Source organism: Bizionia paragorgiae, from assembly GCF_900107625.1.
Taxonomy (GTDB): Bacteria; Bacteroidota; Bacteroidia; order Flavobacteriales; family Flavobacteriaceae; genus Bizionia; species Bizionia paragorgiae.
In genome coordinates, this window is record NZ_FNQK01000004.1 from 115,343 (window position 1) to 173,013 (window position 57,671).

Consider the following 57,671-nt stretch of genomic DNA (forward strand, 5'->3'; position numbering starts at 1 on the left):
AGTAATTATTGAAGTTAATCTCAATGTATTGTGGTTCGTCTTTTAACGAATTAAGCGTGTGTTTTGAAGTATTGTAATACGTTAAACCACCTGCTGCTTTTTTAAGGATTGGATCTAACTTGTCTTCGCTAACCTTATCTTTAAAATCGTTGTAACTTTTACGAACGTTTTCGTTTACGTTTTCGAGCATACAGTCTAGCCTACGTATTACTACAAAAGGTAATAGTACATCTCCAATTTCATTTTTCTTAAAGGCATCGCGTAAGACATCGTCTGTGATTTGCCATATGAAGCTTACGTCTACTTTGTTATTTATGTTACTCATTTGTTATTTAATTCTTTGAAATTTTGGTTATCAAATTCATACGATTTTCTAATTGTATATCTTTTAAAATTTGATAGCTAGATGTTTTTTTTATTTGAGGCTTGGAAATATATTCATTATCTTCTGATAATTTTTGATGTATCTCTTTAGGCTTATTTTTGTTAAAAAAACGAACAATGCTAAGGATGTCAACATTAATTTTTAATGCGATGTCCTCCATACTTCTAGCAAAATAATAGTCTTGTTCATATTCCAATACTTCTTTTTTAAAATTAGTAAAATATTCTATAAACCTAGGAGAAACTACAGTTGAATCTGACAACCAACCATTTGTTTTTCCAACAAGGTACTTATCTGAAAACAAATCTATATCAAAGGTTCTACAATAGTACTTAATAATAAAAATTGTAATTTTATTTTCTCTGCAGAAATCTCCTATTGTGGTTTTATTTGTTGTCATAATATCCTATTTAATACAAACTTATAATTTATGTGTGCAGTTGATTTGCGTTGTTAGTTGAAATTTGATAAAATGGCATTTTCAACAAAACCCTCGTTAAAGATTGTATTAGTATCTATTAACTTGTTTTTCTTGATAAGCTCATGAACCTTATGAGCATTGCTTATATGCTTATGCTTTTGGATTTCACCAATATAATTGTCAATATCTTTAAACACCCAATTTCTGTCTCCGTTTGTTTCATTTTTTATTCGTTTTTTATCAAAAGCTATAAAACCTTTATGGCTGTATATATAATGATAGTTAGTTAATATTACTCTCTCGTGAAACGTTTTAGTATCAGTTTGTGTTATTAAAGAAATTTCAACTCCGCTTTTACTAGTAATTTTCTTTTTCATTTTCTTAATGATCTCTTTCGCTTTGTTTTTTGTTAAGTTGCCTCCTTTATTTTGAAGGACAATCATTAAATGAAATGGTATATCTAAAGTGTCTGGGACAATACTATTTAATATTGGATAAATATTATCGTTATTTTCTTCGCTATATTTTTGAACATCCGACCATAAAAAATTATCAATAATTATAGCAGAGTTTAAAGGAGTTAAGGGTTTTTCGGTAAATAACTCGCTCCAACAATTTAATGTGCTTTTAGTGCTGTCAATACTGTACCCATAATGGTAGTTTTGATTTTGGATAAATGTTTCTTCTAAATTAATCGCCAATATTCCGTATTTATCTCTAATATCTTTAGTTTTATCTTCATTTAAATCTAAAATTAATATATCATTTAAAAAATTCTCATATTCTTCTTTTGCTAAATTTTTAAATTTGCCTTTATCAGCTAACAAACCAGCGTTTTCCCTTTTGAAAAGAGCTTTTAGTAATGGATTGACTTTTATAAGCTCAAATATTTCTTCTTCCTCATTGTTCAGAACGACATCACAAAACTGATCAATAATATTATATACTGTTAAATGATCTTCACTCATTAAAAGTATTTCTTCTAAGATGTCTTCGTTACAGAAAAGTTTATGTGCTCCCATTACTTGCTTTTTAAATTAGCCTTGTACATATTAACTGCGAGATCGTCTGCTACATTGAAAAATCCAGTTCCAAATGGTCTGTCAAATTTTCCGTTTTCCATGTAGATCATAGCATAAGGCCCTTCGTTTTTATCAAAGTAATAAAGGCCAAATAATTTTGGGTGCTCTAGGTTTAAAAATTGAGATTGCCTAATAACATATTCAGAATGTGTTTCTATTATAAATCGAATACCGAATTCACTATAAGCAGCCATAAATAAATCTGCGAGTTTAGACTGTAAAGCTGGATGTAAATTTGCTTCAGGCTCTTCTACAACAATTAATTGTTGACGTTTATTGCTATATCTAAAACTTGAACTCTTTCTTGTACTATCTATACATAATGCGACTTTAAGTATTATCGCAAATATTTGTCCAGCTCCAAACCCTTTGTCAACCATATTAACCCAATCATTATCCTCGTAAACTAAAATTTTTGATGCCACGCCATCTATTGACTTTATATCGTAATTATCTCCAATATCAAATTTTCGCATCCAATTCTTTAAGAAAACACCAGCTTTACTTTTTTTATTTATTGGATTATTAGAGTGTTGTTTTATTAACTCGTTTATATCCGTTGATGTATTATTATTGATATATAATCTCGTTTGATTATTTCTATGTGGGCTTAAATGGTCTACAGAAAAGTGTAAAGCGGAGTTGATTCTTTCTCCTAAACGAAAAGCTTGTGCAGAACCACCACCAGCACCTGCTAATTTAATTGATTTATCATTACTTCTTAAATACTCAGGAAGAACACGCTTAATAATTCTTTCTATTGTTCTTTCTGATGGGTGAAAATCTTCTAAAGAAAAGCTTGGTCGATAAATTATTACTGATTTTTCTGTAGGAATATTTTCTTCTAATTTTTTATTAGCAATTCGAAGCTTCTTTTTCGACTCTGTTATTTCTTGTTTTAATGAAATTATTTTTTGGTTAAACCTTTTCAGTTCTTTTTCATAATACAAAATTATTGCTTCTGGATTTGTACTTGCTATTAATTTATTTGCATCTGTCTGAAATTCTTCAGCTAAAATATTATACGTAATTTCATTAATTTTTGTAGTTGGTTTTTTTTCTATTTCTAATCCTTTTGAATTTAGAAACTCTACAGCTCTATCTATCGAAACATTTAATTCTCTTAATACTTTATTAAATCTAATTGTTGGAGGAACATTATTACTGTCCTCATTTTTCGAAATCGTAGATTCTGGAGTATTTTTATCATTTTTTTTCCCAGTTCCATCACAATTATTACATGGTAAAACTGTTTGCATACGACCTAAAATAGTTCCTTTTTCTTTTATTACTTCACCAGAACCATTACAAGCAATACAATTTTGATTTTTTTCTCTTTTACTTTCTTCCTCTACTGTTTCTTTTTTTTTATTTTTTATTTTCTTTTCTAATTCTTCAACATTATTCTCTAGTTCGCCGAGCTTCTTTTCGTCATTATACAGCAAATTTTGAATGGTTTTTACCAAATCTTTATCTTTTGATCTTGCCTCATCATCTTTAGATTCTATGCGCCTTCCAATTAAAGTATCATCAAACTCTAATTGATAATTTAAACCTCCAATATTATAAATAGCAAGCTTTGCTTTATCTTCTCTTTCTAATTCTAATTTGACTAACTTACCTTTTCCATTAGTTTTATCTTCACCTGGTTGAAACCAAAATCGAACATCGTACCCTCTGTTAGAATACTGGAAAAATAAATCTTTATTGTTATGCGCTTTGTTAAGTCTATTAATAGCATTATCAAAACAATCTACTTTATGCTTTCTAGCCTTTTCACCATTAAAATCTAATTCAAAATGGTTATCAGAATTGATATGATCTTCTAACAATAAAAGTGATTTTAAAATTGTAGATTTTCCAGAATTATTGGTTCCAGTTAAAAAGGTAATAGGAGCTAAATCTAAATCCCAAGTTTCCTTAATTTTTCTAAAATTAGATATTTTTATATTTTCCATTTCTTACTTTTAAATCTATATTAATAACTCAAATGAAACTTTCTTGAGTTAAAAGTTAGCTTCTTATTAGACCTTCTTAAATGTATTATTATCCAAAACTTAGATAAAAACTATTTTAATTCAATCTACCCGTATATTTAAATTGACCTATTGGCTTATATCAATTGTCAAAAGATTAGTTATTTCTTAATGACAAGGCAAATATTAAATAAATGCATGCACCTATTCTGCATAGTTGTAATTATTACTTGTTTCTTTAATTAAATCAATCATTTTCAATCTTACCTTAGCTGGCTCTAAAATTTCCAAATCCGGACCAAATGCCAAAAGTTGTTGATAAAGTTCTTGATTAGGTATCACCTCAATCGTCATAGAACAATTGGATTGATCTTCTTTATATATTTTTTGTGTTCCATGTAAAGGCTTTGTCAACACATAGTTAATACGCTGTTCTGAAAACCTTAAAACTATTTTTTCTACTTTACCTTCTTCGGGTTTGGTTACACCAATAATATCATCAAAATAGTCCAGCCAATTAATAGTACTGGACTCAAAACTAGCGTTCAATTCTTCAATACCAGTTATTCTATCTAATGGGTAATTAGAAATGGATTTATACTCTTCGTTAAAACAAAATAGAAACCAACGGTTATTATATTGCTTTATATGATACGGACAAACAACAACATCAAATTCAGGTTTACCATAGGGTTCATAGGTAATCTTAACTTGTTTCCGTTTTAATATCATATTAAACAAAGTCCCGATATGCTCACGGCCTTTTAAATCTAAATTTTCTTGATAGCTAATAATACCATTATCTCCACTTTCAACCAATTGAAACGCTTGTTCCATTCTGGGTATTAGTTCTTCTAACCATGAAAACTCTGCTCGGTGTTTGTATCTGGATAAAATTGCAATGGTAGTTTCTAGTTGTTCTACATCATTAACATTCAAGGGGTGGTTTGCAATAGAGAAATTTTTATCTTGATATTGAAAAGCTTTTTTTCTACCCTTTTTTAAGGTTTCATCAAATTCTATCGCCCATCCAGCATCAGATTTCATATGCTCGATATCATACTGAAGCTGACGCAATTTTATACCTTCTGTACCCAATTCAAACAAGACATAATTTACTTCATTTAAAAGATCATCATAATCAAACAAGCGATTGTGATTGTTAAAACAGCGATCTAAAATGGTGTATCGAATTTGGGCATGTCTATTGGTGGCCATTATAAACTATTGATTTGGTTGGAATGCATTAATTTTTAAAAAGTTAAATCGTCTGCTTAGATATTTATACTACTGATTTTCTTCTTCTAACGCTTTTGTTAACAGTATTCGTGATAAATATCTTAAATGGGCAGAAACCCCGTTCAATCTTAAAACGACTAAATCACCGGGAAACCACTTAATTATTCCTGCATCACTACAACACATAAACTTGCCATCTTTTGGTTCTAAATCAATTTTAAAAAATAGACAGTTTTCTTCAGGACAAAAAAATCGATCTCCTATTTTTAAAAGGTGAGAAGAAATCTTCTTGTCCATTAAGTTAATTCTGCCTTCAATATCAAATTTCACATTTGCCATAATATAATACTTGTACTTTTTTACTCACAATAGCCCATAAAAAAATGCTCGTGAAAGCATCGTATACCACTATTGCAATACGGTTGTTTGGTTTGGACTATAAATATAGGAATTACAGTGTATCTATTACTGTAAAAATTCGTAATGAGAAGAAATAATTAATATTCGTTTTTATTATGAGCAATTATGCAATAAAATGCCATATCTGTACACAAATTCATCAAAGTACCAAGATTATAAAAGCCCAACAACACCTAAAATTCGGCCCTAAGAATAGCCGATATGTAACTATCACTCAAGTTTTTTAAGCACAAATGAATATAACCAAATAATAGGTTTATGCTTTTTTTTTGTTTTAATAAAAGAGCTTTGCTTCTAATTGGTTTTTGTTACGGTCTTTTTAATATTTTTAACTATATAAATATTATAAATGCTCACTAAAATAATAGCGAGAATAAAACCAATAACAAATATTTGGTTTTTACTTTCTGAGAAATCAAAAACGGTTTTAAATTTTTTAACATATACTGAACGCAGATAATAACTAAAAACAATACCAAGAACAACCGCTAGTATCGTTATTATACTAATAATAACTTGGTAGAATCTAGCTATATTTTGATACGAGTAACCTATGGAATAGAGGTTAACAATCACTTCTTTGTTTTTTTGAATTACAAGATTAAAACTTAATAAAATAAAAGCTATTGATAATGCAATAATGACCAATGCAATACCAGATATGAAAATTAATGCTGATTTAAAAATAAATGAGAGTTTGCTAAACTCTAATTTATCTTTGCTTATATCATAATTATTATCGTTAAAATAGCGTAGTATATTATCGTCTGATAAATTATCCAATTCAACTAAAACTCTACTTATTCGAGACGTTTCTGTACGACCAAATTTTGTATTTGCATAGCTTAAAAATGCTTCAGGGACTAATATGGAATTTATTTTATTTGAAAACCCCACAATTTTTGAGCTGTAAATTTCTGTGTTATTATTACCAAACACTTTAAGATTAAACTCTACTTGCGAAATCGTATTTTTCGATAATACCGGCAAACCTTGACTTTCTGCGAATCCGAAATTATAAAGTGTTAAATAAGATTCTGGAATAACTATAGGTACGAAATTTTGAGATTTTTCCCATTGCCAATCTTCCACCTTAACATCTAAATAAGCATCAGGGATACTTTCAAAAAACAAGTCCGTTTGAAAAAGCGGTATGCTTTCCGAATGATTAGAAAATGCTTTTATTTTAAAATTAGCATTATTAAAAACAGATATATTTTTAATAAATGGTTGTGCTTGTAATTCCTCTAATTCTTTTGGAGTAAAATATATTTTTTGTTTATCGATAGATTTAAATACCGAAACTTGTTTGCTTATCACAGCTGTTTTAGTGTTGAAAACATCTGTTTTTTCGTTTAATATAGGTTTAGCGTCTATAAATAATTGAATTGTAGATACAATAATAAACACACCAATAAGTAAGGTTAGCACATAACCGAACAATTGCGTTTTTACAAGCGTTTTTTTCTGTAATTTTATAAGCATTATTACAAATTTATTGTAGCATTAAAATTAAAGACATGTACCATATCCAAAGCTGTCATTAGTATACCTGCATTCTGTTGCATGGCTTCATTTTGAATTAATGCTGAGGCTATTTTAATATTAGTAGGATCTAGATGACTAAAAGGTTCATCTAATAATATAAATTGGAAAGGTTGACATAACGCCCTAATTATAGCAACGCGCTGTTTTTGTCCTAAGGACAAGTTTTCTACCAAGCTATCTCTTTTATGTTCTAGGCCAAGTTGGTTAATAAATGCATCAATTTCGTCTTGAGTTTTATGATGTGTTAAATTATTCTTGAGCACTATATTTTGATAGACGCTAAGGCTTGAAAATAATTTAAAATCTTGAAAAACATAACTTAATTTTTCTTTCCGCAATCTAAGTACGTTAATTTCTGTTTTAGAATTATAGCTAATCCTCCCCTGATAATTAGTGCTGCTTCCGTAAATAAAATTTAAAATTGAGGTTTTACCGTGGCCAGAATTAGCCTTTATTAAATAGTTTTTTCCGTGACTAAAAACAACATTGGGTTGCATATATATGTCAGAGTTCGAAACTTCGATCTCTGACATATAGGATGGTTTTATGTTATTTAAAATTATAGTCATAAATAAATTATAATCTCATATAACTATTAAAGCTTTTATCCATAAGATTTAGCATTGCATTTAAGCTGTTTTTACCTTCGTCTTTAGTTTTTAAATCTATTTGCATTGCATAATTATCTATCTGCTTTAACTCTACAGATGATGCAAAATCACTCCACATATTAATAACCTTAGCACCTCTACTATTCTTATCTTTATTAATTTCATCTTTTATAGTTTTAGGATAGGTATCAAAATCTAAATTCACATAGGCATATAACGGATTATTTTTAAAATTTGAAACTACATCTGACTCTGACAAATTATCTGAAATTAACCCGCCATTTTTAAAGGCTTTTATGCTTGATTTATCATTAGTAAGGTAACATGTGTTAGAATTAAATGCTATGTACATGTCAAATTTATTATCAATTTTAATTTCGTAGTAATCACTTCGTTTTTGTAAATTCTTTTCTGGAATTTTTTCAATAAGTTGCTGAACATACGTGCTAGTCGACATATCAAAAGCTAGCCCCATAATTGGTAAAGGTTCTGTTTTGGTAACATTATTATATCTGTAATTACGGTAAGTATATTCTACTTCTTTTATATCCATCAAATTAAAAACGACACTACCCTTAAAACTCTCAACAAAATCTTTGAGTGGAAAGCCCAATTGCTTTTCGAAATTGCTTTCCATTTTGTCAAAATCCTTCTCAGATTTAAAAATATTGTAATATGCCAAAGGATTGATAGAAACTCTAGCATTTGCTAAACTATTTTTAGGTAAATAATTAAGTAAATCTGCATTGAAATTTGTGCTTAAAACTGGATTTTCTTCTACCATTTTTTTCACATCTTCGTTTGGGAATAATTGCCATTGTATAGACATCTTATTATCCTCAAAATTTAGATGAGCCCCCACATAGTTATCTGTGAAATCAAAATCTACGCCACGCATCATACGCTTGTATTGGTAACTATCTTCTAGAAGATCGGTTGAAAACCAAAGACTAACATCTTTTTTATTGTTGTAAAACGCAGTAAAATCTATGTTTTCACTAATCTGATTTTTCTCGTTTAATTCAAAGAGTGTTTTTATGGTTAAGTCGAAATTCTTTCGGCTTTTAATATTTTTTGAAGCTAAACAAATCACCTTATTATTATCCCACGCAAAAGCAACTTCTTTATTTACGATCGTATACTTATAGGTCTTTTCGTTCTCCACATCAAAAGAAATATCTCCTTTATCTAATAGATTTTCAATAAAAATTGTAAACTTTTCTTCATTTTTAAGATCCATTGACATTGCAAAATATTGCTCGTCTTTCGCCTCATTAACATAAAACATAAATAAATCGTTAGTGAAATCTAATCCTGTTTCAGTAGGATCATCAATCACATTTTCCAGCATACGTGAAACTTTTTTATTTTCATTCCTAATTTCTCTTTTAAAGGATTTAAACATATCAAATTGCTCTAAATCATTCAATTCTCCTTTTTTAATTAAACTATAGACATCAATAACTGTGACCACATTTGTACTCTCGGGTATAATAGACAAACTTTTGGGTTCGCTATTGCATGAACTAAGTATTATAAGGGATAAACTTAGGATAACGACTTTAATAAATTGAATTGATTTTAATGATTTCATGTATAAAATTGTTTAGTTTAATTGGTTACGCATTACTGATTAATATTGTATAGCTATGTTATTTCTAAATTATATTAAATTAGAACATTACATTCACATTACCTTAGAAGCTAAATATTTCTGAACTTCATAAACGTCTATGCTTTTATTAAATTTCTTGCTCACTGAAGGTGTGTTTTCGCTAGAGATCCAAATTTTTAATTCGGCATCCAAGTCGAAAGTTCCAGAGGTTTCTAAAGAGAATCTTGAGATACTTTTATAGGGCATAGACTTATACTCTATTTTACTCCCTGTTAAACCTTGAATATCTATAAGTATCAAGCGTTTATTGGTGAACATAAACACATCCCTAAATAGTTTAAACCCAAGTTCAATCTGCTCGCTATCGGTTAATAATCTTCCGTACTTCTCCGTTAACTGTTCTACAGAGGCTTGACTTGCATTTCCTAATATTTTATTGAGTAATCCCATGATTTTAATTTATGGTGTTGGTGTTTTAAATATATTATTTGTAGTGAGATGGAATCTCGTTGATGTTACCAATAAAAATGACCTTACATCTTTATTACTTTGAGAATTAACTAGGCCCACAATTTAAATTGTCTTTGTAGGGTGCTATGTATTTCCAATAGGCTTTACCTGCACTGACTAGATAATGAGAAGAATATTTCAGTTTTGTATCTGAAGCCACTTGATAGATATACTCGTCACAAGACATACTGTACTTTCTATTAAAACATACCACAGCAAAATATAAGTTGCCATTAGTAGATTTTACTTCATAAAAGGTCACTTTAGAAATTGAAGTGCTTGTATAACTGGTATAAGTGGTCCCTGTGTTTTTGGATTTGATAAGCTCTATAAACTCATCACAGGTTTGTGCGCTGGTAGATATACTAAATAGTATAAGTAACGCCAGGATAATAGCTTTCATTAGGTTGATTTTTTTTTAATCACATCAGCCCATAAAAAGATGCTCGTAAAAAGCATCATACTAAGCTATTGTAATACGGTTGTTTGGTTTGGGCTATAAATATAGGAATTACAGTGTATCTATTACTGTAAAAAATCGTAATGAGAGGAAAATAATTTAAATTTAAAACAAAGACTTTTTTAAGTACTGACGCTCGCACATTTAAATCAATACAGACGTAGTGGAGCCCGACTACATGGCGGTTATACAGCGCAATCTCAAGGCCTTAATTTCCATTTAAGTAATCATATTTCATAATTTCATCAAATTCATCGTCAATATTTTCATCGAATTTTAAATTATAAAGCATCCATTCATCTTTGCTTTTATAATATTTGAAAATAAATCGTAATGGTTGCCTATCATATTTAACCAAATACACAGAGACTTTAAGACTTTTTCCAAGAGATTTATCTGTCAGTTTTTCAAATCCGTTGTATTCGCCCATAAGGTTTGCATATTCCCTTAATTGAAATTTGACTTTTTCCGTTCCATCTTTATTTTCTCCCATCCATTTATTAGTTCCGAAAATAAAGTCGAATGCCTCATCTGTATTAGATTCATACATTTTGAAGAATTTTGAAGTCAATTCATCAGTTGAATTTTGTCCAAAAGTAATTGAGGTAACTAAAATCAGACTTAAGAGTACTATTGTTTTTCTCATCTTGTAGGTTTTCTTTGGTTTGGTTATATTTTACTTCGTTTTAAGCGTATTACAGTCTTATATTAATCTTTCCATAGGGTGAACGTTTGTCACAATTTGTCCTAAAAGAGTCATTGTTATTCTATACTAATAATACGCTGTGCTTACGACAGTCGTTTAAGTCATAACGCTTGTAATATAGGAATTACAGTGTATCTATTACTGTAAAAAATCGTAATGAGAGGAAAATAATTTATGCTTAGTACTTCTGTAACCCCATAAACAACACTTTGACACGAGCTCTTTAAAAACCCATCGTGAGTTTTACCCACTAAAATCCCCTACTCCTCTTAACTCAGCCCCCATTAAACAATCTCGATAGTACTATAGCCCGAGCCCATTTTTTCGAGTTTAATTTGTGTGGTAATCCGTTCTTTTAGGGCTTCGACATGCAATTTACAGCGTGAAAAAATTCAGCTTAATCCGAAATTGGAGAAAAAAAAACAACATTATGGTTTATCTTAAAACCACAATGTTGTTAATATATTTCCAGGTATTCACCTTAATGTCGTGCCGTTTTTAAGGACTACTACTTACCCTCTTCTTAACACGTAACGGCTAATTATCCTTTATCTGATTTTTGTATTACTCCTGCTTTTAATAACTCTACATCACCTGGAGTCGCATTTCGAAAGTTGCTGTAAGATGCTGGAAATCCTTTAACGGTTATTTTTGAGTTAGAACCTTTAGTCTCTATATCGAAACTAGGCTCTATTAATATATCTGCATTCGATTTTTTTAAAGCTTCTCCTATTACCTTATTTTTAATTGCTTCTGAGGCTTCTTTTCCTAGAAACTCTAAAGTCGCAGAAACCTTTTCTTGTTTAACATTTAAATCTGCAACTACAGGAATATGCATTACTGTACCATACACATCTAAACTTTTTGCTGTTGATGATTTTGTTACACTACAAGAAGTTATCACTGATGACAACATTAAACCTAAAATAATTTTCTTCATTTTGTTTTTGTTTAAAATATACCTACTCCCGTTTTACGTCTTTTTTCGGCTTGTTCCGACTCTATTTATAACAATACAGTACACAGCCTATCCGACACATAAAGCAATCGCTTTACGTGTATGAACTGTTATAAAAATTATTAATTAGCAGGGCTAAAATAAAAATTAGAAAACAGTTATTACTGTAAAAAATCGTAACAAGAAAAAATAATTATAATTAAATTGGAAGGCCTCTCAATAATTTAACATCACCATAGCTAAACTTACAGGGTTTACTGAACATTATACGCAAAGAATACTATTAAAAATCACCTTTTCAATCTAATTTCTATAATAAAAACAAACTCAAAAAGGCAACTTTGAAGCCCCAAAAACAATGCTTTAAGAATAATAAAAAAGTTAACCAATGCTACTGAAGCAAAATTTAAAATAACAGCTATTAATTTGCAAACTTTTCAGTTGCCTTCTTAACATTATTTTGTTGTAATAAATAGAATGAATACCCAAATTGTAATCTAGAATAATTCATATTTATATTATCAAACTCACTAGTCATTTTGTAACGAACAAAAAGTCTCCCTGTTTGTGATAAATTTAAATTCATTCCAACACTAACGGTATTCAACCAACGGTTTTTAGGAACCGTATTCGTTTTATCTAAAGATACTAATTTCACATTATCGTCAAAAATATCAAACCAAGACAGCTTATTAGCTATTGTAAAATTCAATCTTTTTTCGGGTAACAATACTATTTTTGCCTCAATAGGAACTTCCATATTATTTAGATATCTTTCTATATAATTTATATTTTCAATATCTTTTAATTCTTGAACAGTTGTTGTTTCACCATAGTGCTTGATTCCGGAACGTCCAAAAAGAAATCCTGCATCTATAGTAAGATTCATTTTGGTATTAGGGTTCTCAAATGTTAATATATTTAAGTTACCTCCAATAGCAAAAATACGGTGCTGATGCATTGAAATAAGTGTAAAAAACGGACTGACTATCGAAGAAGAAACTTCATCGTCTATAAAATTTTGAGGTTTTAAAAACTTATTACTTTGTTCTATTTTTGAAAACTCAAAAAACACATCAAAATATTGTGCGATTCCATAACCCGGAAAAGCCCACTTCACTTTACTCCACATGTCATGCCTTCGTGTATTCAAATTAAATCTCTTTTTAATTTCTGTTTGAATTTTACCATTTGGATTCCCTTCGTCAAACATAGCCAATAAGTCACTGTAAACTTGAGCTTCAAATAACTTAGTTGTTTCATCCTTATATAAATTTGCATGATCATTATCTGGAGACAACCTTACTAATTGAGTAGCCGGACTAATATCGTTGGAATTTACGTCAATAATTTCTTCGTAATTAATCACATCACCTAACTTAACTCTATAATAGTCTTCTTCCCCTTTAATATTATATTTATACATGGAATAGAGTACAACATTTTTGAGTTGTTTTACATTACGGACAGAGCTTATCCCTATCGAATATATATTTCTAAAAACCACTTCTTCATCATTAATTATTCCTTTCAACATTATTTTCTCTATAAACCCATCATAAAAGGTGAAATCAGCTTGATAATCCTTAAGCTCTCCGAAATTACGTGGTTCCTCATTATTATTTTCTTTTCCTAAAACAGGTATATTTTTTCTCAAGGAAACAATTGCAATTAGAGGTTTTACATTATCAACTCTCAATTCAGTGATTAATTGTCCGTAAACAAAGCTGACCAAGTGCTTTACAGACTCCTTGTCTCCTTGGGTTTTTAAAGTTATAGTGTTATCACTAAGAAGTTCAGATAGCGCACTCTCTAATTTATTATCGAATTCCTCAAAGCTAAGAGGTTTAATTTTAAAGGTTTTTGAAGTACTATTCAAAAGTAGTTTAAATTCAAAAATTCCATTAGAAGAAGGCATCACTTGAATCAAAATATCTTCAGCAAATAAAGATTCCTGACTTACAAACGCCTTCACGTATTCCGAAGGTAATGTAGTGGTTTGTGCATAATTATGGCAAGTAACAAATACTAATAAAGCCCAGAAGATTTTTTTCATAATAATTAGGTTAGTTGGTTAGTAGTACAATACATTTTAAGCAATCGTAACTATTCCACGATAGAAACTTAAAACTCATTTTATATTGCCATAAACAACGGCTAACGTAATAGAAAAAAAGTAGAATGACTGATAGTCAATTGATTAATAGCTCTTACAAGATAGTAAATTTTAATAAAAATTTTGTATTAACATTAAAAATACTACAAATTAAGTATTGAAATAAAACCTTAGCCCCCTAACTCAGCACCCCCTAAACAATCTCTATAGTACTATAGCCCGAGCCCATTTTTTCGAGTTTAATTTGTGTGGTTATCCGTTCTTTTAGGGCTTCGACATGCGAGATCACCCCTATAGACTTATCGCCTTCATTTTGCATTTTCTCTAAAATGGTAATGGCTTGGTTTAGTGTTTCCGGATCTAAAGTCCCAAAGCCTTCATCGATAAAAATAGACTCTATTTTTACGTTCTTAGCGGCGAGGTCCGACAAGGCAAAGGCCATTGCCAAACTCACCATAAAGGTTTCACCTCCAGACAGGGTATTAATGGTTCTTCTGGCATCACCCTGATGCCTGTCTAACACTTTTAAGGCATCGTTTTTATCGGCTTCAGCGGCCGTAGGGATATCCAAAATATAGCGATCACTCAAGTCTTTTAAGCGTAAATTGGTATAGCCTATTAATTGCTCTAGGGTTAAATCTTGAACAAAATTCGAAAACTTTTTACCGTTAGCATCCCCAATCAGGCTGTTCATGGTTTTCCATAGGCGCTCCTCCTTTTTTAGCGTCTTTAATTTTTCTAGAAGTTCTTCTTGCTTGGCTTTAATTTTTTTATCGGTTTCTAATCGGGTTAGAATCACACCTATCTGTTGGTTTGTACGCGCGGATTCCTCCTCGAGTGAAGTATATTTGTTTTGAAGCTCCTCTAAGCTATCTTCCGTGGTGATTGCTTTTTTAAACCCTTCTAGTTCTTTTAAGGCGGCAGTCTGCTCTGTTTTTAAACGCTCTTGTTTTAATTGCAGAGTGTTTTGCTGACGGCGGATGTTTTCGGCTTGGCTTTCACTAAGGATATTGGCTTTTAACTCCTGAAGGCTGTCTATACCCTCCTGTTTCAGAATGTCTTTTAGCACCGTTTCAAAAGCGGATCGCTTTTTAGAGACCTCTTCAATTTTAGCGTTAAGTGTGGCTATGGTTTTTGTGGTATGACTTCGGTTTTGTGTGTTTGCCGACCATCGGTTTAGCAGTGTCTGAATGGTCTCCTGAAGTCCGTCGCCTTCATAAAGCGCCTTTCTTTTACTTTCCTTCTCTGCTTTTAACCTGGTCTTTTCTTCCCACAGTTTGACTGATGCTTTTAGATCTGTAATAAGATCACGCAAATGCAGTGCTTTTTTTATCTGAGCAAGTTTTTTAGAGTCCTCCAAAAACTGAGCTTCTAAGCTTTCGATAGCGGCACTGGTTTTTACTGTTGCAACCTCGAGGCTAGCACATAGTTTCTCTATAGCGGTGGCTTTAGGCTGCAGCGCTTTTTTAGCTTCTAACAATTCTTTTTGAAGTCGTTTACTGGTTGCCTGATCGTTTTTTAATAGCGCTTGAGTGGATGCTTTTAACTCGCGTTTTGCATGTAACAGCTCCTTTTTAGTGCGTAACACATCGGCTTTCACATCAAAAACCGGCTGTTGAGAAGCAAAAGGGTGATCTAGGGCACCACAAAGTGGACAAGCCTCACCGTCTACCAATTGGTTACGGTGGGCTTCTAAACTTTGATGTGTTTTGCGGTGCTCCTCCGCTTTGGTGAGTTTGGTAACCTCAGCATCTAATACAGGAAGTTCCTTATCTAAGTCTTTTAAAATAGCACTGTGTTTTACCACCTGCGCCTCACTTCCTTTTAATTCTGTTTCCTTGCTTTGCTTTTGCTGGAGCTCCGATTGGTACTTGGTGAAAGCAACTTTTAGGCTACCAACGGCTGCCAAGCTCTCATTTACTTTGTTTTCTCTTGCTTCTAATTGGTGCGTCGTATCTACCTGAGCGGTTTTTAAAAAGCCTAGCACTTTATTTTCTACGGGAGTAATACCTGTTACAAATGTACTGGGTTGCCCATTGAAAGGAATTCTCACCGTATCTTTATTAATATCACCGAGTAACTTTTTAATAGCATCCTCATAGAGTTTTGCTTCGGTTTTTGCTAATTCCTCATCTTTTTTTAAGTTTGAATACTTGGTGTTTAATGTATTTAAAGCCTGATTAAATTCGCTAGGCTCTACCGGTTTTTTTAAAAGTGTTGTCGCTTGCTGAAGCAAATCGTTATAGTCTTTTAACACCGTTTTTTCATGTGCTGTTTGCTTGCTAAGCTCTTCGGTATGTTCTTTAAGCGCTTTATCCTTTTGTTCGTAATCGGAAATCAGCGGTGTATGCACCACGTATTTCGCGTGTTTTTGTAATCGGGATTCCTCTTTTTTAAACGCGTCTAGGTCTTTTGCTAATTGTTTCTGAAGGTTGTTATTGGTCTTTAAAACCAATTCATTTTTAAGGATCCCTTTTTTATTATCGATCTCAGCTTTTAAAACTTCAAGGGCTTTTTTCTGCGTTGTTTTTGCTTTTGTCAACTCCCTTTCCTGGGCGATCAGTTTGGTTTTCTCTTCTTCCGGGAGTAATTCCACTTCTTCTAAACGCACCTCCTGAGTTTCGCGAGCGACTTTAGCATCCTTAAATTTTCTGTACACGGCGATACCTATCGCTCTATAATCTTTAGCCCCCGTAATATCCTCTAGCAGTTTGTTGCGCTCATCGCGTTTCGCTTTTAGCAATTTACTAAACTGACCTTGAGATAATACAATGGCTTTTACAAACTGGTCGTAACTCAACCCTATAAGCGCTTCGTTTTTTGCAGGAACCGATGACTTGCCACTGTCGATAATAGCACCCGTTGCCACATCAGTTATCTCTTGCTTACGGTCTTTTAAATTGTTGTTTCTATTGCGTTCTATAGACCAGTGTGAGCGGTAGGTTTTCCCTTCCACGATATACTCGACTTCCGCATAGCAGTCGGTAGCATTTCGAGTCATTATCCCCCCTTGGTCTTCTATAACCGTTTCGGTAATAGCGCCAATACGAGGTACTTTATTAAACAGCGCAAGGGTAATAACATCTAAAAGCGTCGATTTCCCAGAACCTGTCGCTCCGGTTATTGCGAAGAGTCCACTCTCGGCCAAAGGTCCAGAAGAAAAATCGATATGATGTTCGCCACGTAGCGAATGAATGTTTTTAAAACTGATTTTACTGATTTTCATAACTACAACTTACAGGTTTAGGTCTTCTAAAATTTGACGAAAGGCATTTTTTAAAGCTTCGGTGTCTTCCTGGCTACCATCCATTTCCAACTTTTTCTCGAACATTTCCATGGGCGTCACATCGGCAACACTTATCCCTGGTTGAAATCCTTCGGAAGCACCACGGACTTTATTTGTAAACATCAATTTTGTTTTTACAATCTCGAGATACTCACTATCGAAGTTCTCTACCAAAGCATCCAAATCTTGTCGCGTTTGAATATTTTCATCGGCTTCGGTAACACTAATTTCCGCTAGGGACCGCAGTGGGGTCTCATGATTATAATTTTGTAATTGTGAGCTCACGTCGTCTAGAGTCCCCTGAAAAGTGACTAAATTTCTAAATTTCGGAATCGGTAGAATGGTGACCTCCATAGATTCCCCATCGGTAGAAATGATATTGACTTGCTTGGTTTCTTCCTTTTCACTAAAGCTTAAAGCTACTGGTGACCCGGAGTAGTAGATGTGTTTGGATGCCGATACAGGATACGGCTTATGAATGTGTCCCAAAGCCACATAGTTGGGGTCATCGCCAAAAATACTACCGCTAACTCCGGCTTGATTTCCTATTTGAATGTCTCTCATACTTTCTGAAACATGAGCTCCCTGAACATATAAATGTCCCATAACAATAAAGAAGGTATCGGGATAATGGGTTTTATAATAAGCGTTCACATTAGAGTAATAGGTTTCTAATCCGCCTTTAATCTGCGCTATTTTATCACTATAAGATTCTCCGGCTACCGATTTTCGGATATCCCGATCTTTTAAAAAAGGTACAGCAGCCACCACCACGCGCTGGTCGTCTTTAGTATATTCAAAAAACAAATCGCTAATAGCTTCTGGTGCTCCACCAACCACATCCACATCCAAAACACTTAAAATGTCTTTAGGAGCGTTTAATACCGAAGCGGAATCGTGATTCCCCCCAGTAATAAGCAGTTTACAATCGGTTCCTAGCATCCGTTTTAAAAAACTGTAATACTGTTTTAATGAGGCTTGCGAGGGATTGGCTTGATCAAACACATCTCCAGAGACTAAAAGTAAGTCTATGTTCTGTTCTTTTATGGTCTTTAGTAGCCAATCGAAAAACAAATCGATATCTTGAGATAAATCGGTTTTGTGCAACTGCTTACCAATATGCCAGTCTGAGGTGTGTAGTATATTCATATAACTATTAAGTCTTGTAATCTCGTGTTTTGGGTTGATTGCTATCGCTAGTACGTTATAAGGTGTTGACTGCGGACCTACAAAATTATCAATAATTATATATTCTGTCCTGAAACCATCACTTTATTGTACTACTGAATTGCTCCTGTTTTCAAAAATAGGATTTACTAGGTAATTAACTTCAATTTTAATAAGGAATAGCTACCGACTTTAAAGAATTAAGGAATGTAACACTTCTTATTCCGATTAATTTACACCATAAAACTAAAAAAGGACGCCAATGATTGGCGTCCTTATATCTCATTTTATAAAAAACAAGCTCAACTTCTAATACATATATTGCAGACCAATAATATCATCACTATCAAATTCTCCATTTTCATTAGAGCTAAAACAAGCCACCATAATAGAGTTAGGGTTGTATCCTGAAGATGTCCCTGGAATGGCGATAGCGCCTACACCAGCTGTACCTTCATTTGTATTTTGACCACAACTTTGTCTGGTATTCCAATCGGTATGTCTAAAACCTACGGAATGCCCGATTTCATGTGTGATTACGTGCTCTACAACATTGGTGTCATAATTATCTAGACCATGAATTTGCACGTACTTATATGGTTTTCCATTACTAGGAAAACCTGCCGATCCTCCTGCTCCAGATTGATTAGGGTTATGGTATACTACCATATCTTTATTTTGGTAATCGGTACCAAAACTAAGCGTAAATGATATAGACACCCCACTTAAGTTATTGTAATTATTTACCGCCCATTGTAGCGCCGTTTTTTCTTTAGTAGAAAGTCCTTGACCACCACCACCGGTATATCCGATAATAGAAATATTTCTACCATAAGACACGAGATTATTGGTACGATAATTTCTATCGGTAACCCCCATTCCAATGTTAAGGTCCATTATTTGCTTCTCGCTCATAATAATATCTTCTTCTACCTGATACATCTCTTTAGTGGAACCGTCAGGCAATAGAAAGTCAATTTTCTTTACACCATCGGTATTCATATAAAACTCTGCTAGTTTGTTGATAATAACCTCAGGAACTTCGGTAGACTCTGATAAATCTAAGGTGTTAATTTCCGATTCGTTAAGATCTTCTTTCTGACACGACTGAAAAAACAAGCCTGATGAAATAATTGCTATTATAAGTATTCTATAATTTTTCATTTTATTTTAGGGAATTTAATTATTAATTAATGACCTGTTTACGTAAACAATAAGCATAATTCATCACTACCAGTTGTTTATAAATGAGAACTGACAAACTATGATTTTAGAATAAATTTATTTCTTGACCAAATGTACTATTTATAAAATAAATCGATTACGGCAAAAACCGTAATCCACAACAATTCTGTTAAAATCATGAATAAAACCCATTGTTTTAGCTAATAAAATAATTTATAATTAACACGTACACTTTTGCCATAACCTTCTAAAGGTTGAGAACTAGCCTATAAGTGGCTGTGTTATTAAATAATATAAACCGATGAAACATTTATTATGATCTTCTATAAATCGTAGCTCGTAATACTGTACTTATTTAGCGTAGGGATTCTAGCTCCTTTAAAATTAGAGGCATGCTTTTTTTAGCTTCTTCGTAGCCCATTTGATAGATAAGGGCTGCTTTCTTCATATCGAAAGTATTGTAGCTGTCCAACGCTTGAGGAAGAATGATACGGTTACAGTGATCTAGTTTTTGAAGCGAGGTATAACTGGTAGCAATTTCATACACCCGCTCCATCACATTTAAGGTATTGGTTATGTGTTTTGCTTCGGTATCCTTTATCGGGTTAACGTAAGACCCTAAAATATAATCGCATTTATTAAGTAGGGGTTCTATAGGGAAGTTATTAATCACCCCACCATCTACATAAAGGTCATCACCAATTTTATAGGGTGAAAATACTAAAGGAAAAGCTGACGATGACAGGATAGTATCTACCAATGGGCCTTTACTAAAAATCCGTGTCTGTCCCTTTATTAGATCCGTAGCATTAATAAACAAGGTTATGGGAAGCGACTCGTAGGTATCGACATCAAAAAAGGTTTGAAATTGCGCTTTAAAACGTGCCAAATCGATTAACCCCGGTTTTCCAAAGGCGAAATTAGAAAAACTAAAAAGCGAAACCTTTTGAAAAATAGCGAAGATCTCATCGGCTGTTTTCCCAGAAGCATATAGAGCCCCTACCATAGCCCCAGCACTACATCCTGAAATACAATCCGGGTAAATATCATGCTCTTCTAAAGCTTTTAGTAACCCGATATGAGCCACACCTTTAACACCTCCACCTGATAATACTAATCCTATTTTATAGGGATTCATAAGCCTAATTTTATGGTATACCTGTTTATGAATAAGTCCGTTAACGTCAACAGTATTTTTTTATTTGCGACGGCACACGTATTGAAAACCCGCTGCAGAACGCAAGCTGTAATAATCGAGTACAATATCCGACCAATAGTTGAGTTGCACAAAAAATTGTACTATGAAAATAGAACTAAACCAAGTGGTAATATTTCAAAATAAATGTTTTTAAGACTGAACAACCTATTCCATATCCCTTGTTTAAACTATCGTGATATGTATGATATACAAAATACTACACATCCATTTAATCATGTAGACTAATATCAAAATATATAAGGGATTTTTAAAAATAAACAAAAGCGTGCAATAGCACAATGCAACAATTCCCTTTACCCAACAAAAAAGCCTTCTAAATAGAAGGCTTTTTTTATAGTATTAGGTATGTATCATTAGATAACTAACTAAGTTTAGCCACTAACAGCTCTAGATTAAGCGTTGTTTGTTCGCCTGTAGCCATATTTTTTAGGGTAAAGCTGTTGTTCTTAAGCTCCTCTTCACCCACCAACACAACAAATGGAATAGCACGTCTGTTAGCGTAATTCATCTGCTTTTTCATTTTTGCTGCATCAGGATACAATTCGGCATTCACAGCATGTTCGCGTAGACTTTGGACTGCTTTTAAGCACGCTAAGGCTTCATTATCACCAAAATTAATAAATAAGACTTCTGTAGATTTAGTTATGGTATCTGGAAACAGGTTCAATTCTTCAAGCACCAAATAGATACGATCGAGTCCGAAACTAATTCCTACCCCACTCACATTTTTAAGTCCGAAGATCCCCGTTAAATCATCATAGCGACCACCGCCACCAATAGAGCCCATTTTGACGCCTTTAGGTGCAGCCACTTCAAAAATAGCACCGGTATAGTAATTCAATCCGCGTGCAAGGGTCACATCCAACTGCAGGGTTGCCGTTTTTAATCCTAAAGCACTAATGGTTTTATTAATAGTGCTTAATTCTTCAATCCCTTTCGCGCCTTCTTCCGAAGTACTTAAAATACCTTTTAAACTGTCGATCTGCGATTCGAAAGACCCAGAAATACTAAAAAGCGGTTGCAGCTTTTCTATGCCCTCTTGAGAAATCCCTTTGGCAAGCATTTCTTCTTTTACTTTCTCCTCTCCTATTTTGTCTAGCTTATCTAAAGCCACAGTAAAATCGATAAGCTTATCGCTAGCACCAATGACTTCTGCAATACCAGATAGTATTTTTCGGTTGTTGATTTTAATGGTTACCCCTTCTAATTTTAAAGCAGAAAACACGTGGTCATACAACTGGATAAACTCCACTTCTTGCAATAAAGAATCACTACCAACCACATCGGCATCACACTGATAGAACTCTCTAAAACGTCCTTTTTGCGGACGGTCGGCTCTCCAAACCGGTTGAATTTGGTAGCGTTTAAACGGGAATTCAATCTCGTTTTGATGTTGTACCACGTAACGCGCAAAAGGCACAGTTAAATCGTAGCGCAAAGCCTTCTCTGAGATCTTTGGCGTCGTGGCATTCGAGTTTTTTTCACGGTATAGCGCATCATCCACTTTAGATAAATAATCACCAGAATTTAAAATCTTAAAAATTAAGCGATCGCCTTCCTCGCCATACTTTCCCATCAAGGTATCGGAATTCTCAAAACTCGGTGTTTCTATCGGTTGAAATCCGAAACGTTCAAACTGAGATTTTATCGTACTAAAAATATAATTTCTTTTAGCCACTTGTTCGGGGTTAAAATCTCTTGTGCCTTTAGGTATACTTGGTTTCTGTGCCATATCAAGGTCCTGAAAACAGGATGTTAATTTTAATTTATACTAGTAACAACACGTGGCGACCAAGGGCCGACAAACGCGTGTTTTGTTTTACAAAAATAATCGTTTTTAATGAGACTTATTTACGTCTTATTTCACTTTTTAGAATACGTCGGCTATCACATTAACGGGTCGCAGTATTAATTGATAAGCTTATACATATAATTGTACAGCTCCCCTTTAGTAATATTAGCGCCTTGCTGAATTAAAGTGAATTTATCAAGGTTGCGTTCTTCCGAATACGCTTTATGCGCTTGAACAAACTCCACACGATCATCCATTAAGTTTTCACGCAGCCAATTAAAGCCTTCTGTAGTACTTAAATCGACATCACTTTTCACTTTGATACCAATAAGATGCATTTGATCTTCGTTTAAAGCAAACAAGTGAATGCTTTGTGGTGAGATATGCTCTAAATATTTCGCTTGATTTAGAACGCCTTCCCAAATTAAATCGCTAAACACATCTAATTCTAATTCGGCAACTTCCGGTTTATTCTTTTTTAGTTCTTCCCACTCGCTTGCCGTAATGGTTTGCGAGGCTAGGAAATTTATAAACTCTTGGTGTAATTCTTCAAATTGTTCTTTGGTCAATCTTGCGTATTTCATCTAAAAAATAATTGCGTTTTGTTTTACGTTTTAATTGCTTTTGTATGGTATTACTCAATCAGTTGTAATGCTTTTGCCGCTGCAAAAGGACGATCGGTAGCAAAGACATCGACCCCTTTTTTATGCCACACTTTATATAAACTATCCCCCCTAGCTTCGGCTTGCTTATCTAAGTTTCCTAAAGTCCCTAAGATGGTTTTAATCCCTTCCTTATGAATGGCTTTAAAAAGATCGTCCGACGATAAGCGGGTTCCTGTAAAAGCCAACAGATTTTGACTCGGAATAGACGAGTTTAAAATGCGATTAAACTCCTTCATATTTCGTGCTGACACAGATAGTAATAAGTCGGGCGCTAATTTATAAGCCGCTAGTGCTTGTTGCATGTCATAGGTGATAATAACACAAACATCTTCTGCTTGTTCTGCTCTAATAGCAGCGATAACACTTTTAATACCCACACTTTTTTTAATATCAACCGTTAACACCACGTTATTGGCTTTTGCCCATTTTAAGACCTCCGAAAACAAAGGGATTTTATAGGGCGTCACTTTGCCATAATCATCTTTTAAATGATAAGCAAGCACCTCGTTATAGGTCTGATTAATTAGTGATCCTGTTCCTGTTGTTGTGCGGTCTATACTAGAATCGTGTAAGAGCACAAGAACATCATCTTTTGTTTTCGCAACATCAATCTCAAAGATGGCTGAGATACTATCACTCACGTATTTTAGGGTCTCCAAACTGTTCTCTGGATAGTTTTTTAAGCCTTTACCTCCGCGGTGAACACTAATTATAGGGTCCTGGCCTTCCTTATATTTAAAGGTCTGGAGTAACACCGATGGTTTTACCTCTGGTGTTTGAGTGATTTGTGTGTCGCTAATGGTTTTTGGTTCGTTTTTACACGCCAATAACCCCAAAACGGCAACGATTACATATAAATATCTCATGACTTTTTTAAATTAAAGGTACCCAGAAAAATGGATATAAAAAATGCGCTTCTAAATTTTAGAAGCGCATTTAAAAATCAGATTGTAAAATCTGTTAGTGTTTTGTATTAAGCTTGCGCTGCTACAACTTCGAATTCTAAGTCAACAGTTACTTCTCTGTGTAAACGAATAATGGCATTGTATTTACCAGTACGTTTTACAGCTCCACCAATAACATTGATGTATTTTTTCTCTATTGATTGTCCTTCTTTTGCTATTGCTTCAGCAACATCAATGTTGTTTACAGAACCAAATAATTTGTCTCCTGCTCCAACTTTAGAAGCTATTTTAATATCTAAAGCTTTAAGTGCATCTGCAACTTTGTTAGCTTCTTCAACTATTTTTTGTTCTTTATAGGCACGTTGCTTTAAGTTTTCAGCTAAAACTTTCTTTGCAGAAGCTGTAGCTAAAATAGCACTACCTGTAGGAATTAAAAAGTTTCTACCATAACCGTTCTTAACCGTTACAACATCGTCTTTAAATCCTAAATTTTCAACGTCTTGTTTTAATATAAGTTCCATAGTTACTGGTATTTTATTTTAATAAATCTGTTACGTAAGGTAATAACGCTAAGTGACGCGCTCTTTTTACTGCTACAGATACTTTTCTTTGGTACTTTAAAGAAGTTCCTGTTAAACGTCTTGGTAAAATTTTACCTTGCTCGTTAATAAAACCTAATAACCAATCTGCATCTTTATAATCTACGTATTTAATACCAGATTTTTGGAAACGACAGTACTTTTTAGCCTTATTAGTTTCTATATTTAAAGGAGTTAAATATCTGATTTCTCCTTCTTTTTTTCCTTTTGCTTGTTGTTCTATAGATGCCATAATTATGCTTTTTGTTTTAATTTAGCTCTTCTTCTCTCAGCCCACGAAATCGCATGCTTGTCTAAAGTAACTGTTAAGTAACGCATAAAACGCTCATCACGTCTAAACTCAATTTCTAAAGGTTTGATAACTTCACCTTCTACTTGGTACTCAAATAAGTGGTAGAATCCACTTTTTTTGTTCTGAATTGGGTATGCTAACTTCTTTAAGCCCCAATCTTCTTTTGATACCATCTTAGCTCCTCTAGAAACAAGAAAATCTTCGTATTTCTGTACTGTTTCCTTTATCTGAGTTTCAGATAAAACGGGATTTAAGATGAAAACAGTTTCATAATGATTCATAAAAATCTATTTTATTGTTAAATTGGGTGCAAAAATACTTATTATTATTAAATAACACAACATTATTTTAAATTAAAAACAGAGGTTTTTTAGCTCTTAATTTTATGTTAACAAAAACACTTTATCGACCTTTCTTGTTTTTTATCCCAATATTTTGTACTATTGTCGATACCTAAACCAAAATATTCAAATCGCTATGACTTTAAATTGTGTAGTAGTTGATGATTCAGCAATACAAAGACTGTCAATTGTAAAATTAATAGAAAACCACAAGGCCCTAAATCTTATTTCTGAATATAGCAGTGCGTTAGAAACCAAAAACGGACTTAATAATCATAAAGTAGATCTTATTTTTCTAGATATTGAAATGCCTGTCTTAAACGGTTTCGAGCTGTTGGACGTGTTGCATAATAAACCTCAAATTATTTTCGTTACCGGAAAAACTGAATATGCATTCAAAGCTTTCGATTACGATGCCACCGATTATTTACAGAAGCCTATTACTAAAGACCGATTTAACCAAGCGGTTGAAAAAGCTATAGAGCAACATAAATTAAAACTGGATTATACCGAGGCCGAAGGGGAACATATTTTTGTAAAAAGCAACCTTAAAAAACGTAAGGTATATATTAAGGACATAAAATGGATTGAAGCTCTGGGAGATTATGTGAAACTAGTTACCGAAGACACCTCTCTAGTTGTACTATCTACAATGAAGGCTTTTGAACAGGAGTTACCGGAAGGTAAGTTTTTACGAATCCATAAATCGTACATCGTTAACTTAGATAAAGTCGATCGTTTTAATAGTAAAAATGTAGAAGTTGGCGCTTTTGAAATTCCTTTAAGCCGAAACAAGAAAACCGTACTGGTTGATGCTTTAAATAATATTTAAAGTCTTTACATCATAACACCGTCTTATTCATCCTACTCCCGCGAGTGGGATTTTTTATTTGTAAACCCTTCACTAAAGAACTCCGTACAGAACACACCTTCTAGTCTTTAGTAATTGTCCACATTAATAATAACGCGTACAGGTCTAAAGTTTTTAACGGCATTAAAACTTGTATTAATTTTATGTATTGCTTCCTTCGTTTTACTTAACGACTGTTGCTGCGGAATCTTAATTAAGATGTTTTTATTATACTGATTACGGATTCGGGATACCGGAGGGAATTCGGGTCCTAAAATATTAGCTTTAAACACCTGTCGCAATGATTTTGCAAACCACTCACTCGCCATATCCACACGTTCGTAGTCGCGATGACGCAAAGTGATTTTTATTAACCTATAAAACGGAGGGTATTTAAAGTTATAGCGTTCTTGTAGCTGCTCTTCGAACATGGCTTTATAATCGTTAGTCGATACTTGCTGAACAATTTTATGATATGGGTCGTACGTCTGAATGAGTACTTTACCTCTCTTTTTTGTTCGCCCTGCCCTACCCGCTACTTGTAGCATCAATTGAAAACTGCGTTCGTGGGCTCTAAAATCCGGAAAATTAATCATATTATCGGCATTCATAATCCCCACCAAACTCACATTCCTAAAGTCCAAGCCTTTTGTCAGCATTTGCGTCCCTACTAGAATATCAATTTCTTGCTGCTCCAAGGCCGTAATAATTTTTTCGTAGCCATACTTCCCGCGGGTGGTATCTAAATCCATACGGCCAGTATTATACTTTGGAAAAAGCGTCTTTAGTTCCGCTTCAATCTGCTCGGTACCAAAACCTTTAGAGTTTAAATCCTTTACCCCACAAGCTAGACATTTTACTTGCATAGCCATGGTATAACCACAGTAGTGACAACGCAATTGATTGCGGTACTGGTGATAGGTTAAACTCACATCACAATTGGTACATTGTGGCGAGTGGCCACAGGTATTACACTCCACAATTGGCGAATACCCGCGTCGGTTTTGAAACAAAATAACTTGATGTCCCTCGTCTAACGCCGCTTGAATCTCCTCGATCATTCTATCGCTAAAATGACCTTTCATACGTTTCTTTTTGTGCTTCTCTTTTATATCTACCAGCTCAATTTCCGGCATTTGAACATTATTATAGCGCCTGTTGATTTCGACAAGTCCATACTTATTTTCTTTCGCATTATAATAACTTTCTAAGCTTGGTGTCGCACTTCCTAACAACGTCTTTCCCTGATGAATATGCGCTAATACAATAGCGGTATCTCGGGCGTGGTAACGCGGTGCTGGGTCAAATTGCTTAAAGGACTGCTCGTGCTCTTCATCAACGATAATTAGCCCCAAGTCGTTAAATGGCAGAAAAATGGATGAGCGTGCACCCAAAACTATCCGCGCTTTTGGCGAATCGTTTAACACATTGTTCCATACTTCTACCCGTTCATGAGGTGAATATTTACTATGGAAAACCGCCACCTGCTCTCCGAAATAATCTTGCAGTCGCGATACCAGCTGTGTGGTTAGTGCGATTTCAGGAAGCAAATACAAGACTTGCTTATTCTCCTTGAGTACTTCCTCGATAAGCTTGACATACACCTCGGTTTTCCCCGATGATGTTACGCCGTGAAGCAAGACCGTTTTTTGGGTTTTAAAGGACTCCGTAATCTGCTGTAAAGCAATTTCCTGATAGTCATTTAAAGCTTTTGATGCTTCTTGTTCTTCACCATCATACTCCACCCGATCGGTCTTAATATGGTATTCTTCAAGAATAGCTTTATCGATAAGGGTTTTTATTATAGCTGACGAGCCTCCACTAGCCTCTACCAAATCGCTAACCTTAATCGGTTTTTTAGATTTGGCGCTAAGCGTAAACAAAGTAAACACCACTTCGCGTTGCTTAGGCGCACGGCTTAACGTCTCAAGCAATTCTGTTAATGCCGATTCGGAAGTGTAACTCGCATGGAGTTTTACGTATCTTACGTATTTGGGTTTGTATTTTTCGTAGACTTCTTGTTCTACGGTAACCGCTTCTTTTTCAATTAAGCGCTTAATAATAGGAAGTACATTTTTCTTATTTAAAATACTAGAGACTTCTTGTATTTTTAATGCCGATTGCTGACTGAGTGCTTCATAGACCAGAAACTCATCGTCTTTTAAGTCCGCGTCATTAATTACAGTCGTTTTGTTTAAACTGACTATAGTTTCACTTTCTAAAATAAAAGCATTGGGAAGGGCGGCACGCATAACCTCTCCAATAGTACACATATAATACTTAGAGATCCATTGCCATAATTCGATTTGCTTCTCGTTTACGATGGGCGCTTCATCTAAAATTTGATGAATCTCTTTAGCCTCATATACTACCGGTGGAGTGTTGTGAATATACCCCACAATACCCGTGTATATTTTTGATTTACCAAAAGGTACAGACACACGCATTCCTTTTTTTAAAAACGTAGATTCCGCTTGGGTGATGCTATACGTAAATAAATTCTCTATCGGAATTGGTAAAATAATATCTACGAAATGCACAGTAAAAGCAAGGTGTTTTTAATGATTGTAATACGAACTATACCTAAATAAATACCCGTTTTAGTTTACGCGTTCCCAGTATTGTGTAGAGTATAAAAAGGCAATATACCCACGCACTTGAAGTACATTTTTATCGTCTGTTAACCCTAAACGACAGGTGTACTCCTTACCTTTTGTAGGGTCGAAAATAGTACCTTCTTTATAATACTTTCCGCTTTTCTCCATGTTTTTAATGATCTCCAATCCTAAAATCGGACGGCCTTTGTCGGCACCTTCACATTTATCACAAACAGCGTCTTGTTTATTTTTATTTAAAATTTCCACAATCTTTCCGAAGACCTGACCATTCTTTTTATAAATCTCTACGATACTTTTAGCTTCGCCAGTTTCGTCATCGATAGTTTTCCATTTTCCAAGAATATCTTGAGAGAAACTTGAAAATGACATGAATAGGGCTGCAATAAGAATAATTTTTTTCATTTTTTTTGATGTGTTTTTCGTAGTCTAATTAATGACATATTTAATTCAAATCCTAATAAAAGAATATTTGCGTTTAACCACAAGTAAAATAACAAAATTAACAAGGCCCCGATAGAGCCATACAATTTGTTATAATTTGAAAACTCTTCGATATAAACCCCAAACAAATAAGAGGTTAGCATTGTTAATAGCGTTGTAAGCAAGGCACCAGCAGAAAAGAACCTTGAGTTTTTACCTTCTTTAGTACCAAAATAATATAAGGTTGCCGTCGCTACATAAGTCATAATAACAAAAAAAGCATACTGGGCAAACTTAGCCCAAAAGCCGGTCTCCCGTCGCGTTTCATAGCCATAGCTATCAAAAACCTCCATTAAGTTATCGACCACATAAATTTGAAAATACCCTAAAACCGCTACGGTAAGTATTAATAAAAATGCCAATATTAAAGCCACACCTAGAGCGTATAGGTATTGCTTAAAAAAGGATCTTAAAAGCTGTTCGTGGTAGGAGTTTTCGAAGGCTACAAATAAGGCACTTACCCCATTGGCCATTAAAATAATAGCGATTAAAAATACCGTTGATATCAATCCGCTTTTTGTATTACTTCCTTTTAAATTCTCAAAAATATTATCGTGAAAAAACTCGGTAGTCGTTGGTGGTAAAACCGATTCTAAAAATGCTAAGAAGTCGTTTTCAAACCCATTAATAGGCACATAGGGAATGACAATAATAATAAAAAGCAAAAAGGGAAACAGCGCCATAAAAAAACTATAGGCAATAGCACTAGCACGTGCTGTAAGCGCACCTTTAGCGACTCCTATAACATACAGTTCTAGTAGATCGTAAAGCGACAAACCTTCTAAACCGGGCAGTTTTACCCTGTCTAACAGACTTACCAAGTTGCTAATTACGGGTATTTTACTCAGTTTATCTTCTATTTCTTGCGACATGCCTCGGGGCCCTTTAAATCGAACTATTCGACTGCTTTTAAACTTAAATCCATATTATAAACAGAGTGTGTTAGCGCACCAGAAGAAATATAATCGACACCACAAAGTGCGTAATCGCGAATAGTCTCCTCGTTTATACCTCCTGAACTTTCTGTTAAACAGGTGTCTCCAATTAATTGTACAGCCTTGCGTGTATCTTCGTAGTTAAAATTATCGATTAGAATTCTATAAACGCCATCGGTTTTTAAGATTTCCTCAATTTCTTGTAGGTTACGCGCTTCTACAATAATTTTCAAATCACGGTTAGTTTCTTTTAGGTAGTCCTTGGTTTTTTCAATGGCTTGCGTAATTCCTCCTGCAAAATCTATATGGTTATCTTTTAGCATGATCATATCATACAAAGCAAAACGGTGATTTTCTCCACCCCCAATTTTTACGGCCCATTTTTCTAAAGCCCTAATCCCAGGAGTTGTTTTTCGGGTATCTAATATTTTTGTCCCCGTACCTTCCAACAAATCAACAAACTGCTTTGTTTTGGTTGCAATAGCACTCATACGCTGCATGGCATTAAGTACTAAGCGTTCGGCTTTTAAAATGGATTGCGATTTACCTTGTACATAAAATACAATATCGCCGTATTTTACTGGTGATCCCTCTTCGATTAAAGTCTCCACTTTTAACTCCGGATCGACATAATTAAACACTTGTTTTGCAAAGGCTATCCCCGCAATCACCCCCTGGTCTTTTACTAAAAGCTTCGCTTTTCCAGTGGCAGATTCAGGTATACAAGCTAAGGAACTATGGTCTCCATCACCAACATCCTCGCGAATAGCATTGGCTATTATTAACTCTATTTCTTTATCGAATTGTGCTTTACTAATCATGATTTTTTTCTTTCCTGCTAAAGTAATAAATTGATTGGCGTTTTTTGAATAATTAGTATAGTTTAGCGACAAATGGGTAAAAAATCAGCTTATAATACGATGCTAGTAAACTCAAAGCCTCAAAATATGGGGCAGCAGACCCTATACTGTTCGGACTAATGCCTACTCGAACTGCTTACCTCGGACTAGCGGTAATCGCTATTTTGCGAATGGTATTAAAAAAAACGGCGGCAAGTTTGCTTGTAGCGTCCTTAATATCTATAAATTTGCACTTGAGGTCCGTTTATAAACGTCGTTTTATAGAAAACGAATAGATCTTGGGGTGTTTTGGGGCCTTTAAATGTACTCAAGCTAAAAAAGGAGCGCGCTTCTTTAATGCACCTACTAACGAAAAGAATATGTTACACATTAAAAGCAGTGTTTTTAAATGACTATAAAACTTATCGCCATTGGTAAAACCGACAGCAAACAATTACAAGCATTAATCGATGATTATTGTAAGCGCTTAGGCTTTTATATCAAGTTTAATTTAGAGATAATCCCTGATATTAAAAACGCCAAAAACCTAAGTGAAGCCCAACAAAAACAAAAAGAGGGCGAACTTATTTTAGCAAAAATAAACGCTACGGACGCGCTTATTTTATTGGATGAGAACGGCAAGCAAATGGACTCTGTAGGTTTTTCTAACTATTTACAAAAGCATATGAATTCTGGTATCAAGCAAGTGGTATTCGTTATCGGCGGTCCTTACGGATTTAGCGAAGACGTCTACCAGCAAGCCAAAGGAAAAATTTCTTTATCAAAAATGACGTTTTCACATCAAATGGTCCGTTTATTTATCATCGAACAATTGTACAGAGGATTTACTATTTTAAGAAATGAACCTTATCATCACCGGTAATTGCCCTAACCTTTTTACTGATTCTAACACAACCCATTACATCCTATGAAAATCGTATTCGCCACCAATAATAAAAACAAAATAAAAGAAGTTCAAGCATTAATACCACAGCACATCACCCTTTTGAGCCTAGAAGATATTGGATGTTTGGAGGAGGTGCCAGAAACACAACCTACAATTGAAGGTAATGCCTTGCAAAAAGCGCAGTATATAAAAGACCATTACAATTACGATTGTTTTGCCGATGACACCGGATTGGAAGTTACCGCTTTAAATGGAGAGCCTGGTGTGTTTTCTGCACGCTATGCCGGAGAGCAACGCAACTCGGACGATAATATGAACAAGGTGTTATCTAAGTTAGAAGTGCATAGCAATCGCAATGCTCAATTTAAAACAGTTATTGCTCTTCAGTTAAACGGTACAGTAAAAACATTTACAGGAATTTGCGAAGGAGAAATCACCACGACTAAACAGGGTGATAAAGGCTTTGGTTACGACCCTATTTTTAAACCTCAAGGCTACAGCAAAACATTCGCTGAATTGGATTTAGACATAAAAAATAAAATCGGTCATCGCGGTAAAGCCGTAAGTGCTCTTATTGATTATTTAAGTTCTCTATAACAATCTTTAACAAATACTTAATCATCTTTTATTTTATTGAAAATATCTTTGCCTAAAATTTTTAGACATGTTTCAGTTATTAAAAAATAAGAGCAAACTAAATGCGTTAAAACGAGAATACACCAAGCTTATTGAAGACTCTAAGGCCTTACCTCCTTCAGAAAAAATTGAAAAGCAAAAAATGCTCGAAGAAGCTAGAATGCTATTAAACCAATTGGACGTATTAACAAAACGCTAGACTTACAGTTCTTCTTTTAAAACTGAAATAACATAGTCTATCTCTTCCACTGTATTGTATTTACTAAATGAAAAGCGAATGGATGGTTTTTGTAAATCAGCCTCACACAAAATTTCATTTAATACGTGAGAGCCTAAGCTGCTCCCACTCTGGCAAGCACTACCTTTAGAACAGGCAATTCCTTTTAAGTCCAGTTTAAACAGTAGAATTTGTCCTTTTTCTGGAGATACCGGTAAACACACACTCAATACGGTATACGTACTTTTCTCAAGGTTATCGGACTCCCCATTAAACAGAACGCCCGGAACATGTGTTCTTAACTGCTCAATAAAATAAGACTTTAAACCGGTGATATACTCACGCTCTTCATCAAGGTTCGCATAAGCTAATTTTAAAGCTTCTTCCAATCCTAAAATATTGTGAATAGATTCCGTTCCCGCTCGTACGCCACGCTCTTGCTCCCCTCCAAAGATTAAACCTTTAACATTCGATTTTTTCCTTACAAAAGCAAAACCTACGCCTTTAGGGCCATGAAATTTATGCGCACTAACTGCAAGGAAATCTAGAGGTATCTCCTGTAAATCTATACGATAATGCCCTACCGACTGGACGGTATCACTATGAAAAAGAGCGTTATGGGCTTTGCACAATTCGGCAACGCGTTTTAGGTCTAAAATCGTACCGATCTCGTTATTAATATGCATTAAACTCACCATGGCTTTGTTAGGTACGTTTAGTAATTGCTCTAGGTGATTTAAATCGACATTCCCTTTACTATCTAACTTAACATATTCCACAATCACCCCATACTCCTTTTTCAACTGGTCTAAAGTGTGTAAAACCGCATGGTGCTCGACTTTCGAGGTAATAATAGTTTTTACTTCCAAGTCCCTAACAGCACTTCTCAAAGCTAAATTATCGGCTTCCGTTCCTCCTGAAGTAAAGACAATTTCGGAAGCAGTCACATTAAATTGTTTGGCTATGGTTTTTCGTGCGTTTTCAATTATAGACTTCGCAGAACGTCCAAAACTATGTGTTGACGAAGGGTTACCATAACTCTCTCGCATTACTGTGGTCATTTTTTCAATAACCTCCTCTCGAATCATAGTGGTTGCTGCACTATCAAAATATACGTGTTTCATTGTTTTTTTTTGCGCTTTCCTAATGTGAATTTCCGTTAGGTATTACAAACGATAAAGATGGTGTCGTTTTAATTATTCAAAAATAAGTCAAATAAAATTAAATGCAATAAGAAGCGTTATAATATGACAAATCTATTATTTTTGTCTATCAATTAATTTTATATGCGCACACTACTTTCTGTTTTAACACTAAGCTTTTTATTTTTCTCTTGCGATGATGGCGAGATCATAACAACCGAGTTAACGTTTGGCAACACATTTAAAACCTGTGGGGATATTGTTTTTTATAAAACAAAATCCGAACCAGCAGAATCACTTTCTTTACTAGTGACCACACCAAGCATAGAATTATCAGATTTTTACGAAACGGTACCGACTACCGAGAATCCGTATTTAGTAGAATTGGTAGACACCCAGTTGGTGGTTAATATTACAGGAAATAACGTGTTAAACTACAGATCGTACGCATCGCTTCCTGACAACCTATTCTGTAGCGATATACCACCAGCAAACATTCAAGTCACTCAAGACCTTAACTCTGGAGGTAAAGCGCTATTTACTATGGATTTAATTGAAGATGATAACGATGGTATTCCTGCCGAGTTAGAAGACCTTAATGGCAATGGTGATTTATATGATGATGATACCGATGGCGATGGCATTCCTAATTTTTTAGATGCCGATGACGATGGTGATAATGTGTTAACTATTAACGAAAGACCTAATTACACTGCAGCCGATGGCTTAAGTATGGCTTTAGATACTGATGGTGATGGCATACCTGACTATTTAGACGATGATGATGATGGGGATGGCGTATTAACGCGAGATGAAGAAAATACAACTCAAGATCAAAACCCTACCAACGACATTACAAATAACACGGTAGGACCAGATTACTTAAACCCAATGGTAGCCACTGCTGTTCCTGCTACTGCTTATAGAGTCCATTCTATTAAACAAAAGTTTGTAGTTACATTAAATTTGGAAAACTTAACTTTTGATGTGGTAACGCAACAGTTTTTAGATTTTGGTACGCTTGACGATCCATCAACTAATAAAACGCGAACGGTAACCCCTACCTTTTAATCGTAGGTATTAGGTTTTACATTCTGAAAGATATAGACTTCGGTGGCCCCGAGTCCGTATTTCTTATAATCGGCAGCATAGAATTTAACATTGTTATAGCGACCAAAAAGGTATTCCAATTCTAATTTTAGAGTCCCCTCTCCCACACCATGGATAAAAACAACCTTTTGAATTTTCTTTTTAATAGCAAATTCTAATTTATGACGTGCGGTATCCAGTTGTAAAATCTTTTTGTCATGACTAGTCATACCGCGTTCCGATTTCACGAGTTGATGGATATGTAGGTCCACTTCCATGGTGGGTTGATAGCGCTCTTTCGCTTTTACTTTAGGTCCCTGTTTTCTTTTCTCTACAGACTTTTCACGAATTACCGTATCGAAACTTTGGTTTGAAAACACCTCTTTTTTCAAATCAGCACCACCTTGCTTCACAATTTCCGAGGCTTCAAATTGAAGCTCAAATCCATCGCGATCTTCGATAGTTATTGTACTACCACTAACCGTTGTCACTGTTCCCGAAAGATCTTCATCAAGAACAAATACCTTATCCCCTTTTTTAAAACTCATTCTTCTTCAATATAAGTCGTGGTGTCCTCCTTTTCAGATTTACTAGTAATGGTACTCGATAATCTGTATATTCCAAACATTAAAACAAGTATTCCCAACACTAAAATTAATGTATTTTGTTGCTCTTCCGCATTGGCATAGATAGCAACAGCACCACCTACCACTATTAACAAGTAACTAATTGTGTTCTTCTTCATCTTTTAATTTATTACTGCTAATATATTGTTTTCTACATTTAATATTTGTAAAATATAAAATAATTACAGCGCATATAAAATGAATTTATAAAAAAACTATTTTTATATTTACTTTTGATGAAACTCAATTTATGTCGCTCCCAGAAGACTACATGCTACCCTGTCTTAACAAAAAACTCTTAGGTTTTGAGTGCATGGGCTGTGGCATACAACGCGGGTTATCTCTATTCTTTCAAGGGGAGTTTGTAGCCGCTTTTAAAATGTATCCTGCTATTTATACTTTAATACCGCTAGCACTTCTTATTCTTAGTACATTTGTTTTTAAATTTAAATACGCTAATAAAATTATTAATGCCTTAGCCATTGCTTCAGTTTTAATAATTATTATTAGTTTTATCATCAAGAAAACCAACTAACAACCTTAAAGAATGAAAAAAGAATTAAAACCTACATTAGTTTACGTCCTCTCTGTTATTAGTATTTTATGCTGCTGCTTTGGTGGCTTAGGTGTTTTACTAGCAGCTCCAGCATTCTATATTGCCAACAAAAAAATTAAAGATGCGCAATTAAACCCGGATGACTATGAAGGAGATATTAATGCGATGAATACAGCAAAAATTGTTGCTTTAGTAGCACTTGCTATCAATGTCGTATATTTAATTTACTCGATTTATTTATTATCGACAGGAGAATTTGACAAAGCTATGGAAGAATTCCAAAGAGGTTTAGAAGAAGCTCAGAACGCACAATACAGCTAATTAGTTAGCAGGTATTTTGCATAAAAAAATGCGACCTATATCTAAATAGGTCGCATTTTTTTATTTATAAGGTTTCGAGATTATTTTTCGAAAGTCTTTAGTGTTTTAGTTATAATAGAAACACAGTCTAATAATTGCTCTTCAGTCATTACTAAAGGTGGTGCAAAACGAATAATATTTCCATGAGTTGGTTTAGCTAACAATCCGTTATCGCGTAATGCTAAACAGATGTTCCAAGCCGTATCACTATCTTCAGAATCGTTAATTATAATTGCATTTAATAACCCTTTACCTCTTACTGTAGTTACAATATTTGAAGTCTCGATAAATTTCTGCATTTCAGCTCTAAACAATTGTCCTAAAGTCTCAGCACGTTCTGCTAAGTTTTCATCTTTAACAACTTCTAAAGCAGCAATCGCTACAGCAGCAGCAATCGGGTTTCCTCCATAAGTACTACCATGGTTTCCAGGGCGAATTACACCCATAATGTTATCATTAGCTAATACAGCAGATACAGGATAAGCTCCTCCAGATAACGCTTTACCTAAGATAAGGATATCAGCTTTTACTTTTTCATGATCTATAGCTAATAGTCTTCCCGTACGCGCGATTCCTGTTTGAACTTCATCGGCAATAAATAAAACATTATGTTTTTCACATAAGGCTTTAGCTTTTGTTAGGTACCCTTCTGACGGTACATAAACACCAGCTTCCCCTTGAATAGGCTCTACTAGAAAACCAGCAATATTTTTATTACTTTCTAAAGCCTCTTCTAAAGCTTTAAGGTTATCGTATTCAATTTTTATAAACCCTTTTGTATAGGGTCCGAAATTTTTACGCGCTACAGGATCGTTAGAAAACGAGATGATGGTTGTTGTACGTCCGTGAAAGTTATTCTCACACACGATAATTTCCGCTTCATTTTCATCTATTCCTTTTACTTCGTAAGCCCATTTTCTACAGATTTTTAAAGCTGTTTCCACCGCTTCAGCACCTGTATTCATTGGTAATAATTTATCGAAATTAAATGTTTCTGAGGCAAATTTTTCGAATTTACCAAGCATATCGTTATAAAACGCTCTAGACGTTAAACTTAATGTTTGTGCTTGTTTAGTCATAGCATCCACAATTTTTGGATGACAGTGACCTTGGTTAACTGCAGAATAAGCAGATAAAAAGTCGTAGTACTTTTTGCCTTCAACATCCCAAACGTGTACCCCTTCTCCCTTGCTTAATACAACTGGTAGTGGGTGATAATTGTGGGCTCCGTATTTGTTTTCTAAGTCTATCGCTTGTTGCGATGTTAATTGTTCTAAAACAGCCATTATAATGGAATTTTAATTTAAAAAAAAGGTTATTCCTTCTTTGAGAATACGTTTAAATTATCCTCACCGGAGAGAAATCATCCGTGAATGCTGCAAATTACTAAATCTGATTGCCAAATCAAATAATTTATAAAACTGTTATCATAATTTTAACGCTCGAAACGCCATTATTTAACATCTTAAAGCACTAATAACAAACGAACTATACTCCCGTACTAACAATAAGAAATAAGATAACTTTTAAGAAAAACAGGTATTATCTTGCATTTTTTGGATTGTAATGATTAAATAATATAAAAAGAAAGTATTTTTGTGCCTATGTCAAGAAGAAAAACTAAAAAGCAAATTTTTACTAACGTAGAAGTTTTAGATGCAGCAGCAAAAGGAAAAACGGTAGCAAAAGCACCTGATGGTAAAGTGATATTTATATCTAATGCCGTACCTGGTGATATTGTAGATGTGCAAACTTTTAAAAAGCGAAAAGCTTTTTTTGAAGGTAAAGCGACTGTTTTTCATAAATTAAGCGAAAAACGTACCACCCCAGAATGTGAACATTTTGGAACTTGTGGGGGATGCAAATGGCAAGATATGGCCTATGAGCACCAATTATATTATAAGCAAAATGAAGTCACCAATAACCTAACCCGTATTGGACATATCGAATTGCCGGAAGTGACTCCTATTTTAGGATCTGCAAAACAGTATTTTTACAGAAATAAAATGGAGTTTTCATTTAGCGACTCACGATGGTTAACCCTTGAAGAGGTGCAATCGGACCGAGATTTAGGTGATAGAAACGCTTTAGGATTTCATATTCCAGGGATGTGGGATAAGATATTAGATATTAATAAGTGCCACTTACAAGCCGATCCGTCGAACGCCATTAGAAACAGCGTAAAAGCATTTGCTATAGATCACGGTTTGGAGTTTTTTAATACGAGAAACCAAACAGGACTATTGCGAACAATGATGATTCGTACCTCGTCTACAGGAGATATTATGATCCTTATTCAGTTTTTTAAGGAAGATAAAGAAAAGCGTGAGTTATTATTAGATCACCTTGCTGAAACCTTCCCTGAGATTACCTCTTTACAATATGTAATTAACGGTAAAGCAAACGATACCATTTACGATCAAGAGGTGATTTGCTATAAAGGACAAGATCATATTTTTGAAGAAATGGAAGGCTTGAAATTTAAGATTAATGCCAAATCATTTTACCAAACCAATTCTGATCAAGCTTACGAATTATACAAACTAACGCGTGAATTTGCCGATTTACAAGGCGACGAACTGGTTTACGATTTATATACAGGAACAGGGACTATTGCGCAATTTGTTGCTAAAAAAGCTAAAAAAGTTATTGGTGTGGAAGCCGTACCAGATGCGATTACTGCAGCAAAAGAAAACGCACAATTTAACGGCATTTCTAACGTTGAGTTTTATGTGGGTGATATGAAAAATGTGTTTAACGCCGATTTTATAAATACTCACGGACAGCCGGACGTTATTATTACCGACCCTCCAAGAGATGGTATGCATAAAGATGTCGTGCAACAAATTCTTAATATCGCTCCTAAAAAAGTGGTTTATGTAAGTTGTAATAGTGCTACGCAAGCTAGGGATTTGGAATTAATGGATGCGCAGTATAAAGTAACAAAAACCCAAGCCGTAGATATGTTTCCACAAACACATCACGTTGAAAACATTGTGCTTTTAGAAAAAAGATAATTTATAATTAATAGCAGAAAATCTGAGTCTTTTGAGAAAAATAACAGCCTTACTTCTACTCGTTTTAACCCTTACATTAAGTTGTGAGCGCGACGATATTTGCTCTGGAGAAACGCCAACCACGCCGCGATTAATTATCTCTTTTTTAGATTTAACAACGATAAACTTAGAAAACCCTAAAAACGTCAATTTTTTTAGGGTAGAAACGGTCGATGACTTGCGTGTGTTAGATGTTTATAATGGTACAGCCGCTGCCGACAGCGTTATACTGCCACTAAAAACGACCGACTCGATAACCCAATACCGTATGTATAAGGACTATGCCATTTCTAATAATGGCACTCCAAACGACCCGTCGGATGATTTTATTACTGGGAATCCAGATGTTATTACTATAGAATACGCTACCGAAGACGTTTACGTTTCTAAAGCTTGTGGTTATAAGTCTATTTTTAAAAACATAACAATAACGGTTGAAGATGATGGTGATAACTGGATCGAAGTCATACAATCGGTAAACGATAATCAAACTATAGAAAATGAAGATACCCCACACTTTAACATATTTCATTAGTACAGTAGTCTTACTGTTGTTTTGTGTTACTGTAAATGCGCAAGATCAAAATACGCCTGAAAATACACCTAGCGATTCGCTGGTTGTAAAACAAAAGTATGGCTTACGATTAGGTGGAGATATTAGTAAGCTAGTACGTTCTTTTTTAGATGAGGAGTATACAGGTTTTGAAATTAATGGGGACTACCGATTAACAAAAAATTGGTATGTTGCTGGTGAGTTGGGTACCGAAGAAAAAACAAGTAGTAACGACTTTTTAAGCACGACGGCAAACGGTAGTTATTTTAAGGCCGGGTTTGATTATAATATGTATGAGAACTGGCTAGATATGGAAAACATGATTTACAGTGGTTTCCGAGTGGGCGCTAGTACTTTTTCTCAACAACGCAATAGCTACACGGTATATAGTACAAATCAGTTTTGGGCCCCACAATTCACTTCTAACGAAGTGGAGAAGTTTAGCGGCCTTACAGCTATTTGGGCCGAACTGATAATGGGAATAAAGGCCGAGGTCTTAACCAATTTATTTGTAGGCATTCAAGCGCAATTAAAATTTTCGATTTCTGAAGATACCCCAGAAAATTTTGGTAATAATTATATTCCAGGTTTTGGAAAGACTTATGATGGTAGTAAAATTGGTGCTGGTTATGGGTATACTGTTTCTTACCTGATTCCTATTTTTAAGAAAAACAAGTAACCCTCTTATAAAAAGCGCTTTACAAGACTCTGCTCTACCCGCTTTAGCACTTCTGAAGCGACATACACAATAATCAGAAAAACCAGAGCAAAGACATAGATAAAGACATCCGATTCGTATTTATTAATCTGATATACCCACGGACTTCTCAAAAAGCCATTTAAAGCAAACATATACATAGCCAACCCTCCAGTGTATACTATAAAGGCATACATCTTACCTTGTGATAGTCGCGAAAGTTTTAAGAGTAAAGGCACAATTATAAGAATAAAGGCGAGCTGAGAAAAATTCCAAAAGAACTCAAAATACTGCCCCAAAATAAAAATTACTATAAGGGGTAAAACCATAGCTTTATACCTGAAATTGTAAGTTTTATCTTTGTTATACGCTAAAAGCATTCCAAATACAAACACCGGTAAGTTGCCTAAAAAATTATAGTATAGACTTAATTTTTGTGCTACAAAAAAATCATTGGTCGTTATAATAATCACGTACGACAGCAGCATTACTGCGACGAGTCCGTAACGATAACGATGATGGAGTTTCACTAAAAAGAAAAAGCAGACATACAACTGAATAATCATAGCATAAAACCAATACGGTCCGCTAACCACGAAAATTTTCCCTGGAATCCAATTCGCTAGTAAGGTATAACGCAACAGCAAATCTGTAATCGTTTGCATAGAAAAATCGCGTCCAAAAATAACATAGGTATAAACCAGTAAGCCTAAAATCGCTAAGGTAAAAACGGGATATAATTTTAAGATCCGTTTTTTCATAAATGGCACAAGGCTTAACTGTTTATGACCATACGCCACCGTTAAACCGTAGCCACTACAAAATATAAACAGTTGCACACCGTAATGTCCGAAATAAGAAAACAGGTGTTTAATAACATTGCCAAAGTCTAAAGTCATAGCAGACAAGAAGGTGTTATATACCTCTCGAGAGTAGCTGAACTCATTTTCTCCTATCATAGGTTTTACCCAATGCAAAAAATTATGACATACAATAAGTAAAATACCAATGCCTTTAAGATACAAGGTTTCGGTTTTTGATATTTTATTAATCATTGTTTTTGTATTTATGCGCTCTAAAGTACAGTAATTTATTTGGAATTATAAAGGGTAGCCTATTTACAATTCATCATAAAACCTACCGTGGCGCAATTGGCGTCTTTTCACTTTAAAATCACTACTAAATATACTTTTAGTACTATCGACACCCTTGGCACTAACTTGAATTAAATCGGAAAAACTATGAGTAAAATCTTCTAATGCATAGGGTTTACTCGAGTTTCTAGAAGTCGCTTCTATATGTTGTGGATGCTTTTTTTTATACGCTTCCGAAAACCAGGCTATAAAAGGAACATCGTGCATTGGTCGCGTTGCTTTACTACCGTGATGCCCTATAAAATCGATGGTATCAAAGACTTCATCACCATGGTCTGAAAAATAAACCACAAAACTAGGTTGATCTGCAGTTCTAACTGTTTCTATAATCTCGCGTACAACATAATCATTATAACGCACGGCATTATCGTATTCGTTTACCTTTAATTCGGAATAGGCGGTTTTATACTTTGTCCGTTCGTTGACACCCGAAAAATAATTAAATGTTTCTGGATAGCGTTTTTTATACAAACGGTGCGTGCCTATTAAATGCAAGAAAATAAGTTTTCTCTCGCCAGGCCTTTGAAGTGCCTTTTTAAGCTCTGGGAGTACATTCTCATCATAGATAGCATAATTATAGCTATCGGTAGCCAAAAACTGAGTCTGCTGTGCTGCACTACCAATTATTGTTGGTATACTCTCGGTAAACCCAACAGGTTCTTGATTAGATATCCAATGGGTAGTAAACCCCGCTGCGTTTGCCAACTGCACAACCGAAAAGTTAGTCTCATGTTGTGGCGTTTCAAAACTATTTAAGGTTAGGTTTTTCTCCAAAGAGCGAATCGTCATAACATGTGGGGAGATGGCATCTTCAAAAATAAAAAGCTCGTCTTTTATTTCTTTAAGTAACGGATTGGTGGGACGGTTATAACCATAGAGTTCCATATGCCAACGTGAAGTGGCCTCTCCTATAATAACGACACCTATTTTTGGTAGTGTATCTTGCCTGGTAATAGATACATTTTCTGAGGTCGTTTGTGCGAGATCTGATTGTACATTTTTCTTTGCTTCCGCATATTCCTTATAAGATTTTGATACGGTAAATACCAAACTATGATCTTTAAAAGAGCGGTTTAAAAAGTAGACACACAACAGCATCAATACCAATATAGCACTTCTAAAACCAGTAGAATTATGGTCAAGCTTGAAAACGGATATAGCCTTATTTTTAAAAACCAGATAGGCACTAGCTATTAGTATAGGAATAAGAAAAAGAAGGCTAATTACTACGACCTCGCCATTGACATAACCCGCTAAAAATTCTGAAGCTTCATTTTTGTTTGTTTCAAAGAGCACAAATAAAGAAGACCCGCTAATTTTTACACCAAAAACGGCATAAAAAATCAGTTTTATACTCGCAAAAAACCCGAGAATACCCAGTAATATTACGAAAGTCCATTTTTTTAGCCTAGGGGACTCAATCAATAAAACGGCTCCTATACTTATAGAAGTGAATAAAAACAGGGTCCCCAGCTCTTTGTAATAATCGGCTTTTAAAGGAATAACTAGCGCCCCAATAATAACAAACAACACCAAGGGATAGCCCAATACTAGCGCGCTACGGACTATTGGTGGAAGGTGTGATTTAAGACGCTTAAGCATAGAAAAAACCTCTATTTCATGTATTTTCCTTTTCTACTCCCGGCATAGATTTCATATTTCACTAAACGCGAATCTAAACGTGCATTCATTAAATGAATTTTTCGTGAAGGTCTTAGCCCTACATGTTTTAAAGCATCTAAATTAGAAGTGATAAACCAAGCGTCTGTATTCGGGTAGTTTTGTTTTAGGGTATCACCAATGTTTTTATAAAAACTTTCCATTTCGATATCCAGTCGTTCGCCATACGGCGGATTAAATACCATATGCAACTTCTCGTCCCCTCCTTTTTGAGTCTTAAAGAAATCTTCATGCTTTATAGAGATAAACTCTTCTAAGTGGGCATTTTGAACATTTTCTTTGGCTTTCGTGACTGCACTTGGTGACTTATCGAAGCCAAATATTTTATGATGAAAATCTCGTGTTTTTTTAAGTAGGGATTCCTCGATTTTTTCAAACAGCTCCACATCCCAATCTTGCCAGCGTTCGAAGGCAAATTCCTTACGCATTAAGTTTGGTGGAATATTGCAAGCAATCATAGCAGCTTCGGCAAGCATGGTACCACTACCACACATCGGGTCCATAAAATCACTTTGTCCGTCCCAACCCGACAGAATAATTAAGCCAGCAGCAAGCACCTCGTTTATAGGGGCGATATTTGTTGCCGTTTTATAACCGCGTTTGTGTAGGGATTCTCCCGAAGAGTCTAAAGACACATTACACACTTCGCGATCGATATGAATATTAATTTTTAAATCAGGGAATTTTAAATCCACATTAGGGCGCTCGCCAGTTTCATCTCTAAACTTATCGACAATCGCATCTTTGGTTTTTTGCGATATGTATAAAGAGTGTGTAAAAACTGTTGAGTTTACTGTTGCATCTACCGCTAACGTTCCTGAGGACTTTAAATATTTGCTCCAGTCCATTTTATAGATCTGCTTATACAGGTCCTGTTCGGTTTTGATTTTAAAACTATTAATAGGTTTTAAGATTTTTGTAGCCGTACGCAATGCTAAATTGGCTTTATACATAAACCCTTTATCCCCAACAAAACTAACGTTACGTACGCCTGTTTTAACTTCTTGAGCACCAAGTTGTATTAATTCGTTTGCTAATATATCTTCAAAACCAAATAAGGTTTTGGCGACCATTTTAAAATTTTCTTCCATTGAATTCGTGTAATAGATTGCAAAAATACTCTATTTTTGTTGCAAACTTAATGTTTTATTAAAAATTGGGTTAAGGATTGAGCAATTGTTGGAGCTCTCCCGATAACTATCGGGAAGCGACTTGTGAAAGCCTGGTGCGTTTTAGCGATAGCGAAAGGCAAACCCCAAAATCTATATATGACTGAACACACACAAAAATGGTACGCATCATGGTTTGATTCGCCATTTTATCATACTTTATACAAAGATCGAGATTATAACGAAGCGGAAACGTTTATGTATAATCTTACCAATTATTTAAATATTCCTGAAGGCGGAGATATTTTAGATTTAGCCTGTGGTAAAGGGCGTCACTCCATTTACTTAAACAGTATAGGATACGATGTTACGGGCGTAGATTTGTCTGAAAACAGCATTGCCTACGCTAAACAATTTGAAAACGACACCTTACATTTTGAAGTGCATGACATGTGTAAACCTTATAACAAACAGTTTGATGCTGTTTTTAATTTGTTTACGAGTTTCGGGTATTTTGATGAGGACATCGATAATTTAAACACTATTAAAGCCATTCATTCGGATTTAAATGAAAGTGGATTTGGTGTCATCGATTTTATGAATAGCGAATTTGTTATAGACCACCTGGTCGCTGAAGACACGAAAACTGTAAATGGTATTGACTTTTTACAAAAGCGTCGTGTTGAAAACGGATATATTATTAAAGACATTTCCTTTACTTTCGAAGACGAATACTACGAGTTTCAAGAGCGTGTTCGCGCGTTTACACTAGCCGATTTTGAAGCGCTTTTTGAACAAGCAGGAGTGTATTTATTGGATGTGTTTGGCGACTATAAGCTGAACAAATTTCATCGTAAATCGTCTGAACGTTTAATATTAATTTTTAAATAAACGCATGCTTATAAATATCGTTTTACCCATTCTATCTGTTGTTTTAGGTTTTTTAATTGTACTTATTTTAAAACCCAAACAGAGTAAGAATTTAAAATTATTACTGGCTTTTAGCGGTGCCTTCTTACTATCTATTACCGTATTTCATTTTTTACCAGAGGTGTACCACGAGGATTCTCACTCGGTAGGTGTCTTTATAATGGCTGGTATTTTACTACAAATTATATTAGAATTTTTCTCTAAAGGAGCCGAGCACGGCCATATTCACTTAGACAAAAACGACAAGAGTTTCCCGTGGCTTCTTTTTGTAAGTTTAAGTATTCACAGTGTTTTAGAAGGTATTCCTGTTGATGGGCACCACAACCTGATTTACGGTATTATTATCCATAAATTACCGGTAGCGATCATTTTAGCCACCTTTTTTAGAGCCTCTAAAATGAAGACTTCTAAAGCGATAGCCTTTTTATTGCTTTTTGCTTTAATGACACCTTTAGGGGTATTAATAGCTGCGAATTTTAGTATTATTCATACCTATTACACAGAAATATCGGGTGTAGTTATAGGTATTCTATTACATATTTCGACGACGATTTTATTTGAAAGTAATGAAAACCACAAGTTTAATATTTCCAAATTATTAACCATCATTATTGCTATTGTTATAGCGTATCTAATATAACATTATGTTTAGTAAAGAGGACTCTAGAAAGTTACGTGAAGAATTTTGGATTAGCTATGGGAAGTCGTTTCCACGAAAATGGATATTGTACGACACAAAAATAAAAGGCTTTAGTTTTAAATTCCATTTTGATAATAAATCGGCGGCCGTATTTCTAGATTTAGAAGACGATTTAGAAAACCGTATTAACTGCTGGGAGAAATTAGTAGCGCTTAAAGCCATATTAACCTCCGAATACCTTCCAGAAGCAATTTACGAAGAAGAGTACTTTTTAGATAATGGAAAAGAGATCTCTAGAATTTCTGTTCACTTGGACGACAAAGTATCGATACATAATAAGAACTCTTGGCAACACGTTATGCTGTTCTTTAATGAAAAAATGGGCGCTTTCGAGGACTTTTTTACCGAATATGAAGATTACCTTAAGGCATAACCTATTAATTATCAGTGCTATTCAAATAAAAAAGCAGAACAACCACCGTTGTTCTAAAAAAAACACTATATTTGCACCTTGAAAAAATCCGAGATGCGGATTTTTATATTCCTCAGAGTGAGGATGTGTTACTAGAAGTAAGGTTTTTAAGTATGTTCGATGCGCTTCTAAATGTAACACCAACATTACGCCATTGAATACTTATAATTAAGAATGAACACATTCCAAGATTTAGGTCTTAACGAAGATCTATTAAAAGCTATTACTGATTTAGGTTTTGAAAAACCAAGTGAAGTCCAAGACAAATCCATTCCAATTTTATTAGAATCTGATACCGATTTAGTTGCATTAGCACAAACGGGTACAGGAAAAACTGCAGCATTTGGTTTCCCAATGCTTCAAAAAATTGATTCGTCTTCACGAACTACTCAAGGACTAATTTTATCTCCAACGCGTGAGTTATGTTTGCAAATTGCAAACGAAATGAAACAATACGGTAAGTATTGTAACGGTTTAAATGTGGTTGCCATTTATGGTGGATCAAGTATAATGGACCAAGCGAGAGACGTAAAACGTGGTGCACAAATTATTGTTGCCACTCCTGGTCGTATGAAAGATATGATTAACAGACGTCTGGTAGATATTTCTAAAATACAGTATGCTGTTTTAGATGAGGCCGACGAGATGTTAAACATGGGCTTTAAAGAAGACATTACCGACATATTATCTCATACTCCAGAAGAGAAAAACACCTGGTTATTCTCGGCAACCATGCCAAAAGAGGTTGCTAAAATTGCTAAGAAATTCATGAAAGATCCGCAGGAAATTACTGTTGGTCATAAAAATGAAAGTACAAGCAATGTTTCTCACGAATACTTTTTAGTAAATGCTCGCGATCGTTACCAAGCTTTAAAACGCTTAGCCGATGCGAATCCAGATATCTTTTCTGTAATCTTTTGTCGTACAAAAAGAGACACTCAAAAAGTTGCAGAACAATTAATTGAAGACGGATACAGTGCTGGGGCATTACACGGTGATTTAAGTCAGAATCAACGTGATATTGTTATGAAGCAATTTAGAACACAGCAAATACAAATGCTTGTCGCTACCGATGTTGCGGCTCGTGGTATTGATGTGGATGATATTACACACGTTATCAACTACCAATTACCTGATGAAATTGAAACGTACACACACCGTTCTGGTCGTACAGGTCGTGCAGGTAAAACTGGTGTTTCTATGGTTATTGTTTCTAAGAGTGAGGTTCGAAAAATTAAAAGTATCGAACGTATCATTAATAAGAAATTCGAACTTAAGGAAATCCCTAGTGGTATAGAAATTTGCGAGGTACAGTTAATGTCGTTAGCAAACAAAATCCACACTACAGAAGTTAATCCTGAAATTGGTAAGTATTTAGAAAGCATAAACTCTATGTTTGAAGACACGACTAAAGATGAATTAGTGCAGAAATTTTTCTCTGTAGAATTCTCTCGTTTCTTTAACTACTACCAAAAATCTAAAGATTTAAACGTAAAAGCTGGAGCTAGCAGAGATGGTGATGGCGAATCACGCTCTTACGGTTCTAATGCAGCAAGATTCTTTATTAACGTAGGTGAAAAAGACGGTTTCGATTGGATGAAATTGAAAGATTTCTTAAAAGAACAATTAGATCTTGGACGTGATGATGTTTTTAAAGTAGATACTAAAGACACCTTCTCTTTCTTTAACACAGAAAAAGAATTACAAGAGAAAGTATTAGCTTTCTTTACAGATTTTAAATATAACGGACGTTTTGTAAACGTTGAAATCACTGAAGATAAACCAAACCGTGGCGGAAGAGGTCGTGGAGGTAAGTTTACTGGTGGTGGAAAACGTCGCGACGATAAAAGAGACGGTGGTAAATCGCGCTCATTTGGAAACTCTAGCCGTTCTGGAAACAGAAGTGACAGACGCAAAAGCAGTGATTCCTCTTCAAGCAGACCAAGACGTAGTGAATCTAAAGCAGAAACCTCTGGAGATTCTAGACCAAGACGTTCTAGACGCTAAGCGTTTTTGTTAATTTTTAGCAAAAAATAACTTTAAAAGTACTAAATAATTATATGTTTAGTACTTTTATCGTTTATATCCATAAGATCTATGAAACCCCTATTTACTTTTATTCTTCTCCTGACCTCCCTGTTTTCTTTTTCGCAAGAGGACGATACTGAAGTTTTAGGTGTCATCGTCGATGCCACTACAAATTACACCCTAGAGGATGTAAATATTGTAAATATTAATCAGGTCATAGGAACAACAACAAATAACAAAGGGGAGTTTAAACTTAAAGCAAAAGTTAACGATACACTCCACCTCTCTTATATAGGTTATAAATCGATTAAAGTAAAAGTCACCAATGACTGGTTAAAGTTTGGGAGTTCTAAAATTACTTTAACAGAATTAGCCTTAGCCTTAGAAGAAGTTGTAGTTAATGAACTAAAACTAACTGGATATTTAGAGGTAGATATAAAGCAAGTAGCGCTTAACACAAACTACCGTTATAGTATATCGGGATTATCTATGGGCTATGAAGCCGGAAACAATTCTAAAAGTGCTGTTGATAAAATTTTGGGTTCTATTTTTAATCCTTTAGACTTTTTATACAATACGTTTAGCAGTAAGTCTCAAGAACTTAGAAAGCTAAAACAAATGAAACAAGATGACGAAATAAGAGCGCTCCTTGCCTCGCGTTTCGATCGTGAAATGTTAATGGTTTTACTCCAGGTTAATAAGATCGATCTCGATGAAATAATTACACAATGTAATTACTCCAAAGCATTTATTCAAACGGCTAACGATTTACAAATATTAGATGCTATAAGTGAATGTTATGAAGAGTTTAAAGTCCTAAACCGAAACGGTAAGAAACGGTATTAATCACATTAGCGCGTGCAATCTACACTTGGTGTTGTGGGTTGTTATAAGTAATATATTAACAGACCAAAAAAAAGCGATTGTATAAAGACATCTTTATACAATCGCTTTTTTAGGTTTAGAACTCGCTAGTATGCATGGCGCGCTGCTTAATACGTAGCACACGGGTTTACCCCGCAAGATCTACTATGCTCCCATCGCTCCAGCACCTAAGCCTAAGACGGTTAAAATAATATTAATGACAATCCCTAGACCAAAGCCCCACAACGCCATATGACAAGCAGCCTTGGCTTTATTTGGACTGTCTTTTTTACTGGTAAAATAAATAATAATTCCAGCAAGGGGAATACAAAATGAAAGGACTTTTAAGCCCGTACTTAATTCATCGTTTGCATTGTGATTTGGTTGTAAATTTTCTGACATGGTTTAAGTTGGTTTAGTTGATTAGTATTAAGATTTGGCGACCAATAAACACTCCTATAATAGTTATTAGCGACATGGTACCGATACCTGAAATTAGACCGGTAATAAAACGTAATTTATTATTACTTTCATAGTTTGTGAACGCTTGGAGTGTACCGTCGATATAAGTTGGTAGAATCATTATTATAGTCCAAAACAACGATATTTTAAGAAAGCCTAATGCAAATATGGGCATGAAAAAATATCCTAGATTTATACCTGTACATCTTGAACATAAAGGCAACTGCCTCCCTTTAAAAAAAAAGGAACGCTCCGGAAGCCTATGGCAATAAGAAAAATTAAGAGTTACCCCTTTTTTAGAAAGCGACTTTAACGTCTTCATAGAATTAAAATTCTCTTAAAAAAGAGATTTAAATTTATATTTAGATGTCTAATATAATTTATTTTTTGTTAGTCTCAAACTTTAATGGTCATAGCATTAAACATAAACAAATCGTCTAAGCGTTGTAATTTAGGATATAACTCTTCTGCAAAAATTAAAAACTGGCATTTTTCTAAACTTTCAGGAACGCGAATAACATCGTTATAATATTTTGCTTTTATCGCGAATTCAGCATCTTCTATAATAAAAAGTTTTAATTGGGTCACGTTAATAGCATTTAGAAAAAACAACTTGTTTAAACGCTTAGGCGTGGCAATTACTATATCTTGTCCGTAATAAATCTCTTCTTTTTGCTTTTCCAAATCATGCTCTTCGTACGCGGTATAAATTCGTAAATCGGTACGACTTGTAAACTCTAAAAAAGCCGCTTGTAAATCCAATGCCGCTTGTTTGTCCTCTACTAATATTAAGGCTCTAGGCGCATCTTCGAACGCTTTACTACCTAACATTTGCATCGTTCCTATAATCATTGCGGTCGTTTTCCCTACCCCCTTTTTTCCAATTCCATAAATATCGATACCCGATTTTATTTTTGGTAAAAAAAGTTTCTGAAAAGACGTTGGCGCTTCAATATCATTGGTAATTAAAGCATCTTTAATTTCTGGATTTAGCTTTTTAAAAGACATATATTTTCTACTATTTTTTAGGCTACTAAACTACTCGATATTAATGACCCGACAAAACACAGCACCTATTTGTTTCGGTGAGCCCCTTCTGTTAAAAAAACTCTGATTTAAGTTTTTGGCACGGTGCTTGTAATTTACCTCATATTCAATCTTAAAACCTATAGTTATGAAAAAAATAATCTATTTATTTTCAGCATTACTTTTTACAAGTCTTGCTGTAAAAGCAGAAAGCGGACCTCTTGAGGAGTCTCCAAATAGTTCTAGATTTTATGGGTATGATAACTCATTCATATTTGTAGAGCAAGGCATTGAATTTTCGGTCTTTCCAGACGGGCAATTTGATTTCTATTTACCAAATTACGGTCCGAGAGTAAATGTCTCTATTGGATCACCAAATGTTCACGTGAGTTTTAACTCGGGTTACGATTACGGTGCTTATGTACAGTATGACGAATTTGGAGCGATTATTCAAATAGAAAACGTCCCTATATTTTACGACTATTACGGTAGAATTAGTCAGATAGGAAACATATTTGTTGACTATAACCATTACGGATATGTTACACGATTAGGCGGATTACATGTGTTTTACAACAATCACCACAGGTTTTCTCATTTTAGAGGCTATATAAACATACACAACAGACGTTATGTTCACAGACCTTGGCATTCACATTACCGAGTTCCAGCACATCACTACCGTGTGGTTTATAGCAAACCTTACAGAAAGCACTACAAACCGGTACGTTATAAATACCATAAACCGTATATGAATAACAGCCGAAGACGTACTGCAGTAGCAAACAGAAGAGGTCATACTATTGAAAGAAGCCGATCGTATGCTTCTCGAACTGAAGGTAGACAACGTTATACAGAACAGAACTCTAGAAGTAGAGAGCGTTCTCGTGCTACATCACCGCGATCAAGATCAGGAAACGCAAGTCAGGCAACACGAAGTAACACGCCAAGACGCGGTACTGAAGCACGTTCTAATAGAACGGACACGAGAACAGCAAAGGCAAACACACCAAGTCGTTCAAAAAGAAACGATCGTGTTTCGGCTCCGAAAAGAAAATCATCACAGGCGCCAAAAGCAAAACGAACAGAACGTACTGCGCGTACGCAAAATAAAAGCACGCGGTCTAAAGGTAATATGAGAAGTCCTTCGACACGTCAAAAAGCACCAGCGAGAGCTTCTAAATCGAATTCACGTTCTTCAAACACGAAACGTAATTCAACACGATCGCAAAGGGTTTAAATCTAAATTATTAATAGCAAAAAAAACACCTACTACAAGTACACAACACTTGCAGTAGGTGTTTTTATTTATAAGGGGTTCACGACTTAACGTCGCAGCATTTTATTAATTAAATTGGTGATGTCTGACGATAAATTAAATCGATACACCATTCCGCCATAAAATACACTTAATAGCAAGGACTTTAAAGCAATATTAAGAATGGGATGAAAAGGGAATTCCCAAAAATAAAAACACAGCCCAGAAACACTAATTAGAAGTAAAGTCTTTAGGGTGTTAGTTGTAAACGGTTGCATATTAAACTTAAAATATACAAACACCAGTTTAATAGTGTTGTACAAGAAAATGGTAATACAACTTGCATAAGCCGCCCCGTTAATTCCGAAACTAGGAATAAACAAAGCATTTAAAACGACAGTTGAAACCGCTAATAACACCCCTAACAACAAAACAATCCGGTAATAATCACTATTAAATAAAATGGCGTTATTATTCCCCAAAGCATTATCGTACAACTTGGCTAAACCAATTACAAAAACGATAAGCAGACCGTTTGTATAATCGTCCGACATTAAAGCATATAGCTGATTTATATTTAATAAAATGATAAGAAAAATAAAACCGCTAATTATAAACAAGCTTAACGAACTCTTTTCATATAGCGTTTTAAGTTCTGCTTTATTGTTTTCGTTTAGTAGTTTTGCTGTAAGCGGATAGGTAATTTGATGCATTGAACGAAGAGGCACACCAATAACCGTGGCAATATAGATGGCCACACCGTAAAAGGCTACATTCTCGATTGCTACATATTTACCAATCATAAATTTATCAATTTCCAAAATGATATTAGCTACCGATCCAGCAATGATAATTAAGGTCGTATATTTTAATATTCGCGAACTGCCTTTAAATTGCACATGTTTTAAAGAGGGAAAGCGCAAACTGAAGGCATAGAGTTTCATGATTAGCATACGTACGACATAAACCCCCACAATAGCTTGAATTAATTGCTGAGTGTTCATATACCCAAAATACACAAGAAGCAATAAAACAGCGGTGCAAACGCGATGAAAGACCTCTTTCATAAAGTTCCCAAAGACACTTTGAAGCTGCACTTTGCTCCAGGCGTAAAAAACTTCAAAATAAGCAAAAGCAATCGCCGTAATTACAATGTACCATGTGTAATCTCCAATAATAGGATTTTCTTTGGATAACCAAGAGCTTATGGTATCGAATGCTATAAAACTAATGCCAATGGCAGGAAGAATAACCACAAAAGGCAATAGCAACATAAGGGTTAAAAACCCATTTTGCGATTGTCGTGTTTTAAAAGAAGAGTAAAATTTTACAACGGTATTGTGAACCCCAAAAGCCATTAGCGGCATCATAATATTCGCCGTCGATAAAATAAAGGTGATCACGCCAAAATAAACAGGCTCTATAAACTTAGTGAATAAAAAGAGCACATTAATGGCCCCTATTCCAAATCCCAAATAGGTGATAACCGTATTTTTTATAGATTGATTAACGACTATTCCCATGCTATAAGATGCGCTAAAGATTGGGTTAAATGCCTTCTACTGTATTTTTGTAATCCAATAGCATTAGATTTTAAACTCCCTTTTTTATAGACCTCATAATACGCTTTTAGTGTCGCCTTTAAAGCATCGTAAGCGTCGTAATTAAAATAGTGTCCCGTATTAGTTTCTTTTAAAATAACTTCAACATCACTATCGGTAGGTCCGATTGCAACAATAGGACATTCGGAAACCATATATTCAAATAACTTTCCAGGTATTATAGCCTTAGTATCCTCAGAATCAATTTCCACCAATAACAACAACTGAGTTTCTCTTTGAAACTTAATCGCTTCTAAATGAGAAACATAGCCTACATTATCTAAACAATCACTTAGATTGTGATTTCGTATAGAATCCAACACAGAATCGCTCACCGCTCCGACTAATTTTAATTCAAAGTCAGATTTAAAGCTGGGGTCTTCCCGTCTTAAATCTTCGAGGACTTTCCATAAAATTTCAGGATTTCGTTCTGATAAAAACGAGCCTATATGAGACAAGGTGAACTTTGAATCCTTAACAATAGCGGGGGTTTTAACAACATCATAACCATTAGTTATGACAGTTATTGGTTGTTTTGTTAGCTGCTGAAATTCTTTTTTAGTCACCTGACTCGTTACTATAATTTTATCGGCGGTATTTAACACCTTTCTCTCTAAATTTTTATGTTTTTTCTGAGAAGAATTCGTTAGTTTTAATTTTTTATGATAGCCTATCGACGTCCATGGATCTCGAAAATCGGCTACCCATCTTACGCCTAAAGCTTCTGTTAGCTGAAGTCCTATTAAATGCAAACTATGCGGCGGCCCTGTAGTAATTATAGTATCAATATTATAATCGGAGATATAGGTCGACAAATAATTTACTGAAGGTTTTACCCACCCCTTTCTCGCATCAGGAATAAAGAAGTTGCCACGAATAAACAGCATCAACTTCTCTAAAACACCTTGCTTTTTTTCTTCAGGAATAATCCCTTTACTTATTGTTTTTGATTTTTTAGATACTAAACCAGCATACTTATAAGGCTCACTTATAGGTTGTTTAAGTACGGTTACTTGATCGGATACTTCATCTATTAAACTAGAGTCAATAATGGGGTAATTAGGATTTGACGGACAATAAACAATAGGTTCTATATTGAACTCCGGTAAGTATTTTACAAACTTTAACCAGCGCTGAACACCTGGACCTCCTGCAGGTGGCCAGTAATAGGTGATAATAAGTACCTTTTTATTCACTTAATTTTTTTCTGTTTTTAACACTGAAAAACACACCCGCTAGAATTAATAACATCATGATAATTGATGATGCTAAAGCAATACGACTCCCCGTTTGCACCACCTTAGGCTCAAACTTGAATTCGATAATATGTCTTCCTTTTGGTGTTTTCAATCCACGTAAGGTATAATTAACTTTATGAATAGGCTGAATTTCTCCATCTATATAAGCATTCCACCCCTCTTTATAATACATTTCGGAAAATACAGCAAACCCCTCTTTAAGGTTCTTGGATTCGTATGTAATAACGTTGGGCTTGTAATCTACCACAGAGATTGTAGCTAAAGAATCTACGGTAAACGTACCAGCTATAGCCTGCTCTGTAGTCACAGCCTTGTTTTTATTATCTAAATCTTTTAACGCCATAATCTCTTCGTCTGGAGAGGCTACAGCGGCAACTTGCTTTACAAACCACGCATTCCCATTCGCATCTTCATTAGGGTAAACAGCCTTTCCTTCTTGTTCGTCCGGCACTATAATATACTTTGTATTTAGCATATTAAGTACATTGATATTATTCTGTGAAATATAAAAATCAAACAGCTCGTTATAACGCTTCAATTTTGCTGCGTGATATCCTGTTAAGGAATTATGGAAAAATGATGCTCTAGCCCCTCCTGAAGTCAAATCGAAGACTCTGTAATGTGACTTATCTTTTAAGATTTCCATATCCACCTGAGTTGCCTGATACGGTTGTTCGACTTTGCTTGCAGACACAAAATTATCTGTGTTTACATAGCGTCGGTCCACCCCTACCAAATCAAAAACTATTAAAGCAGCGAATAGCAATATAACCTTAGTCTCGTTTAATTTGTTCTTTAAGAAAAAATAAATAGTTCCCGCAGAAAGTAGCACTAAAATTAAAGTTCTTAGCGTATCGCTGGTAAACAATGCTTTCCTATCGTCGACCAAAGCACGAGCGAAATCTAAACCGTAATTTTCACGGTATAACTGGTCACGTAAGCCTATAAAATCGAAAAATACCGATTTAAACACTAAAAACAGCAGAGCTATTCCTGCGGTAATACCCACCGAATATTTAAGCGCTTTTAACTTTTCTTCATCACTATTAAACCTATCAAACAATTTCACTAGACCAAATATCCCTAATACCGGAATACACAATTCTAAAATAACTTGAATTGAGCTTACGGCTCTAAACTTGTTATATAACGGCACATAATCGATAAAGAAATCGGTTAAAAACCCTAGGTTCTTTCCGTAAGAAAGTAGTAACGATAGTACCGTCCCTCCTACAAGCCACCATTTTAATCGCCCTTTTACCAAAAACAAAGCAAATACAAACAAAAAAATCACAACCGCTCCCACATAAGCTGGAGCTTCTACTATAGGCTGATCTCCCCAATACATCGGAGCGCGTTTCACCTCTTCTTTTGCTTGCAACGGACTCGCACCTAACTGCAAATAGGCTTGATATAAATTGGAATCCTTACCAACATCCTCACCCATTCCACCGCCCATAAAGCGCGGGATAAACAAATTAAAGGTCTCTAATTTCCCATAACTGTATTCTGTAATGTAATCTCTTGACAAGCCAGAAGAGGCTGCTTCTTTTTTCGACCCGTCAGGGTTTATACTGAGTTCACTAGGTCCACGCGTACTTTCCTTTACATATTCTTGAGTCGCCAAAATACCTGTAGCATTTAATCCGACAGCAATAATAACAGCAACTATTAAAAGTCCTACCGATTTAAAATAATGCGGTAACAGCTTTTTGCGGTAAGCATCTACTAAGTAAGCGATTCCTAAAACAACCACTAAAAGCATCAGATAGTAGGTCATTTGATAATGATTTGACACCAGTTCTAAACCTAAAGCCAAGGCTGTAATAATAAATCCGAGAATATATTTTCGTCTAAACGTGAGAATGATTCCACTTAAAACCAAAGGAAAATAAGCGATAGCATGTGCTTTCGAATTGTGCCCAACCCCAATTATAATTATCAAATATGTGGAAAACCCAAAAGCCAAGGCACCAAGTGCGGCTAATTTAAAATCTACTTTTAAGCTGAGTAAGAGGGTATAAAACCCAATAAAATACAGAAAAAGATAATCGGCAGGACGCGGTAAAAAACGAAGCGCCAGATCCAGTTGCTTAATATAGTTATGCGGGTATTTTGCTCCCAATTGA

57 protein-coding genes (2 of these 57 running past the window's edge) are annotated in these 57,671 nt (G+C 34.7%); 16 read left to right on the forward strand and 41 right to left on the reverse strand.

What is annotated here, in order from left to right; genetic code table 11:
- The 24 genes from BLV64_RS03885 to rpsF all read right to left on the reverse strand — a co-directional run.
- Positions 1-325 carry the beginning of a type I restriction-modification system subunit M gene (locus tag BLV64_RS03885; protein WP_092132701.1) on the reverse strand. 1,460 nt of this gene lie to the left of the window's left edge, so the window shows 325 of its 1,785 coding nt (coding positions 1-325); it begins with the start codon at positions 323-325; the stop codon falls past the left edge of the window.
- Between the two features lie 7 nt (positions 326-332).
- Positions 333-785 carry a hypothetical protein gene (locus tag BLV64_RS03890; protein WP_092132704.1) on the reverse strand — a complete coding sequence of 151 codons (453 nt, stop codon included), beginning with the start codon at positions 783-785 and terminating at the stop codon, positions 333-335.
- Positions 786-838: 53 nt separating this feature from the next.
- The gene (locus BLV64_RS03895) at positions 839-1,828 is read right to left on the reverse strand and encodes a hypothetical protein (RefSeq protein WP_092132707.1); all 990 of its coding nucleotides are present in this window, start codon (positions 1,826-1,828) and stop codon (positions 839-841) included.
- Positions 1,828-3,846: an AAA family ATPase gene (locus tag BLV64_RS03900; RefSeq protein WP_092132709.1), complete on the reverse strand. Its 2,019-nt coding sequence runs from the start codon at positions 3,844-3,846 to the stop codon at positions 1,828-1,830. Before BLV64_RS03900 ends, BLV64_RS03895 begins: the two co-directional genes overlap by 1 nt.
- 222 nt (positions 3,847-4,068) lie before the next feature.
- Entirely contained in the window at positions 4,069-5,082 is a 1,014-nt protein-coding gene (locus BLV64_RS03905) for a helix-turn-helix transcriptional regulator (protein WP_092132712.1), read from the reverse strand.
- Positions 5,083-5,151: 69 nt separating this feature from the next.
- A complete protein-coding gene (locus BLV64_RS03910; protein WP_092132714.1) occupies positions 5,152-5,442 on the reverse strand; it encodes a hypothetical protein in 291 nt (96 codons plus the stop codon).
- A 375-nt stretch (positions 5,443-5,817) separates the two neighbouring features.
- A complete protein-coding gene (locus BLV64_RS03915) occupies positions 5,818-7,008 on the reverse strand; it encodes an FtsX-like permease family protein (RefSeq protein ID WP_092132717.1) in 1,191 nt (396 codons plus the stop codon).
- 2 nt (positions 7,009-7,010) lie between these two features.
- Positions 7,011-7,604 (reverse strand): ATP-binding cassette domain-containing protein, encoded by a 594-nt coding sequence (locus BLV64_RS03920; RefSeq protein WP_245705867.1) that lies wholly within the window; start codon positions 7,602-7,604, stop codon positions 7,011-7,013.
- A 43-nt stretch (positions 7,605-7,647) separates the two neighbouring features.
- Positions 7,648-9,276: a DUF4836 family protein gene (locus BLV64_RS03925; RefSeq protein ID WP_092132723.1), complete on the reverse strand. Its 1,629-nt coding sequence runs from the start codon at positions 9,274-9,276 to the stop codon at positions 7,648-7,650.
- Between the two features lie 93 nt (positions 9,277-9,369).
- Complete coding sequence (locus tag BLV64_RS03930; RefSeq protein WP_092132726.1) at positions 9,370-9,747, reverse strand: PH domain-containing protein; 378 nt, start codon at positions 9,745-9,747, stop codon at positions 9,370-9,372.
- Positions 9,748-9,853: 106 nt separating this feature from the next.
- The gene (locus tag BLV64_RS03935) at positions 9,854-10,210 is read right to left on the reverse strand and encodes a hypothetical protein (RefSeq protein WP_092132729.1); all 357 of its coding nucleotides are present in this window, start codon (positions 10,208-10,210) and stop codon (positions 9,854-9,856) included.
- Between the two features lie 265 nt (positions 10,211-10,475).
- Positions 10,476-10,913, reverse strand: coding sequence for a hypothetical protein (locus tag BLV64_RS03940; RefSeq protein ID WP_092132732.1), 438 nt, complete (start codon positions 10,911-10,913; stop codon positions 10,476-10,478).
- Positions 10,914-11,514: 601 nt separating this feature from the next.
- On the reverse strand, positions 11,515-11,913 hold the full coding sequence (locus BLV64_RS03945) for a hypothetical protein (protein WP_092132735.1): 399 nt from the start codon (positions 11,911-11,913) through the stop codon (positions 11,515-11,517).
- A 439-nt stretch (positions 11,914-12,352) separates the two neighbouring features.
- Positions 12,353-13,987, reverse strand: a complete 1,635-nt coding sequence (locus BLV64_RS03950; RefSeq protein ID WP_092132738.1) for a hypothetical protein — start codon at positions 13,985-13,987, stop codon at positions 12,353-12,355.
- A 253-nt stretch (positions 13,988-14,240) separates the two neighbouring features.
- Positions 14,241-17,273: an AAA family ATPase gene (locus BLV64_RS03955; protein WP_092132741.1), complete on the reverse strand. Its 3,033-nt coding sequence runs from the start codon at positions 17,271-17,273 to the stop codon at positions 14,241-14,243.
- 9 nt (positions 17,274-17,282) lie between these two features.
- Positions 17,283-18,482, reverse strand: a complete 1,200-nt coding sequence (sbcD, locus tag BLV64_RS03960; RefSeq protein WP_092132744.1) for an exonuclease SbcCD subunit D C-terminal domain-containing protein — start codon at positions 18,480-18,482, stop codon at positions 17,283-17,285.
- Between the two features lie 327 nt (positions 18,483-18,809).
- On the reverse strand, positions 18,810-19,664 hold the full coding sequence (locus BLV64_RS03965; RefSeq protein ID WP_092132747.1) for a M57 family metalloprotease: 855 nt from the start codon (positions 19,662-19,664) through the stop codon (positions 18,810-18,812).
- 376 nt (positions 19,665-20,040) lie between these two features.
- Positions 20,041-20,823 carry a patatin-like phospholipase family protein gene (locus BLV64_RS03970; protein WP_092132750.1) on the reverse strand — a complete coding sequence of 261 codons (783 nt, stop codon included), beginning with the start codon at positions 20,821-20,823 and terminating at the stop codon, positions 20,041-20,043.
- A gap of 442 nt (positions 20,824-21,265) precedes the next feature.
- Positions 21,266-22,636, reverse strand: a complete 1,371-nt coding sequence (gene hisS, locus BLV64_RS03975) for a histidine--tRNA ligase (protein WP_092132752.1) — start codon at positions 22,634-22,636, stop codon at positions 21,266-21,268.
- Between the two features lie 176 nt (positions 22,637-22,812).
- Positions 22,813-23,280, reverse strand: a complete 468-nt coding sequence (locus BLV64_RS03980; RefSeq protein ID WP_092132755.1) for a DUF6495 family protein — start codon at positions 23,278-23,280, stop codon at positions 22,813-22,815.
- Between the two features lie 50 nt (positions 23,281-23,330).
- Complete coding sequence (locus BLV64_RS03985; RefSeq protein ID WP_092132758.1) at positions 23,331-24,227, reverse strand: glycerophosphodiester phosphodiesterase family protein; 897 nt, start codon at positions 24,225-24,227, stop codon at positions 23,331-23,333.
- A 107-nt stretch (positions 24,228-24,334) separates the two neighbouring features.
- Positions 24,335-24,787 carry a 50S ribosomal protein L9 gene (gene rplI / locus BLV64_RS03990; RefSeq protein ID WP_092132760.1) on the reverse strand — a complete coding sequence of 151 codons (453 nt, stop codon included), beginning with the start codon at positions 24,785-24,787 and terminating at the stop codon, positions 24,335-24,337.
- Between the two features lie 13 nt (positions 24,788-24,800).
- Positions 24,801-25,100: a 30S ribosomal protein S18 gene (gene rpsR / locus BLV64_RS03995; RefSeq protein ID WP_177165293.1), complete on the reverse strand. Its 300-nt coding sequence runs from the start codon at positions 25,098-25,100 to the stop codon at positions 24,801-24,803.
- Positions 25,100-25,438: a 30S ribosomal protein S6 gene (rpsF, locus tag BLV64_RS04000; RefSeq protein WP_092132766.1), complete on the reverse strand. Its 339-nt coding sequence runs from the start codon at positions 25,436-25,438 to the stop codon at positions 25,100-25,102. The genes rpsR and rpsF overlap by 1 nt, the downstream gene beginning before the upstream one ends.
- A 196-nt stretch (positions 25,439-25,634) precedes the next feature.
- Here rpsF and BLV64_RS04005 point away from each other — a divergent pair, with 196 nt between their 5' ends.
- Entirely contained in the window at positions 25,635-26,330 is a 696-nt protein-coding gene (locus BLV64_RS04005) for a LytR/AlgR family response regulator transcription factor (protein ID WP_092132768.1), read from the forward strand.
- Between the two features lie 107 nt (positions 26,331-26,437).
- Here the strand turns inward: BLV64_RS04005 and priA are convergent, their stop codons facing one another.
- From priA to nadC, 4 genes are read right to left on the reverse strand one after another with little or no spacing between them, the layout of a single operon-like run.
- Complete coding sequence (gene priA, locus BLV64_RS04010) at positions 26,438-28,888, reverse strand: replication restart helicase PriA (RefSeq protein ID WP_092132771.1); 2,451 nt, start codon at positions 28,886-28,888, stop codon at positions 26,438-26,440.
- Between the two features lie 60 nt (positions 28,889-28,948).
- On the reverse strand, positions 28,949-29,368 hold the full coding sequence (locus tag BLV64_RS04015; RefSeq protein WP_092132774.1) for a DUF2147 domain-containing protein: 420 nt from the start codon (positions 29,366-29,368) through the stop codon (positions 28,949-28,951).
- Positions 29,365-30,318, reverse strand: coding sequence for a YihY/virulence factor BrkB family protein (locus BLV64_RS04020; RefSeq protein WP_092132777.1), 954 nt, complete (start codon positions 30,316-30,318; stop codon positions 29,365-29,367). The genes BLV64_RS04015 and BLV64_RS04020 overlap by 4 nt, the downstream gene beginning before the upstream one ends.
- Before the next feature lie 23 nt (positions 30,319-30,341).
- Positions 30,342-31,202, reverse strand: coding sequence for a carboxylating nicotinate-nucleotide diphosphorylase (gene nadC, locus BLV64_RS04025; RefSeq protein ID WP_092132780.1), 861 nt, complete (start codon positions 31,200-31,202; stop codon positions 30,342-30,344).
- A 427-nt stretch (positions 31,203-31,629) separates the two neighbouring features.
- Between nadC and rlmH the strand changes: the two genes are divergently transcribed.
- The 3 genes from rlmH to BLV64_RS14520 all read left to right on the forward strand — a co-directional run bounded on the left by rlmH (position 31,630) and on the right by BLV64_RS14520 (position 32,962).
- On the forward strand, positions 31,630-32,103 hold the full coding sequence (gene rlmH, locus BLV64_RS04030) for a 23S rRNA (pseudouridine(1915)-N(3))-methyltransferase RlmH (protein ID WP_092132783.1): 474 nt from the start codon (positions 31,630-31,632) through the stop codon (positions 32,101-32,103).
- A 45-nt stretch (positions 32,104-32,148) separates the two neighbouring features.
- Entirely contained in the window at positions 32,149-32,724 is a 576-nt protein-coding gene (locus tag BLV64_RS04035) for a non-canonical purine NTP diphosphatase (protein WP_092132786.1), read from the forward strand.
- Positions 32,725-32,791: 67 nt separating this feature from the next.
- Positions 32,792-32,962, forward strand: coding sequence for a hypothetical protein (locus BLV64_RS14520; protein ID WP_177165291.1), 171 nt, complete (start codon positions 32,792-32,794; stop codon positions 32,960-32,962).
- Positions 32,963-32,964: 2 nt separating this feature from the next.
- Here the strand turns inward: BLV64_RS14520 and BLV64_RS04040 are convergent, their stop codons facing one another.
- Positions 32,965-34,104, reverse strand: coding sequence for a cysteine desulfurase family protein (locus BLV64_RS04040; RefSeq protein ID WP_092132789.1), 1,140 nt, complete (start codon positions 34,102-34,104; stop codon positions 32,965-32,967).
- Positions 34,105-34,266: 162 nt separating this feature from the next.
- On the opposite strand from BLV64_RS04040, the gene BLV64_RS04045 reads away from it, so the two are divergent.
- Complete coding sequence (locus BLV64_RS04045; RefSeq protein WP_092132792.1) at positions 34,267-35,193, forward strand: hypothetical protein; 927 nt, start codon at positions 34,267-34,269, stop codon at positions 35,191-35,193.
- On the opposite strand, the gene BLV64_RS04050 is transcribed toward BLV64_RS04045, so the two are convergent.
- Both BLV64_RS04050 and BLV64_RS04055 read right to left on the reverse strand, forming a co-directional pair.
- Positions 35,190-35,759, reverse strand: coding sequence for a Smr/MutS family protein (locus BLV64_RS04050; RefSeq protein WP_092132795.1), 570 nt, complete (start codon positions 35,757-35,759; stop codon positions 35,190-35,192). The genes BLV64_RS04045 and BLV64_RS04050 overlap by 4 nt on opposite strands.
- Positions 35,756-35,956, reverse strand: a complete 201-nt coding sequence (locus BLV64_RS04055) for a hypothetical protein (RefSeq protein ID WP_092132797.1) — start codon at positions 35,954-35,956, stop codon at positions 35,756-35,758. The genes BLV64_RS04050 and BLV64_RS04055 overlap by 4 nt, the downstream gene beginning before the upstream one ends.
- Before the next feature lie 131 nt (positions 35,957-36,087).
- Here BLV64_RS04055 and BLV64_RS04060 point away from each other — a divergent pair, with 131 nt between their 5' ends.
- Both BLV64_RS04060 and BLV64_RS04065 read left to right on the forward strand, forming a co-directional pair.
- Entirely contained in the window at positions 36,088-36,372 is a 285-nt protein-coding gene (locus BLV64_RS04060; RefSeq protein ID WP_092132800.1) for a DUF2752 domain-containing protein, read from the forward strand.
- A gap of 12 nt (positions 36,373-36,384) precedes the next feature.
- The gene (locus BLV64_RS04065) at positions 36,385-36,714 is read left to right on the forward strand and encodes a CCC motif membrane protein (RefSeq protein WP_092132803.1); all 330 of its coding nucleotides are present in this window, start codon (positions 36,385-36,387) and stop codon (positions 36,712-36,714) included.
- 80 nt (positions 36,715-36,794) lie between these two features.
- Here BLV64_RS04065 and rocD read toward each other — a convergent pair whose 3' ends face one another.
- Complete coding sequence (gene rocD / locus BLV64_RS04070) at positions 36,795-38,039, reverse strand: ornithine--oxo-acid transaminase (RefSeq protein WP_092132806.1); 1,245 nt, start codon at positions 38,037-38,039, stop codon at positions 36,795-36,797.
- A gap of 318 nt (positions 38,040-38,357) precedes the next feature.
- Here rocD and rlmD point away from each other — a divergent pair, with 318 nt between their 5' ends.
- Genes rlmD through BLV64_RS04085 form a run of 3 tightly spaced genes read left to right on the forward strand, consistent with a single transcriptional unit; the run spans position 38,358 to position 41,041 of the window.
- Positions 38,358-39,770 carry a 23S rRNA (uracil(1939)-C(5))-methyltransferase RlmD gene (rlmD, locus tag BLV64_RS04075; protein ID WP_092132808.1) on the forward strand — a complete coding sequence of 471 codons (1,413 nt, stop codon included), beginning with the start codon at positions 38,358-38,360 and terminating at the stop codon, positions 39,768-39,770.
- A 31-nt stretch (positions 39,771-39,801) separates the two neighbouring features.
- On the forward strand, positions 39,802-40,344 hold the full coding sequence (locus BLV64_RS04080) for a DUF6452 family protein (protein WP_092132811.1): 543 nt from the start codon (positions 39,802-39,804) through the stop codon (positions 40,342-40,344).
- On the forward strand, positions 40,310-41,041 hold the full coding sequence (locus BLV64_RS04085) for a DUF6048 family protein (RefSeq protein ID WP_092132814.1): 732 nt from the start codon (positions 40,310-40,312) through the stop codon (positions 41,039-41,041). The genes BLV64_RS04080 and BLV64_RS04085 overlap by 35 nt, the downstream gene beginning before the upstream one ends.
- Positions 41,042-41,046: 5 nt before the next feature.
- Here BLV64_RS04085 and BLV64_RS04090 read toward each other — a convergent pair whose 3' ends face one another.
- From BLV64_RS04090 to BLV64_RS04100, 3 genes are all read right to left on the reverse strand, one after another.
- Positions 41,047-42,114 carry an acyltransferase family protein gene (locus BLV64_RS04090; RefSeq protein WP_092132817.1) on the reverse strand — a complete coding sequence of 356 codons (1,068 nt, stop codon included), beginning with the start codon at positions 42,112-42,114 and terminating at the stop codon, positions 41,047-41,049.
- Between the two features lie 63 nt (positions 42,115-42,177).
- Positions 42,178-43,815, reverse strand: a complete 1,638-nt coding sequence (locus BLV64_RS04095) for a sulfatase-like hydrolase/transferase (RefSeq protein ID WP_092132820.1) — start codon at positions 43,813-43,815, stop codon at positions 42,178-42,180.
- An 11-nt stretch (positions 43,816-43,826) separates the two neighbouring features.
- Entirely contained in the window at positions 43,827-44,984 is a 1,158-nt protein-coding gene (locus tag BLV64_RS04100) for a THUMP domain-containing class I SAM-dependent RNA methyltransferase (RefSeq protein ID WP_092132823.1), read from the reverse strand.
- A 177-nt stretch (positions 44,985-45,161) separates the two neighbouring features.
- Between BLV64_RS04100 and BLV64_RS04105 the strand changes: the two genes are divergently transcribed.
- The 5 genes from BLV64_RS04105 to BLV64_RS04125 all read left to right on the forward strand — a co-directional run bounded on the left by BLV64_RS04105 (position 45,162) and on the right by BLV64_RS04125 (position 49,918).
- Complete coding sequence (locus BLV64_RS04105; protein ID WP_092132826.1) at positions 45,162-45,893, forward strand: class I SAM-dependent methyltransferase; 732 nt, start codon at positions 45,162-45,164, stop codon at positions 45,891-45,893.
- 4 nt (positions 45,894-45,897) lie between these two features.
- A complete protein-coding gene (locus BLV64_RS04110; protein ID WP_092132829.1) occupies positions 45,898-46,572 on the forward strand; it encodes a ZIP family metal transporter in 675 nt (224 codons plus the stop codon).
- A gap of 4 nt (positions 46,573-46,576) precedes the next feature.
- Positions 46,577-47,005 carry a DUF4268 domain-containing protein gene (locus BLV64_RS04115; protein ID WP_092132831.1) on the forward strand — a complete coding sequence of 143 codons (429 nt, stop codon included), beginning with the start codon at positions 46,577-46,579 and terminating at the stop codon, positions 47,003-47,005.
- 213 nt (positions 47,006-47,218) lie between these two features.
- Positions 47,219-49,051, forward strand: coding sequence for a DEAD/DEAH box helicase (locus BLV64_RS04120; RefSeq protein ID WP_092132834.1), 1,833 nt, complete (start codon positions 47,219-47,221; stop codon positions 49,049-49,051).
- Positions 49,052-49,141: 90 nt separating this feature from the next.
- The gene (locus tag BLV64_RS04125; protein ID WP_092132837.1) at positions 49,142-49,918 is read left to right on the forward strand and encodes a carboxypeptidase-like regulatory domain-containing protein; all 777 of its coding nucleotides are present in this window, start codon (positions 49,142-49,144) and stop codon (positions 49,916-49,918) included.
- Between the two features lie 183 nt (positions 49,919-50,101).
- Here BLV64_RS04125 and BLV64_RS04130 read toward each other — a convergent pair whose 3' ends face one another.
- The 3 genes from BLV64_RS04130 to BLV64_RS04140 all read right to left on the reverse strand — a co-directional run bounded on the left by BLV64_RS04130 (position 50,102) and on the right by BLV64_RS04140 (position 51,406).
- Positions 50,102-50,338: a hypothetical protein gene (locus BLV64_RS04130; protein WP_092132839.1), complete on the reverse strand. Its 237-nt coding sequence runs from the start codon at positions 50,336-50,338 to the stop codon at positions 50,102-50,104.
- 13 nt (positions 50,339-50,351) lie between these two features.
- Positions 50,352-50,720 (reverse strand): DUF2085 domain-containing protein, encoded by a 369-nt coding sequence (locus BLV64_RS04135; RefSeq protein ID WP_092132842.1) that lies wholly within the window; start codon positions 50,718-50,720, stop codon positions 50,352-50,354.
- 74 nt (positions 50,721-50,794) lie between these two features.
- The gene (locus tag BLV64_RS04140) at positions 50,795-51,406 is read right to left on the reverse strand and encodes a DEAD/DEAH box helicase (RefSeq protein ID WP_092132845.1); all 612 of its coding nucleotides are present in this window, start codon (positions 51,404-51,406) and stop codon (positions 50,795-50,797) included.
- Between the two features lie 166 nt (positions 51,407-51,572).
- Here BLV64_RS04140 and BLV64_RS04145 point away from each other — a divergent pair, with 166 nt between their 5' ends.
- Positions 51,573-52,664 carry a hypothetical protein gene (locus BLV64_RS04145; RefSeq protein ID WP_092132848.1) on the forward strand — a complete coding sequence of 364 codons (1,092 nt, stop codon included), beginning with the start codon at positions 51,573-51,575 and terminating at the stop codon, positions 52,662-52,664.
- 86 nt (positions 52,665-52,750) lie between these two features.
- Here the strand turns inward: BLV64_RS04145 and BLV64_RS04150 are convergent, their stop codons facing one another.
- The 3 genes in view from BLV64_RS04150 to BLV64_RS04160 are tightly spaced (each overlapping or abutting the next) and all read right to left on the reverse strand, a layout consistent with a single transcriptional unit that may run on beyond the window.
- On the reverse strand, positions 52,751-54,205 hold the full coding sequence (locus BLV64_RS04150) for a lipopolysaccharide biosynthesis protein (protein ID WP_092132851.1): 1,455 nt from the start codon (positions 54,203-54,205) through the stop codon (positions 52,751-52,753).
- Entirely contained in the window at positions 54,196-55,479 is a 1,284-nt protein-coding gene (locus BLV64_RS04155; protein WP_092132854.1) for a glycosyltransferase family 4 protein, read from the reverse strand. Before BLV64_RS04155 ends, BLV64_RS04150 begins: the two co-directional genes overlap by 10 nt.
- Positions 55,472-57,671: the 3' portion of a YfhO family protein gene (locus BLV64_RS04160; RefSeq protein WP_092132857.1), read on the reverse strand. The gene runs 221 nt beyond the window's last position; the window shows 2,200 of its 2,421 coding nt (coding positions 222-2,421); its start codon lies off the right edge, out of view — the gene reads right to left on this strand; its stop codon occupies positions 55,472-55,474. Before BLV64_RS04160 ends, BLV64_RS04155 begins: the two co-directional genes overlap by 8 nt.

Excerpts from the sequence above, each read along its gene's own strand:
- BLV64_RS04110 (WP_092132829.1), top strand. The coding sequence starts at position 45,898 with ATGCTTATAAATATCGTTTTACCCATTCTATCTGTTGTTTTAGGTTTT.
- rplI (WP_092132760.1), bottom strand. The coding sequence starts at position 24,787 with ATGGAACTTATATTAAAACAAGACGTTGAAAATTTAGGATTTAAAGAC.
- hisS (WP_092132752.1), bottom strand. The coding sequence starts at position 22,636 with ATGGCACAGAAACCAAGTATACCTAAAGGCACAAGAGATTTTAACCCC.
- BLV64_RS04115 (WP_092132831.1), top strand. The coding sequence starts at position 46,577 with ATGTTTAGTAAAGAGGACTCTAGAAAGTTACGTGAAGAATTTTGGATT.
- sbcD (WP_092132744.1), bottom strand. The coding sequence starts at position 18,482 with ATGAATATACTACACACCTCAGACTGGCATATTGGTAAGCAGTTGCAC.
- BLV64_RS04045 (WP_092132792.1), top strand. The coding sequence starts at position 34,267 with ATGCGCACACTACTTTCTGTTTTAACACTAAGCTTTTTATTTTTCTCT.
- BLV64_RS04145 (WP_092132848.1), top strand. The coding sequence starts at position 51,573 with ATGAAAAAAATAATCTATTTATTTTCAGCATTACTTTTTACAAGTCTT.
- BLV64_RS03955 (WP_092132741.1), bottom strand. The coding sequence starts at position 17,273 with ATGAAAATCAGTAAAATCAGTTTTAAAAACATTCATTCGCTACGTGGC.
- BLV64_RS04130 (WP_092132839.1), bottom strand. The coding sequence starts at position 50,338 with ATGTCAGAAAATTTACAACCAAATCACAATGCAAACGATGAATTAAGT.
- BLV64_RS04100 (WP_092132823.1), bottom strand. The coding sequence starts at position 44,984 with ATGGAAGAAAATTTTAAAATGGTCGCCAAAACCTTATTTGGTTTTGAA.
- BLV64_RS03890 (WP_092132704.1), bottom strand. The coding sequence starts at position 785 with ATGACAACAAATAAAACCACAATAGGAGATTTCTGCAGAGAAAATAAA.
- BLV64_RS04050 (WP_092132795.1), bottom strand. The coding sequence starts at position 35,759 with ATGAGTTTTAAAAAAGGGGATAAGGTATTTGTTCTTGATGAAGATCTT.
- BLV64_RS03930 (WP_092132726.1), bottom strand. The coding sequence starts at position 9,747 with ATGGGATTACTCAATAAAATATTAGGAAATGCAAGTCAAGCCTCTGTA.
- BLV64_RS03945 (WP_092132735.1), bottom strand. The coding sequence starts at position 11,913 with ATGAAGAAAATTATTTTAGGTTTAATGTTGTCATCAGTGATAACTTCT.
- nadC (WP_092132780.1), bottom strand. The coding sequence starts at position 31,202 with ATGATTAGTAAAGCACAATTCGATAAAGAAATAGAGTTAATAATAGCC.
- BLV64_RS04125 (WP_092132837.1), top strand. The coding sequence starts at position 49,142 with ATGAAACCCCTATTTACTTTTATTCTTCTCCTGACCTCCCTGTTTTCT.
- BLV64_RS03940 (WP_092132732.1), bottom strand. The coding sequence starts at position 10,913 with ATGAGAAAAACAATAGTACTCTTAAGTCTGATTTTAGTTACCTCAATT.
- BLV64_RS14520 (WP_177165291.1), top strand. The coding sequence starts at position 32,792 with ATGTTTCAGTTATTAAAAAATAAGAGCAAACTAAATGCGTTAAAACGA.
- BLV64_RS04105 (WP_092132826.1), top strand. The coding sequence starts at position 45,162 with ATGACTGAACACACACAAAAATGGTACGCATCATGGTTTGATTCGCCA.
- BLV64_RS04055 (WP_092132797.1), bottom strand. The coding sequence starts at position 35,956 with ATGAAGAAGAACACAATTAGTTACTTGTTAATAGTGGTAGGTGGTGCT.
- BLV64_RS04040 (WP_092132789.1), bottom strand. The coding sequence starts at position 34,104 with ATGAAACACGTATATTTTGATAGTGCAGCAACCACTATGATTCGAGAG.
- BLV64_RS04090 (WP_092132817.1), bottom strand. The coding sequence starts at position 42,114 with ATGATTAATAAAATATCAAAAACCGAAACCTTGTATCTTAAAGGCATT.
- BLV64_RS03925 (WP_092132723.1), bottom strand. The coding sequence starts at position 9,276 with ATGAAATCATTAAAATCAATTCAATTTATTAAAGTCGTTATCCTAAGT.
- BLV64_RS03950 (WP_092132738.1), bottom strand. The coding sequence starts at position 13,987 with ATGAAAAAAATCTTCTGGGCTTTATTAGTATTTGTTACTTGCCATAAT.
- BLV64_RS04095 (WP_092132820.1), bottom strand. The coding sequence starts at position 43,815 with ATGCTTAAGCGTCTTAAATCACACCTTCCACCAATAGTCCGTAGCGCG.
- BLV64_RS03895 (WP_092132707.1), bottom strand. The coding sequence starts at position 1,828 with ATGGGAGCACATAAACTTTTCTGTAACGAAGACATCTTAGAAGAAATA.
- BLV64_RS03965 (WP_092132747.1), bottom strand. The coding sequence starts at position 19,664 with ATGAAAAATTATAGAATACTTATAATAGCAATTATTTCATCAGGCTTG.
- BLV64_RS04085 (WP_092132814.1), top strand. The coding sequence starts at position 40,310 with ATGAAGATACCCCACACTTTAACATATTTCATTAGTACAGTAGTCTTA.
- rocD (WP_092132806.1), bottom strand. The coding sequence starts at position 38,039 with ATGGCTGTTTTAGAACAATTAACATCGCAACAAGCGATAGACTTAGAA.
- BLV64_RS03985 (WP_092132758.1), bottom strand. The coding sequence starts at position 24,227 with ATGAGATATTTATATGTAATCGTTGCCGTTTTGGGGTTATTGGCGTGT.
- BLV64_RS03920 (WP_245705867.1), bottom strand. The coding sequence starts at position 7,604 with ATGTCAGAGATCGAAGTTTCGAACTCTGACATATATATGCAACCCAAT.
- BLV64_RS04020 (WP_092132777.1), bottom strand. The coding sequence starts at position 30,318 with ATGTCGCAAGAAATAGAAGATAAACTGAGTAAAATACCCGTAATTAGC.
- BLV64_RS03980 (WP_092132755.1), bottom strand. The coding sequence starts at position 23,280 with ATGAAATACGCAAGATTGACCAAAGAACAATTTGAAGAATTACACCAA.
- BLV64_RS04065 (WP_092132803.1), top strand. The coding sequence starts at position 36,385 with ATGAAAAAAGAATTAAAACCTACATTAGTTTACGTCCTCTCTGTTATT.
- BLV64_RS04150 (WP_092132851.1), bottom strand. The coding sequence starts at position 54,205 with ATGGGAATAGTCGTTAATCAATCTATAAAAAATACGGTTATCACCTAT.
- BLV64_RS03910 (WP_092132714.1), bottom strand. The coding sequence starts at position 5,442 with ATGGCAAATGTGAAATTTGATATTGAAGGCAGAATTAACTTAATGGAC.
- rlmD (WP_092132808.1), top strand. The coding sequence starts at position 38,358 with ATGTCAAGAAGAAAAACTAAAAAGCAAATTTTTACTAACGTAGAAGTT.
- BLV64_RS04015 (WP_092132774.1), bottom strand. The coding sequence starts at position 29,368 with ATGAAAAAAATTATTCTTATTGCAGCCCTATTCATGTCATTTTCAAGT.
- rlmH (WP_092132783.1), top strand. The coding sequence starts at position 31,630 with ATGACTATAAAACTTATCGCCATTGGTAAAACCGACAGCAAACAATTA.
- BLV64_RS03900 (WP_092132709.1), bottom strand. The coding sequence starts at position 3,846 with ATGGAAAATATAAAAATATCTAATTTTAGAAAAATTAAGGAAACTTGG.
- BLV64_RS04120 (WP_092132834.1), top strand. The coding sequence starts at position 47,219 with ATGAACACATTCCAAGATTTAGGTCTTAACGAAGATCTATTAAAAGCT.
- BLV64_RS03935 (WP_092132729.1), bottom strand. The coding sequence starts at position 10,210 with ATGAAAGCTATTATCCTGGCGTTACTTATACTATTTAGTATATCTACC.
- BLV64_RS03905 (WP_092132712.1), bottom strand. The coding sequence starts at position 5,082 with ATGGCCACCAATAGACATGCCCAAATTCGATACACCATTTTAGATCGC.
- BLV64_RS04135 (WP_092132842.1), bottom strand. The coding sequence starts at position 50,720 with ATGAAGACGTTAAAGTCGCTTTCTAAAAAAGGGGTAACTCTTAATTTT.
- BLV64_RS03970 (WP_092132750.1), bottom strand. The coding sequence starts at position 20,823 with ATGAATCCCTATAAAATAGGATTAGTATTATCAGGTGGAGGTGTTAAA.
- rpsF (WP_092132766.1), bottom strand. The coding sequence starts at position 25,438 with ATGAATCATTATGAAACTGTTTTCATCTTAAATCCCGTTTTATCTGAA.
- BLV64_RS03915 (WP_092132717.1), bottom strand. The coding sequence starts at position 7,008 with ATGCTTATAAAATTACAGAAAAAAACGCTTGTAAAAACGCAATTGTTC.
- BLV64_RS04140 (WP_092132845.1), bottom strand. The coding sequence starts at position 51,406 with ATGTCTTTTAAAAAGCTAAATCCAGAAATTAAAGATGCTTTAATTACC.
- BLV64_RS04035 (WP_092132786.1), top strand. The coding sequence starts at position 32,149 with ATGAAAATCGTATTCGCCACCAATAATAAAAACAAAATAAAAGAAGTT.
- BLV64_RS04005 (WP_092132768.1), top strand. The coding sequence starts at position 25,635 with ATGACTTTAAATTGTGTAGTAGTTGATGATTCAGCAATACAAAGACTG.
- BLV64_RS04060 (WP_092132800.1), top strand. The coding sequence starts at position 36,088 with ATGTCGCTCCCAGAAGACTACATGCTACCCTGTCTTAACAAAAAACTC.